At 47.7% G+C, this 46,085-nt stretch carries 45 protein-coding genes and 1 pseudogene; 33 read left to right on the top strand and 13 right to left on the bottom strand.

The window, feature by feature from the left end; translation table 11 throughout:
• Window positions 1-239 precede the first annotated feature (239 nt).
• The 5 genes from ACKTR5_RS08595 (at window position 240) to ACKTR5_RS08575 (ending at window position 7,235) form a co-directional block, all read left to right on the top strand.
• A complete protein-coding gene (locus ACKTR5_RS08595) occupies window positions 240-929 on the top strand; it encodes a WxL domain-containing protein (protein WP_407880807.1) in 690 nt (229 codons plus the stop codon).
• Window positions 930-1,077: 148 nt separating this feature from the next.
• On the top strand, window positions 1,078-2,121 hold the full coding sequence (locus ACKTR5_RS08590) for a DUF916 and DUF3324 domain-containing protein (protein WP_407880805.1): 1,044 nt from the start codon (window positions 1,078-1,080) through the stop codon (window positions 2,119-2,121).
• Between the two features lie 37 nt (window positions 2,122-2,158).
• Entirely contained in the window at window positions 2,159-4,351 is a 2,193-nt protein-coding gene (locus ACKTR5_RS08585; protein WP_407880803.1) for an Ig-like domain-containing protein, read from the top strand.
• 64 nt (window positions 4,352-4,415) lie between these two features.
• The gene (locus ACKTR5_RS08580; RefSeq protein ID WP_407880802.1) at window positions 4,416-5,615 is read left to right on the top strand and encodes an MFS transporter; all 1,200 of its coding nucleotides are present in this window, start codon (window positions 4,416-4,418) and stop codon (window positions 5,613-5,615) included.
• Between the two features lie 330 nt (window positions 5,616-5,945).
• Window positions 5,946-7,235 carry an ammonium transporter gene (locus ACKTR5_RS08575; RefSeq protein ID WP_407880800.1) on the top strand — a complete coding sequence of 430 codons (1,290 nt, stop codon included), beginning with the start codon at window positions 5,946-5,948 and terminating at the stop codon, window positions 7,233-7,235.
• Between the two features lie 82 nt (window positions 7,236-7,317).
• Here the strand turns inward: ACKTR5_RS08575 and ACKTR5_RS08570 are convergent, their stop codons facing one another.
• Window positions 7,318-7,680: a RepB family plasmid replication initiator protein gene (locus ACKTR5_RS08570; RefSeq protein WP_407880798.1), complete on the bottom strand. Its 363-nt coding sequence runs from the start codon at window positions 7,678-7,680 to the stop codon at window positions 7,318-7,320.
• Window positions 7,681-7,914: 234 nt separating this feature from the next.
• Between ACKTR5_RS08570 and ACKTR5_RS08565 the strand changes: the two genes are divergently transcribed.
• Both ACKTR5_RS08565 and ACKTR5_RS08560 read left to right on the top strand, forming a co-directional pair.
• Window positions 7,915-8,046 (top strand): hypothetical protein, encoded by a 132-nt coding sequence (locus ACKTR5_RS08565; protein WP_407880796.1) that lies wholly within the window; start codon window positions 7,915-7,917, stop codon window positions 8,044-8,046.
• Between the two features lie 253 nt (window positions 8,047-8,299).
• Window positions 8,300-8,617, top strand: coding sequence for a DMT family transporter (locus ACKTR5_RS08560; RefSeq protein ID WP_407880794.1), 318 nt, complete (start codon window positions 8,300-8,302; stop codon window positions 8,615-8,617).
• A gap of 65 nt (window positions 8,618-8,682) precedes the next feature.
• Here the strand turns inward: ACKTR5_RS08560 and ACKTR5_RS08555 are convergent, their stop codons facing one another.
• The 4 genes from ACKTR5_RS08555 to map form a co-directional block, all read right to left on the bottom strand.
• A complete protein-coding gene (locus ACKTR5_RS08555) occupies window positions 8,683-8,922 on the bottom strand; it encodes a hypothetical protein (RefSeq protein ID WP_407880793.1) in 240 nt (79 codons plus the stop codon).
• Window positions 8,923-9,219: 297 nt separating this feature from the next.
• Window positions 9,220-9,975, bottom strand: coding sequence for a hypothetical protein (locus ACKTR5_RS08550; RefSeq protein ID WP_407880791.1), 756 nt, complete (start codon window positions 9,973-9,975; stop codon window positions 9,220-9,222).
• Between the two features lie 273 nt (window positions 9,976-10,248).
• Window positions 10,249-11,628: a DUF2252 domain-containing protein gene (locus ACKTR5_RS08545; RefSeq protein WP_407880789.1), complete on the bottom strand. Its 1,380-nt coding sequence runs from the start codon at window positions 11,626-11,628 to the stop codon at window positions 10,249-10,251.
• 123 nt (window positions 11,629-11,751) lie between these two features.
• Complete coding sequence (gene map / locus ACKTR5_RS08540) at window positions 11,752-12,534, bottom strand: type I methionyl aminopeptidase (RefSeq protein ID WP_407880787.1); 783 nt, start codon at window positions 12,532-12,534, stop codon at window positions 11,752-11,754.
• A gap of 365 nt (window positions 12,535-12,899) precedes the next feature.
• Here map and ACKTR5_RS08535 point away from each other — a divergent pair, with 365 nt between their 5' ends.
• From ACKTR5_RS08535 to ACKTR5_RS08515, 5 genes are all read left to right on the top strand, one after another.
• Complete coding sequence (locus tag ACKTR5_RS08535; protein WP_407880786.1) at window positions 12,900-13,850, top strand: L-lactate dehydrogenase; 951 nt, start codon at window positions 12,900-12,902, stop codon at window positions 13,848-13,850.
• Window positions 13,851-14,213: 363 nt separating this feature from the next.
• Window positions 14,214-15,596, top strand: a complete 1,383-nt coding sequence (locus ACKTR5_RS08530; RefSeq protein ID WP_407880784.1) for a class II fumarate hydratase — start codon at window positions 14,214-14,216, stop codon at window positions 15,594-15,596.
• Window positions 15,597-15,805: 209 nt separating this feature from the next.
• The gene (locus ACKTR5_RS08525) at window positions 15,806-17,224 is read left to right on the top strand and encodes an anion permease (protein ID WP_407880782.1); all 1,419 of its coding nucleotides are present in this window, start codon (window positions 15,806-15,808) and stop codon (window positions 17,222-17,224) included.
• Between the two features lie 193 nt (window positions 17,225-17,417).
• Window positions 17,418-17,531 (top strand): putative holin-like toxin, encoded by a 114-nt coding sequence (locus ACKTR5_RS08520; RefSeq protein WP_407880780.1) that lies wholly within the window; start codon window positions 17,418-17,420, stop codon window positions 17,529-17,531.
• Window positions 17,532-17,830: 299 nt separating this feature from the next.
• Window positions 17,831-18,751: an aldo/keto reductase gene (locus tag ACKTR5_RS08515; RefSeq protein ID WP_407880778.1), complete on the top strand. Its 921-nt coding sequence runs from the start codon at window positions 17,831-17,833 to the stop codon at window positions 18,749-18,751.
• Window positions 18,752-18,844: 93 nt separating this feature from the next.
• Here the strand turns inward: ACKTR5_RS08515 and ACKTR5_RS08510 are convergent, their stop codons facing one another.
• Together ACKTR5_RS08510 and ACKTR5_RS08505 are read right to left on the bottom strand one after the other, a co-directional pair.
• On the bottom strand, window positions 18,845-19,699 hold the full coding sequence (locus ACKTR5_RS08510; protein ID WP_407880776.1) for a class A sortase: 855 nt from the start codon (window positions 19,697-19,699) through the stop codon (window positions 18,845-18,847).
• A 103-nt stretch (window positions 19,700-19,802) separates the two neighbouring features.
• Window positions 19,803-20,747 (bottom strand): sugar-binding transcriptional regulator, encoded by a 945-nt coding sequence (locus ACKTR5_RS08505; protein ID WP_407880774.1) that lies wholly within the window; start codon window positions 20,745-20,747, stop codon window positions 19,803-19,805.
• A 241-nt stretch (window positions 20,748-20,988) separates the two neighbouring features.
• On the opposite strand from ACKTR5_RS08505, the gene citC reads away from it, so the two are divergent.
• From citC to citF, 4 genes are read left to right on the top strand one after another with little or no spacing between them, the layout of a single operon-like run.
• Window positions 20,989-22,047 carry a [citrate (pro-3S)-lyase] ligase gene (gene citC, locus ACKTR5_RS08500; RefSeq protein ID WP_407880772.1) on the top strand — a complete coding sequence of 353 codons (1,059 nt, stop codon included), beginning with the start codon at window positions 20,989-20,991 and terminating at the stop codon, window positions 22,045-22,047.
• Window positions 22,037-22,330, top strand: coding sequence for a citrate lyase acyl carrier protein (gene citD / locus ACKTR5_RS08495; protein ID WP_407880770.1), 294 nt, complete (start codon window positions 22,037-22,039; stop codon window positions 22,328-22,330). The genes citC and citD overlap by 11 nt, the downstream gene beginning before the upstream one ends.
• Before the next feature lie 2 nt (window positions 22,331-22,332).
• Entirely contained in the window at window positions 22,333-23,247 is a 915-nt protein-coding gene (gene citE, locus ACKTR5_RS08490) for a citrate (pro-3S)-lyase subunit beta (RefSeq protein ID WP_407880768.1), read from the top strand.
• Window positions 23,237-24,775, top strand: coding sequence for a citrate lyase subunit alpha (gene citF / locus ACKTR5_RS08485; RefSeq protein ID WP_407880767.1), 1,539 nt, complete (start codon window positions 23,237-23,239; stop codon window positions 24,773-24,775). Before citE ends, citF begins: the two co-directional genes overlap by 11 nt.
• 359 nt (window positions 24,776-25,134) lie before the next feature.
• Here the strand turns inward: citF and ACKTR5_RS08480 are convergent, their stop codons facing one another.
• Window positions 25,135-25,530, bottom strand: coding sequence for a hypothetical protein (locus tag ACKTR5_RS08480; RefSeq protein ID WP_407880765.1), 396 nt, complete (start codon window positions 25,528-25,530; stop codon window positions 25,135-25,137).
• Between the two features lie 276 nt (window positions 25,531-25,806).
• Here ACKTR5_RS08480 and ACKTR5_RS08475 point away from each other — a divergent pair, with 276 nt between their 5' ends.
• Entirely contained in the window at window positions 25,807-26,706 is a 900-nt protein-coding gene (locus tag ACKTR5_RS08475) for a LysR family transcriptional regulator (RefSeq protein WP_407880763.1), read from the top strand.
• A 38-nt stretch (window positions 26,707-26,744) separates the two neighbouring features.
• Entirely contained in the window at window positions 26,745-26,996 is a 252-nt protein-coding gene (locus ACKTR5_RS08470) for a kinase to dihydroxyacetone kinase (protein WP_407880762.1), read from the top strand.
• Window positions 26,997-27,054: 58 nt separating this feature from the next.
• Here ACKTR5_RS08470 and ACKTR5_RS08465 read toward each other — a convergent pair whose 3' ends face one another.
• Entirely contained in the window at window positions 27,055-27,432 is a 378-nt protein-coding gene (locus ACKTR5_RS08465; RefSeq protein WP_407880760.1) for a carboxymuconolactone decarboxylase family protein, read from the bottom strand.
• 130 nt (window positions 27,433-27,562) lie between these two features.
• On the opposite strand from ACKTR5_RS08465, the gene ACKTR5_RS08460 reads away from it, so the two are divergent.
• The 3 genes from ACKTR5_RS08460 (at window position 27,563) to ACKTR5_RS08450 (ending at window position 29,178) form a co-directional block, all read left to right on the top strand.
• Window positions 27,563-27,943, top strand: coding sequence for a MerR family transcriptional regulator (locus tag ACKTR5_RS08460; RefSeq protein WP_407880809.1), 381 nt, complete (start codon window positions 27,563-27,565; stop codon window positions 27,941-27,943).
• Between the two features lie 138 nt (window positions 27,944-28,081).
• Entirely contained in the window at window positions 28,082-28,465 is a 384-nt protein-coding gene (locus ACKTR5_RS08455; protein WP_407880758.1) for a MerR family transcriptional regulator, read from the top strand.
• Complete coding sequence (locus tag ACKTR5_RS08450) at window positions 28,462-29,178, top strand: SDR family NAD(P)-dependent oxidoreductase (RefSeq protein ID WP_407880756.1); 717 nt, start codon at window positions 28,462-28,464, stop codon at window positions 29,176-29,178. Before ACKTR5_RS08455 ends, ACKTR5_RS08450 begins: the two co-directional genes overlap by 4 nt.
• A gap of 72 nt (window positions 29,179-29,250) precedes the next feature.
• On the opposite strand, the gene ACKTR5_RS08445 is transcribed toward ACKTR5_RS08450, so the two are convergent.
• The gene (locus ACKTR5_RS08445) at window positions 29,251-30,141 is read right to left on the bottom strand and encodes a LysR family transcriptional regulator (protein WP_407880754.1); all 891 of its coding nucleotides are present in this window, start codon (window positions 30,139-30,141) and stop codon (window positions 29,251-29,253) included.
• A gap of 122 nt (window positions 30,142-30,263) precedes the next feature.
• Here ACKTR5_RS08445 and ACKTR5_RS08440 point away from each other — a divergent pair, with 122 nt between their 5' ends.
• From ACKTR5_RS08440 to ACKTR5_RS08420, 5 genes and pseudogenes are all read left to right on the top strand, one after another.
• Window positions 30,264-31,745: a UbiD family decarboxylase gene (locus ACKTR5_RS08440; protein WP_407880753.1), complete on the top strand. Its 1,482-nt coding sequence runs from the start codon at window positions 30,264-30,266 to the stop codon at window positions 31,743-31,745.
• 19 nt (window positions 31,746-31,764) lie between these two features.
• Window positions 31,765-32,337 carry a UbiX family flavin prenyltransferase gene (locus ACKTR5_RS08435; protein ID WP_407880751.1) on the top strand — a complete coding sequence of 191 codons (573 nt, stop codon included), beginning with the start codon at window positions 31,765-31,767 and terminating at the stop codon, window positions 32,335-32,337.
• A complete protein-coding gene (gene lpdD, locus ACKTR5_RS08430) occupies window positions 32,334-32,747 on the top strand; it encodes a prenylated flavin chaperone LpdD (RefSeq protein WP_407880749.1) in 414 nt (137 codons plus the stop codon). Before ACKTR5_RS08435 ends, lpdD begins: the two co-directional genes overlap by 4 nt.
• A gap of 136 nt (window positions 32,748-32,883) precedes the next feature.
• A pseudogene (locus tag ACKTR5_RS08425) lies at window positions 32,884-34,314 on the top strand (MFS transporter).
• Between the two features lie 84 nt (window positions 34,315-34,398).
• A complete protein-coding gene (locus ACKTR5_RS08420) occupies window positions 34,399-35,247 on the top strand; it encodes an aldo/keto reductase (RefSeq protein WP_407880747.1) in 849 nt (282 codons plus the stop codon).
• A 119-nt stretch (window positions 35,248-35,366) separates the two neighbouring features.
• On the opposite strand, the gene ACKTR5_RS08415 is transcribed toward ACKTR5_RS08420, so the two are convergent.
• A complete protein-coding gene (locus tag ACKTR5_RS08415) occupies window positions 35,367-36,053 on the bottom strand; it encodes a YoaK family protein (RefSeq protein WP_407880745.1) in 687 nt (228 codons plus the stop codon).
• A gap of 321 nt (window positions 36,054-36,374) precedes the next feature.
• Here ACKTR5_RS08415 and ACKTR5_RS08410 point away from each other — a divergent pair, with 321 nt between their 5' ends.
• Entirely contained in the window at window positions 36,375-39,011 is a 2,637-nt protein-coding gene (locus tag ACKTR5_RS08410) for a cation-translocating P-type ATPase (protein WP_407880743.1), read from the top strand.
• A 64-nt stretch (window positions 39,012-39,075) separates the two neighbouring features.
• Here ACKTR5_RS08410 and ACKTR5_RS08405 read toward each other — a convergent pair whose 3' ends face one another.
• Window positions 39,076-39,690, bottom strand: coding sequence for a cation transporter (locus tag ACKTR5_RS08405; protein WP_407880741.1), 615 nt, complete (start codon window positions 39,688-39,690; stop codon window positions 39,076-39,078).
• Window positions 39,680-40,009, bottom strand: a complete 330-nt coding sequence (locus ACKTR5_RS08400) for an ArsR/SmtB family transcription factor (RefSeq protein ID WP_407880739.1) — start codon at window positions 40,007-40,009, stop codon at window positions 39,680-39,682. The genes ACKTR5_RS08405 and ACKTR5_RS08400 overlap by 11 nt, the downstream gene beginning before the upstream one ends.
• A gap of 177 nt (window positions 40,010-40,186) precedes the next feature.
• Between ACKTR5_RS08400 and ACKTR5_RS08395 the strand changes: the two genes are divergently transcribed.
• From ACKTR5_RS08395 to rihA, 6 genes are all read left to right on the top strand, one after another.
• Window positions 40,187-41,275: a PfkB family carbohydrate kinase gene (locus tag ACKTR5_RS08395; protein WP_407880738.1), complete on the top strand. Its 1,089-nt coding sequence runs from the start codon at window positions 40,187-40,189 to the stop codon at window positions 41,273-41,275.
• Between the two features lie 260 nt (window positions 41,276-41,535).
• Window positions 41,536-42,492 carry a PfkB family carbohydrate kinase gene (locus ACKTR5_RS08390; protein ID WP_407880736.1) on the top strand — a complete coding sequence of 319 codons (957 nt, stop codon included), beginning with the start codon at window positions 41,536-41,538 and terminating at the stop codon, window positions 42,490-42,492.
• A gap of 12 nt (window positions 42,493-42,504) precedes the next feature.
• The gene (locus ACKTR5_RS08385; protein ID WP_407880735.1) at window positions 42,505-43,197 is read left to right on the top strand and encodes a phosphoribosylanthranilate isomerase; all 693 of its coding nucleotides are present in this window, start codon (window positions 42,505-42,507) and stop codon (window positions 43,195-43,197) included.
• A 9-nt stretch (window positions 43,198-43,206) separates the two neighbouring features.
• Window positions 43,207-43,851 carry a YczE/YyaS/YitT family protein gene (locus tag ACKTR5_RS08380; RefSeq protein WP_407880734.1) on the top strand — a complete coding sequence of 215 codons (645 nt, stop codon included), beginning with the start codon at window positions 43,207-43,209 and terminating at the stop codon, window positions 43,849-43,851.
• Window positions 43,841-44,998: an iron-containing alcohol dehydrogenase gene (locus tag ACKTR5_RS08375; RefSeq protein WP_407880733.1), complete on the top strand. Its 1,158-nt coding sequence runs from the start codon at window positions 43,841-43,843 to the stop codon at window positions 44,996-44,998. Before ACKTR5_RS08380 ends, ACKTR5_RS08375 begins: the two co-directional genes overlap by 11 nt.
• 56 nt (window positions 44,999-45,054) lie before the next feature.
• A complete protein-coding gene (gene rihA, locus ACKTR5_RS08370) occupies window positions 45,055-45,987 on the top strand; it encodes a pyrimidine-specific ribonucleoside hydrolase RihA (RefSeq protein ID WP_407880732.1) in 933 nt (310 codons plus the stop codon).
• Window positions 45,988-46,085: the final 98 nt, after the last annotated feature.

The raw sequence follows: 46,085 nt of genomic DNA, 5'->3' as shown, positions 1-46,085 counted from the left end.
CTAAAGGCAAGACACCGGTTCAATACCGGCAGCTTGCCCTTCAATCAGTCGCTTAATATACATGTCCAACTTAATGGGTTCACTTCAGTTTCCCGAATCAAGGGGTGATTAGTCGTTTTTTATAATAATCATAAGATTTGAAAAAGAATAGATATCATTGTTATGCTAACATTATCAATTATGTAAGTCATGACCACTTTCGGTTAAGCATGTGAACGATAAGATAAGGAGGCGAGGATATGTTAAAAAGAGCGACGATCATTGGTGCAATGGCAACGGCAGTTTTACTGTTAGGCCCAGCAATAGGTGTCCATGCAGCCGGAGACGTTGGTACTGCACATACAGAGGTAACTGCTAGTTTCCTTCCGGGGAGTGGTCCGAGTGGTCCTGTTGATCCAACTAATCCAGGTGGTGGACCGGTTATTAATCCAGGGAACCCGGGGACAGGAGCGACAGGACCATTACGGCTGAACTATGTTTCTAACTTAATTGATTTTGGGGCAAACCCTATCAGTAGTTCAAACCAGACATATACGGCTAAAGCAACGTCAGACATGATCAATGGTTATCAGTCCGCGCAAGTGTCAGATGAACGTGGGACCACGGCTGGTTGGGCATTGAAGGTGAGTGGTTCACCAATGAAGGCACCAGTAACCAGTGATACCTTGACGGGTGCAACGTTGACACTGCCAGCCGGGACGGTTGCGACAGCCTCAGGAACGAGTAATGGTGCAGTCGCCACAGCCGTTTCAAACGCATTAGATTCTTCAGGTGGGGTTCTATTAGGAGCCGCCGCAGGAAATGGTGCTGGATTAACGGTGGACCGTTGGCAACCAAGTGCTGTGCAACTGCAAGTTATGGGTGGAACTGCGAAAGCAGAAGCCTATTCAACAAACTTGACGTGGACGTTACAAGACGCGCCAGCTTAATACTGGCTCATTGATGGTTCATGATTGAAGACGGTGAAGTGACCGAGAATGATGATCATAATTGGCAACGCCGGCAACCGCTCAATGGCGCGCCGGCGTTTTACTTAGAAAATATTTGGTAGTGGCTCAGACAAAAAGGAGGAAGCAAATGAAACAACGAGGACAGTGGCGGTTAGTATTGATTTTGATGATGAGCTTTTTTATGGGAAGCGCATTGACGCATACCGCTTTCGCTGCGGATGACGCTTCCGAAGTTGGCTTTAGTGTGAAGGCTGAGCTACCGAAAAACCAGATTGATCAAAAGCAAAGCTATTTTGATTTAAAGGTTCAACCAGGTGATGAACAAACAGTTAAAATGGCGGTCTACAACAGTAGCAATAAGGCGATGAAAATCAAGAATGAGATTCATGCAGCCCATACTAATGCGAACGGCCAGATTGAATACGTAACACCAGCGAAGAAACAAGATAAAACGTTAAAGCAGCCGTTAACGAAGTGGGTAACGTTGCACGAGGATAAAGTGATTACGGTGCCGGAAAATAGTGAAAAAACACTTACGGCAACCATTAAAGTTCCGAAAGATGCGACGAAGGGAGTTGCCCTTGGCGCATGGTACTTTGAACGGGTGGTTAAAGATCAACAAACAAAGGAAGCAAAAGGGATGACCATTAACAACCGTTATGGGTACGCAGTTGGAATGAAGTTAACGGTCGATCACACGGTATCACCAAAGCTGGCGTTGAACGACGTTAAGCCAGGACTTCGAAACTACCGAAAGGGAATCTTTGCCAACCTTCAAAATTCACAGCCAGCAATTATTAGTGGGTTAACGGTGACGGGGAAAGTTTATCGTGAAGGATCAAATAAGGTTGTGAAGGAAGCTAAACTCGAACATGTCGGAATGGCGCCAAATTCAAACTTTGATTTCCCGATTCTCTACGGGAAGGATGAATTATTGCCCGGGAAATATGTTGTCAAAATGACGGCCAAAAATAGTGATCATCAGTGGTCGTTTACGAAAAAAATGACCATTACTTCGGAAGACGCCAGTAAGGTGAACAAAAAGGCGTTAGATAAGGCGCCTGAACGAAATGTTCTATGGTACGTCGCTGGCGGTGTGTTACTGGCAATCGTTGTCGGTGGACTAATTTGGATTATCGTTCGCTTTGCTTGGCGGCGTCAGGAGAAGTAGTCGGTTGTAACCAGTACGTAAGGTAGGAGGTGACAAAATGAGACGATGGCGGCGGTTCGGCCGAATTGCGATGACTCTGTTGCTTGTAACCGGAATGACCGGAATTACGAGCATAACGAGTTTTGCGAATGACCAGGCACAAAATGAATCACAACAACCGGTGAAGGCAAATGACCAGTCGAAACCGGAAGAAGAAGATGAGCAGGTAAAACCAGCAAATGAAGCAACGCCTGAAACGACAAATGACAAAGATGAGAACGCTGATGCAAAGATACCGGATTTAATTACCCGGTTAGATGCAACAACGTTAATCCAAAACGGCCAAACGGTTCGCGGAGCTAACGATTTGTTAGGGACCTTAGGAAGTTTGATCATTAGCCTGAATGGGACACAAAAATTAACCTTAAATAACCAGGTCACCAACTGGTCTGGCGATATTGGGACCCCGATGAAGGTTGGCGATACGGTCAATGTTGTTAATAGAACGCTGGGCTTACTGGAGCTGTACAACGTTTCCTTACCCGTAACGGACCCAAATATGAGTGTGACTCAGGTTAACGGTGGGGCGGTGCCATCGGCCATCACTTATGATCAAAAGACAGGAACCATGCCGGCCTTCTTTGGTCAATCTTTACAGCTGTCAGCGGGGACCGCGTTTAACTACACAACTTCAGACCAAATCAACAGTGTTTCGTTTATGATTGACGGTCAACAAATTGCGGGTGACGCGTTCAATACAAGTGATACGAGCACAACCGGGTCCACTCTGACCGTCAATGCTGGAAAAATTGCGGCGCGAAACTGGTCAGCGATTAAGACCGCCCTTGATAGTTTATCACCATCAACCGGACACACGTTAAAAGTTGTGGCTTATCATAATGGGCGTCCAACAAATCCGTGGACAAGTACAACCAGCATCCCGTTATATGTTAACCCGGCCCAGCCAACTGTCAATTCGGTCTGGTCTGGACAAAAGCAGGTGAGTGGAACTTCAAGTGCAATTGGTGCCAGTGTTTCAGTGACCGATGGTAGTAATAATGTCTTGGGGACGGGGACCGTTGCGTCCGATGGCAGTTATACGGTCACACTGAATCGTGCGGCGGTTGCCAATGAAACACTGACGGTAACGGTGACCAACCAGGGATTATCGGCAAGTACCACCACTACGGTTCAACAAAATCAAAGCATTCAGGTCAACTCACCAAGCCAAATTGCCTGGAATCAGCAAACATCATTACCTGATAGTAATGCCGGTTGGCAGTTAACCGCCTCTGGTAGCGGATTTCCAGCGACGAGCAATCCCGCTGACCTCGTTATCGACGGCAATGATGTTGGGGCAGATAATCCGATCACTCGTGGCACCCCAGTAACTGCCGGGACCACCACCGGAATTAAATATAGCGATAAGACTGCTATTTTAAACGGGTTAGATCCGCAAAAACAACATACTGCGGCGCTAACGGTTCCGGGTATGCATAACGCAACAACGGGGACCGTTCCATTGATTATTTCTGTCCCGACGACCCACTCAGTGGTGAGCGGAAGTGGCGCAACGGCCGTGACCGGGACGTTAGCACAAGTTGGGAGCACAGTGACGGTGACTGATAGCACAAACCATCAATTAGGAACCGGAACGGTTGCTAGCGACGGGACGTATAATGTGACGCTAAACCGAGCAGCGATTGGTGGTGAAACGTTGAGTGTTAAAGCAACGAACGGATCTGGTGGGACGAGTACGACGGAAACGGTGGTGGTTCCGCTGGTTGAACAACTGTATGTTCAGGCTGTGTCACCATTGACGTTTTCACCGGCGACCATAACGGCTGGGCAAACGTTAACACCAAACCGGGCTCAAAATTTCACCATGACGGCAGTTAATTCACTGAATGCGGGGGCCGGCGCGAAGTGGACCATGACAGCCTCGTTAGAAAATAACGTGTTGACGAACACCCTGAATCCTGTGGACAAATTGTATCAGCCCCTCGTTTTCACAGATGCAAATGGGGTTAGCACACGACTGTCGACCAGTGCCTTACCAATTTTCACGAATGATATGACAAACACAGCCGTGTATCCAACCAGTCAGTTTCAACGGGTTGGCTTTAATGACATCCTGAGCCAACAAAATAATGCACAGGGTGTTCGCTTGGTGGTCCCAAGTGATTCGGTTCGTTCACAAAGCTACCAAGGCATTTTGGACCTTAATTTTGCAACGACACCAACAAATTAGACACTTAATGCGTTTCGTTGAAGTGGTATAGTAATCCTATTAGAGTCAATTGAGGAGTGGAGCTATGTCACGTCAACCGCGCGCACAATGGCAGAAAGACATGTCAGCATTATGGGTCGGTAATTTTGTTACCGGTGCAGGTGCCAGCATGAGTCTGCCATTTTTACCGCTATTTATTAGTCAAATGGGTCATTTTCCGAAATGGGAGCTGACGCTGTATGCCGGTTTGGCCTTTTCGGTCACGTTTCTAAGTCAGGCGATCGTGTCTCCACTTTGGGGCCGGTTGGCAGACCGGACGGGGCGCAAACCAATGTTGATGCGGGCCGCCATTGGGATGATGATCACGGCCACGTTAACTGGATTTTCGCCCAATGTGTGGGTGCTGATTGGGTTACGGCTCATTCAGGGTGCCTTTTCCGGATACATTAATAACGCGTACGCGTTGATTGCCAGTGAAGTACCCATGGAACAAAGCGGCAAGACAATGGGAACACTCACGACGGGCGCCGTTGGTGGTCAGTTGATTGGACCGATCATTGGTGGACTGATTGCCGAGGTCGCCGGCTACCGTATACCGTTCTTTATCTTTGGGTTCTTAATGTTTATTGCGTCTCTGGTCACGTACTTCTATGTTAAGGAAGATTTCACACCTGTTGCGAAAACGGATAAGGCGGGGCAGGAAAGTGCGTTTGCTCACATCGCTCATCCCCGAATCGTGTGGGCGATGATTGGGTCATCAATGCTGATTCAAGCAGCGACAACTTCGATCAACCCGATTATCAGTTTGTTCGTAAAAGAACTGATGGGTGGGCGCGGAAACATTGCGTTTGCTAGTGGGATCATCGCCGCCTTGCCAGGGATTGCGACGTTAATTGCCGCACCACGGCTTGGCTCACTGGGGGATCACATTGGGCCCCAGCACGTACTGATTGCCGGATTGATCTTTTGTGGATTGATGTTTGTTCCGATGTTTTTCGTGACGTCGGTCGTTATGTTAGGGGTGTGGCGCTTTTTGGTCGGTATTTCCGACGCGGCGTTACTGCCCGTGACCCAAACGGTGATGACGCTAAATACGCCGGATGAAGCAGTTAGCCGAATTTTCAGTTACAATCAATCGTCGCAGGCCATCGGCTCCGTGGTGGGCCCAATGCTGGCTTCGGCGGTATCAGGCATTCTGGATTATCGGTACGTGTTCTTGATGACAACATTGCTGGTGGTCCTTAACTTAGCAATGGTGGTGTGGGCCTACCGCACCGATAAATAAAAAAAGAGAGAGCGAAACGACATGCGTTTAGGCTCCCTCGTCTAACAAGAATCCCCCCACTTATGGACGCCCTTGGTCCATGAGTGGGGGATTCTTGTTAGATGAGTCGAAGTCTGCAAGTCGTTTCGCGTTTTCGGGAGTCAAAACAAGAAAAAGTTGCGAGTGTGTACTTGGTCCATGAGTGGGGATTCTTGTTAGACGAGTCGAAGTCTGCAAGTCGTTTCGCGTTTTCGGGCGACAATTAAATTAGTTAAATATTTACCGGTGGTTGAAAGAACCTTGACATTGATCTGATATATTTGTATCGTACGATCAAAATGGGGTGGCGTAATGAATCCAGCAGACACGGTATTTATGATTTTATCGACGATTTTAGTCTTGTTCATGACGCCTGGCTTGGCGTTTTTCTATGGTGGCTTGGTCTCAAAACGAAACGTCGTTAGCACGATGCTATCGGTCTTTGTCATCTGTGGGTTAGCCATTTTACTATTCGTGATGGTGGGATCGCAGTTAGCGTTCAACGGGGATATTGGTGGCGTCGTGGGCCACGTTCAGCACTGGTGGTTAACGGATGCAAACCTCATGCGCACGACGGCGACTGGAATTCCTGAAGCGGTTTATTTACTGTTTGAGATGATGTTTGCGGTGATCACACCAGCACTGTTTGTCGGTGCGGTGGTGGGCCGAATTCGGTTTAATTTCTTATTGGCTTTCATCGTGCTGTGGAGCCTCGTGGTTTACTATCCGATGGTGCACATGGTGTGGAGTCCAAACGGGTTACTGGCGAAGCTTGGCGTTCTAGATTTCGCTGGTGGAACGGTGGTTCATATTAATGCTGGTGTTACCGCGTACGTCTTGTCAGCGTTCTTAGGGCGACGGTTACGGCCAGCGACCAACCATCCGTATAACCTTCCGTGGGTTCTTTGTGGAACAACAATTCTGTGGGTTGGTTGGTATGGCTTTAATGCGGGGAGTGCGCTGGCAATCAATGGTGTGGCCGTTACCGCAATGTTAACCACGACGGTCGCCACCGCCACGTCGATGATGACGTGGATGGGGCTAGAGGCGCTGCCTCACCGGCGGGTCACGTTGACTGGAATCTGTACCGGAACCTTGTGTGGCCTGGTCGGCATTACACCAGCTGCTGGGTACGTTACCGTAAATGGGGCGCTATGGATCGGCGTGTTAGCAACGTTAGCTAGTTATGGGTTTGTTCATGTATTGAAGCCGTTGATTGGGATCGATGATGCGTTGGATGCGTTTGGCTGTCACGGGGTTGCCGGAATCACCGGATCAATCCTGACGGGCCTCTTCGCCACACACCAAGTGAATCGAGCGGTGATCCATGATGGCCTCTTTTATGGCGGTGGCTGGCACTTGCTTGGGATTCAAACGGTGGCAACCGTTGTGACGATGTTGATGGTCGCCGTTACCAGTGGGTTACTGATTTGGGGTTTACGCCGGTTTATTCCAATGCGTGTTTCAGCACAGGATGAAAGAATTGGCCTGGACGAAAGTGAGCACGGCGAGCGGGTGGAAACAAAGGACCCTTACGCGAGTCATTTGTTGCAACACCAGGAAGATTTTGCTGGGCAGTTAGCCCGGCTTCGGCATCATTAATGGGTAAAATTAAAAAGCTGATTGTTAACACACCAGCCCAAACGGGTGGGGTGCTAACAATCAGCTTTTCTTGTGAATAAAATTAGTTAGCGTCTTTGACCTCAACCTTGACTAAGAACTCGAAGTCAGGATTCAGTGAAATTGAAACAATGTGTTGATCGTCGTCAATCTCAAGTTTGGTGAAGAAATCGTGTTTGGCGCCACCTTGGCCGTCCTCGTACGTTGAGTTCGTCTGACGCACGTGATCGACGACATCCCGTAAAACGGTGTCAAATGGGGTGTCATCACCGTCATCGGCAAGCCAGGTGAGTTCATCAAAGTTGAACACAACGTTTGTCATCCGTAGATGGTGCATTCGCGTCATTACAGCGAAAAAGAAGTTGAGTTCTGATTTTGATAAGTCTGCAAAGTGAACGTCACTAATTTTAAATGAGTCATTTGTCATCTTCGAAGACCTCCTTCATTGGGTAAACAAATCCACTAAATATAATTATTAGCATACAATCATTAAGTGGGTAACGCAATTAATGTGCTCTCACGGGATGGTGATAAAAACGATAAAGTAAAGATTTGAGTAATGGGGGGCTTAGATTAGTCAGATGGTTGGTTTATCCGTTATAATAAAAATGTTGCTAACACCTTGGACAAATGAAAGATGGTGGCTATGTGAGTAAACCCTGTGAAGGACATCAACACATTGATCTCGACGGACCAAAAATGGATTGGGTTGTGGATCAATTATTTGCGGACCCTGCGGAAACAGATGGACGACAGACGTTTGATGTCTGGGTTGGACCGGTTGAATGAATAACTTATTAGACGCGGATGATTTTTCTTGCAATAAATCATAATTCACCGTGCAAAACGGCTTAATGTTACTGACAAATCAGTGACGTTAAGCCGTTTTTTCAGATGGTCAACTGGGAAACTTGCCTCCAAATCAACAATTTGATATGCTTTTTATAAGGTAAATACGAATCTGCCGCCGGGCAGGCACCGCACTTATATCCGTTAGGCTTAATCGGATATGGGCGCGGTGTATTTTTTTAAGGAGATGGAATGTTATGGCATGGCTTTATTTAACAATCGCGGGACTTTTTGAGGTTGTTTGGGCAACGTTTATGAAGATGAGTGATGGGTTTCATAAACTGGGATTCACTGCGCTCACCATTATTGGAATGTTGGTGAGTTTCGTCTGTTTAGCGGAGGCAACACGACGACTTCCAATGAGCATTGCCTATCCCGTTTGGACCGGAATTGGTGCGGTCGGTTCTGTAATCGTTGGGGTGGTCTTCTTTGGCGATCGAATCAGCCCGTTAACGTGGGTTTTCGTTGGTTTCTTGTTCATTGGAATTATTGGAATCAAGATGACGAGCAAGTAGTCATGAAACGTTCTTCTTACGGATTGATTGTACATGTTTATTCAGTGAAGCACTCTCCGAAAGCTTTAAATCCAGGTTCCGATGCCGAGTCCGACATCATGGCCAATGTTTGGCTTTAGTAATGCAGTATAAAACGCAAGCGCTTCTGCTGAGATGTTCTTGGATAAGGCCAATTTTCCAAAGGCTTGTTGTAAGTTTTTAATAACCCGGCCTTCATAGACGCCCGTGTTCAGTTCATTAATGCCTGCGTCGATGATTTTTTGCTCATTTTGTTTTTCAAAATGTAGTTGCTTTAATTGACTCAACAAATCTTTTTTGATGTTAACTCACTCCTTTGATGAGGTTCCAATAGCCCTGTTATTAGGCCAAAATCTGTGCGTTATAAAATGCAGATGGGACAAGTGCAATCATTTATTCAGCTGTGGTTGCTTTCTCAAGTTTGTCATACAATGTAAATTGCTTCAATCAAATTTTGATAACGACAAATGACGATTTTACGTTTTTGTCTGCCCAAGGCTTTAGTTGTTTCACGTGAAACCACAAAACCCCCACAGAATTTTCCGTGGGGGTTTTAAGTATAGAGGGGAAAGTCATCATCGAAATTAAACCGCGACTAAGTCATGTTGTTGAACCGTGCCACGGTCGAGGGATTGACCAGCGGTTGGTGAGCTAATGAGGAAGCCGGAGAGACGATGGGTAACGGCAATTCGAAGAAAGCTGGGGATGGCTGTTCCGACTGCGATGGTTGCCCAGGTGCTAGCTTCGGCAAGGTCACTTGCAACAATCGTGGCTTGAAGAAGGTTACTGATGTTGTCATCAGTGGCAAGGTTGGCGGACTGGGTGACAACCGCACCGTTCTGGAGCTGGTAAGCAGTATTGGCGCGATGGGGAGTTTCAACGCCGATGGTCCAGGTAAAGGTGGTGTCAGCCGCAGTGCCGACCTGAATTGTACCGGGGCATTCCAGTGCAACCGCGAAAACACTGGGGAGTTGTAAAAGCGGTTGGAGATACTTGATGAATGCCTGGCGAATCGCCCACTGACGGGTAAGGATTGTCATCAGAGTTGATTGGTCGAGTGAAGATTGGGCAACGTGATTGATAAAGTCAAACTGATGCAAAAGGGGAGTAAGCTCAGTTTTGGCTAGTCCACGTTGACGTTCAAGGGGCGTCGCGTCTTGGGGTATGGTCGTTATTTTTTCAATGTGGTGGAGATAGTGAGCAACGTTTTTAACGGTTTGATCAAACGTTAGGTGGGCATCTGTCTCGATCGTTAAGGTTCCCATTTTGAGTGTGAATGGGACGCCCATCACGTTGATGATCCGTGTCATGAACTTTGCTTCTGTTGTTGTTTTCATCATGAGTTCCTCCTTAGTTAGCCTTAGCGAAAGACTGGGTCGTTGGGTTGTCATCATCACGGTGATGATCAAGAGTAGGTGACCCGGTAGTAATTTGAGATTGTGATTAGTCTATGGCCGCCAGCATAAAGTGGACTTAAAAGAAGACTAAGGAACTGCTAAAGAGGTAACGATTTTATTGAGACGCGAGTGTTCTGACCATTCGGTTAAACCATAAAACGGCAGCGCCCAGGGGATTGCGGGTGCTGCCGTTACTTGAATTTATGAATGCTGGTGCTAAATGGTTGTATCGGTAACTTCTTTAGGATGTTCCTTCAAAAACAGAGCGTAATCTGTTTCAACCTGGTCAATGTAGGCTTCAGCCCAGTTGCTCATGGCGTGGTCAAATTCCTTATCATCGTTAATGTACCCGGCAATCATTGCGGCTATTGGCGTTTGGCAATGGTCAATGGCAAGTAACCGGCCACAAGCTTCGGCGTAAACGTGGAATTGATCCCAATCAAGGGTCGAAAGGTCAACCGATGTTTTCATGTCCCGAAATTGGCGGACGTAGAAACTATGCTTTTTGCTCTGAAAGTAGCCAAGGAAGGGATCGGACGCAGATTGAAGGATCTTTTGTGAATCGATGATCCGCTGGCCCTCACTGTCTTCAGCAAAAGATGATAGGTTCAACTGGCGTTCAGTTCCGGATTTCCGGGTTGGGAGGGCTTCTTTAATTTGGAGAACGAGGTGACTACCATCGTTACTCGTTAATAACACAAGGTAACAGCGCGAGCCAAAGCTCCCAACACCGACACAGTGACGGGCAACATCTGTAATGTTGTATTGCGAAAGTAACAGGGCAATGTCCGTCCGAACGGTCGCCCGATACGCCGCTAAGTAGTCGCTGATGTTTTTAGTCACGTCATCATTTGTGTGGCGAGTGATGGTGGAAACATCAACAAAGCGAAGACCGTCATCTGTCATGTGGGTAAACTTTTTAACGACCTGTTCAGAGTTACGTTTGCCTGCTTTACTGAGGAAATATTGAAGCATCGTGGCTGTTGGTGTGTCTTCAGGAACAGCCTTCAGAATGCTGGCAACATCGTTTGCTGGGTAAAACCGGTCCAACGTGGTGCGGGCCATACTGGCGTTGATGCCAAGGCGATAACTCTTAGCCGTGTCATGAACCACTTTGTGAATCTTCTTTTCCTTAAAGCCATTTTCACGGCCGGCAAGGATGACGCTCACAAGGAGCCGTTTAACGTCACGTTCCCAGGAGTTTACCCCAGCTTCATCGAAGTCGTTGAGATCGAAAATGAGTTGCCGTTCCGGTGAGGCAAAGAACCCGAAGTTACCAAGGTGGGCGTCACCAGAAATGATGATCGGAATGTGCGTGCTAGCCTGGTGATTTAAGTCATGGGCCATGAGTTCGGCGGTTCCCCGGAAGAAGGTAAACGACGAGACACCCATCCGCCGGTAACGTTCTGGCAGAAGTTCAGGAACCAACATGTCAGCAATTCGACCCATTAATAAGTTTGCATCCCGTTTTGTCGGGACAAACGTGCCAAGGTCAGTCAGTGGTACTTTGGTGCGTAATGCTGCCCCGGCGGCGATCAGGTCCGTTTGTGACTGAGCGACCGTGATGTTATTAATGTTGAGTCCACGTGCTGCCATAGAGTTGACCAACCTTTCTATTTTTAAAAATAATTAAGTTGATTATACAACGGGAATGAAAATGAAAAAAGGTACCCCCACGGACGACGTTGTTCGTGGGGGTACCTTTGGTAAATGTTGTGATTAAAGGTACTTTGCGTCAAACTCTGGATCTTGGCTGGTCAAAATCTTTGGACCATCCTTCGTAATGGCTAAGGTGTGTTCGTACTGACAACTAAGACTGCCGTCAGCGGTGCGAACAGTCCAGCCATCATCAGCAACAGGCGCACAACGCCAGTCGCCAATGTTGACCATGGGTTCGATGGTGATGGTCATCCCTTCACGCAACCGAACGCCCTTGCCGGCTTCACCATAGGCAGGAACCATTGGGTCTTCGTGCATGGTGGGCTGGATTCCGTGACCAACGTATTCACGAACGTCGCCGTAACCCATTTCGTCTTCAACATAATGTTGAATGGCGTAACCAATGTCACCGATCCGGTTTCCAACCACGGCCTGATCGATTCCGAGGTAAAGGGCCTTCTTGGTGACATCCATCAGTTTCTTCACGTCGTCGCTAACTTCGCCGACAGCAAAGGCCCAGCAAGAATCGGACATGTAACCGTCGACACTGATAACCGTGTCAACCTTTACGAGGTCACCGTTCTTCAGTAAAAGGTCTTTGCGAGGGAAAGCGTGACAAACTTCGTCATTAACGCTGACACAAGTTGCAAAGTCGTAGCCTTCAAACCCTTTTTCTTCAGGCTTGGCATTGTGTTCGTCAAAGTATTTAATGGCAAACCGTTCAATTTCCCAGCTTGAGATTCCAGGTTTAATGATGTCGCGCAAGCCAATGTGCATCCCAGCTAAAATGGCGCCGGCTTTGCGCATCCCTTCAATTTCACGTGGTGATTGTAATGAAATCATTGAATTATCTTCTCTTTCCTATCATGTTGTGACACTACTTAGTCTAGTATACCCATTTATGCAAATAATGGGTCATCAAATGAACCGATTGCAAGAAAACGTGATGATCACGCCGATCAATTAGCTGGTTAACTTATTGAACTCATTCACATGTTTCTAGTGATTGTGCTTGACGAGTGAGGGGTGAACGGGTTACGCTACTTCCATCAATTACGCGGTTAAAGACCGTAAGCCAGATGATTGATGGGCCGACGCATTCACATCACTGCCATGAAGTGGAATGTGTTCGGCCAGCCTGCTACGTGTTGCACTACACAAATTCAATGTTATTCATGACGGGCTTTTTACAGAAAGGAAGCACACTTTTGACTAATCAAGTAAAACATCAAAAAGTTGTCCTGGTTGGGGACGGAGCAGTTGGCTCTTCATACGCATTTGCAATGTTACAACAACAAATCGCGGATGAATTAGTCATTGTTGATATTCAAGAGGACCACATCAAGGGCGACGCGCTGGACTTAGAAGACGTTCAACCCATGACAGCACCAATGGATGTTCATGCGGGGACGTACGCAGACGCTGCGGATGCAGACCTCGTGATTATCACTGCCGGCGTTCCTCGGAAGCCGGGTGAATCACGGTTAGACTTAGTCAACAAGAACCTGAAGATCTTACGGTCCATTGTGACACCAGTTGTTGATAGTGGCTTTGACGGGATTTTCATTGTGGCCGCTAACCCAGTTGATGTGTTGACGACGATGACGCAACGGCTTTCTGGTTTTCCAGAGGAACGCGTTATTGGTTCAGGCACGTCATTAGATACTAGTCGGTGGCAAGTTGCGTTGGCAAAGAAGTTCAACGCGGATCTGCGGACGGTTGACGCCTACATTTTGGGCGAACACGGGGACAGTGAATTCGCTGCGTACAGTGCTTCAACGATTGGTGGTCGCCCATTACTGGACGTTGCCAAGGAAGCTGGCGTTAGCCAAGAAGAATTGGATCAATTAGAACAGGAAACCCGCGTTAAGGGTGGCAGCATCATCAAACTGAAGGGGGCAACCTTCTACGGTGTTGCCACGAGTTTGATGCGGTTGAGCCGGGCCGTTTTACGGAACGAAAACGTGGTGTTACCAATTGGGGCACCAATGAACGGTCAGTATGGGTTAACGGATATGTACATTGGAACCCCCGCATTGATTAATGCGACCGGTGTTGCAGGTGTTATGGAAGTCCCATTGACGGATGAAGAACAAGCCAAGATGACTGCTTCGGCAGCGGCATTGAAACAGGTTTTGGATGACGCAACGGCAGAATAAACGTGTTTTCACGTTTAGCAGGCCGCTAACATTAAAATGAATGTTATTGGAAGTGTGCAGAATAAGTCTGCACACTTTTTTTGATAATTATGAGAAAAAGTGTTTCGTTGGTAGATTCACAAGCAAAGATGAAATTAAGTGGATTTAAGAAGTGGATAATACCGGGCGTTTACACGTTCTGTTGACGGTACTATTAATCTTTTTAATGACACCTATTCAGTTTGACTATAAACTTTGTGAGATTGTAGACTAAGTGAGGTTAATAACGACGCGTGCGAAATTACTGTTGGTAATTCGGACGTGCGTTGCTTTTATTTCATTTTGTTTGTTACTAAAAACACAAGGAAACGGAGGACCATGATAATGTCAGATTATCGTGTCGAAGAAGATACCATTGGGCCAGTTAACATCCCTAGTGAAGCACTATGGGGGCCACAAACTGAACGGAGCCGGAACAATTTTCCAACGGGGCAATTCATGCCAATTGCTATTATTCGTGCCCTGTTACAAATTAAGCGTGCCGCTGCCGAAGCTAATCAGGAACTTGGTCAAGTTAGTGCTGAAAAGGGTCAACTGATCGTTCGTGCCATTGACGAACTGTTGAAGTTGAGTGATGAAGACCTGCGGAAGGACTTCCCATTGCGTGTCTACCAGACGGGTTCTGGAACACAAACGAACATGAACACAAACGAAGTTGTCGCTCACGAAGCCGCAAAGTTGGATTCATCCATTGAAATCCTACCAAACGATGACGTGAACCACGGTCAAAGTTCAAACGACATCTTCCCAACGGCCATGAACATCACGGCCAGCGTTGCGGTTGCTGAATTAGAAGAAGCTGCCCAACACTTGATCGATGAATTAAAGGTTAAGCAAGAAGAATACTGGCGGACAGTTAAAATCGGCCGGACCCACTTGCAAGACGCAACCCCATTGACGTTTGGTCAAGAAATCAGTGGTTGGGTCAGCATGATCGAACACGACCTCGGTTACCTGAAGAGTTTGGATGGCACCTTGCTTGAATTAGCAATGGGTGGAACGGCCGTTGGGACTGGGTTGAACGCCGCTCCTGGGTTTGCTGATGACATTGCCGACCGGATGAGTAAGACCTATGGGCCAGCATTCACAGCCAAGACCAACAAGTTCTACGGTTTAGCTGCGCATTCAAACTTAGACGTTGTCCACGGTGCCATGAAGACGTTAGCTGCCGACCTGATGAAGATCGCTAATGACGTTCGGTTCTTAGCAAGTGGCCCCCGTGCCGCTTATGCGGAATTAAACATTCCTGCTAACGAACCTGGTTCTTCAATCATGCCGGGGAAGGTTAACCCAACACAGGCTGAAGCCATCACCATGGCTGCGGTTCGTGTAATGGGGAATGACGTGGTGGTTACCATGGCTTCTTCACAAGGGAACTTCGAAATGAACGTTTACAAACCAGTTCTGATCGACGCCTTCCTTGAATCAGCAGAATTGTTACGTGGAACCATGATGGGCTTTGCCGACAAGATGATCCACGGCTTGACGGTTAACAAGGAACGGATGCAAGAATTAGTGGACAACTCACTGATGACGGTGACCGCCTTATCACCACACATCGGTTACCATGACAGTGCCAAAATTGCCCAACAGGCTGATGAAGAAGGGACAACGTTACGTGTTGCTGCTCTGAAGTCTGGCAAGGTTACTGAAGAACAATTTGACGAATGGGTTGACCCATTAAAGATGACAAACATCGATCGTTAATCACGCACATTGAAAAAATAAAAGTTCAGCATCATCACTAAGGCAGTCCTTGATTAAGGAGGAGTGGCACATGGCATTCGCACTATTAGGTTTGTTAGTTTTGTCGTCCTTGTTGGTTGGGTTAGCGCTCACATCGCTTGATGCGCACACCTTAAAATGTACTGATTCCACCGACTAGTTCGGTGGGTAATATTGAGAGGAAATAAATCATGGGTTTAGAGAAAGTTAATTATAAAAAGTTTCTTTGGCCAGTAGTGATTGGGTTAATTCTCTGGTTCGTCGCACCAGTTCGACCAGATGGCATTAGCCTCGCTGCTTGGCACATCTTAGCAATTTTCGTTGCAACAATTATTGGTTGTATCACCCAGCCGCTACCAATTGCAGGGGTTGCGTTGATCGGGATGACCATCACCGTTTTACTTGGCATTGTGCCCATGGAAGAAGCCGTTACGGCCTTTGGGACCAACGTTGTTTGGTTGATCGCCATGGCTTACTTCCTGTCACGTGGGTTCATCAAGACTGGGTTTGGTCGGCGGGTCGCGCTGATTTTCGTCCGCTTGTTTGGTAAACGGACACTTGGTTTGGCCTACTCGCTGATCGGGGTTGACTTGGTCACTGCACCCGCAACGCCAAGTAACACGGCGCGTGCCGGTGGGATCATCTACCCAATCATCGAATCACTGGCAACAACCTTTGGGTCACACCCAAAGGATGGCACGGAACGGAAGATGGGTTCATTCTTAGTCTTCGCTGAATTCCACGGTGACATCATTACGTCAGCAATGTTCATCACAGCCATGGCACCAAACTTGGTTGCCGTTCAAATGGCTGCTAAAGCCGGCATTCACATTACGTGGGTGGGTTGGTTCTTAGCTGCTCTGGTTCCTGGGATCATCAGTTTGATCTGTGTCCCATACATCATTTACAAGTTGTATCCACCAGAGGTTAAGGAAACACCAAACGCCAAGGAATGGGCCGACAAAGAATTGGCTGACATGGGACCAATGAGCACTGCTGAAAAAATCATGTGTGGTGTGTTCCTTTTGGCACTGTTACTGTGGGTCCTATCAAGCTTCATCGGTTTGGACTCAACGTTGGTTGCCTTCATCGCCGTTTCATTACTGTTACTGACGGGTGTCTTATCAACAAAGGACATCTTGAATGAAACGGGTGCCTGGAACACAGTGATCTGGTTCTCAATTCTGATCTTCTTGGCAAACCAATTAACGAAGTTTGGTTTGATCAAGTGGTTATCAACGACAATCGGTGGTGCAATGCACGGAATGAGCTGGTTGTTAGTCTTGGTTATTCTGTTTGTCTTCTACTTCTACACTCACTACCTGTTCGCTTCTGGAACAGCCCACGTAACGGCAATGTACGCCGCATTACTGGGGGTTGCGTTAGCCGCCCACGTGCCAGCAATGTTAGCAGCCATCATGCTTGGTGTCTGTGGTCCGTTGTTCAGTTCAACGACGCATTACGCTAGTGGTCCTGCAACCGTTCTGTTCGGTTCAGGTTACGTGAAGCAAAACGACTGGTGGCGGATGAATGCCATTCTTGGTGTTTTCTACATCGTCGTTTGGCTCGGTGGTGGCTTACTATGGACCAAAGTTTTGGGTATGTGGTAAGAAACGACTTTATGTAAACGCAATTTTAAAGGGTTCGTTCACCGGAAGGGTGAGCGAACCTTTTTTTGCGGCTTGAAGTAGCGCAGGAATTGCATTTGAACGGATAGAAACTGATAAATGCACCGGATTAAAGTTGCAGAGTGGTGACTTGTTTTCAGTTTAGAGGTGATGCTTATGGACTTGCCTAAGAAAGGTGAACAAGTTGAGTGCCCTGGACGTCCTTACGTTGATGTTAGGAATGGCGATGTTTGTCGTTGCTTTAATCAACGTGATCGTTCAAATTATTTCGTTGGTCAATCGGAAATAATGGTACAAAAAAAGCCCCTCGAAAGACTTTGACAGGTTAGAGTGGGCTTAATTTGTATCTTTTAGATTAAAATCATGAAAACAAGTCACCGCTTTGAAAACGGTGATTCGTAGCGCCCCATACCAGTAGGGCGTTTTTATGTGCCATTAGCACAAAATTAGTATAGTGACTCCGTTGGAGAGCGTCAACATAAATCACTTTTTGGGAAGACTTTTTGCGGAGAAATCGAAATCGTTTCTTTTTGGGCCAAAATTTTCTATGATAGCGGTGTAGTTAATCTAGCAAGGGGGTCATGTAAAATGGCAGAAATCGTCACGATTGGTAAAAGTAATGTTCAAACGGGAAAACTTGGGCTAGGAACCAATAAAGTTGGTGGCCATAATTTATTCCCCAACTTAAAGGATGAAGATGGTGCCGCCGTTGTTCGGGCAGCGCTCGATCAGGGCATCACATTATTAGACACGGCGTTTATGTACGGCTTAGGTCAATCGGAAACAATCATTGGCGACGTTCTTCAGGATTACGATCGGAGTAAGGTTATTTTGGCCACAAAGGCCGCACAGGATCAATCACGTGATCTCGCCCCTAACAATGAACCGGCGTTCTTAAAGCAGGCCGTTGAGGACGCCTTAACCCGGTTAAAGACGGATTATATCGACATCTTTTACATTCATTTTCCAGACGAGACGACCCCAAAGAATGAAGCGGTCGCTGCGTTACAAGAACTAAAGGAAGCTGGTAAGATCAAGGCCATTGGGGTATCGAACTTCACATTGGCTCAGATAAAGGAAGCTAACCTTGATGGTTACGTCGATATTGTCGAGGATAATTACAGTTTGGTTCATCGGGAGGCAGAAACAGACTTGTTGCCATACCTGAAGGAAAACAACATTTCGTTTGTGCCGTACTTCCCATTAGCTTCCGGGTTATTGACCGGAAAGTATACGGCTGACGACGCAGCTAAATTTGATCAATTTTCTGCGGACCAGTTTTCGGCAATTATGGCTGGCCTGGACGGTGTTCGGGCAATTGCAGCGGATCATGACGCAACCGTTGCTCAAACGATTCTTGCATGGTACATTGCCGATCCAGATGTTAGTGTCGTTATTCCAGGCGCACGCGTTGCCGATCAGGTGAAGAGTAACGTTCAGGCGCTTAGCGTGAACTTGAGCGCAGACGAAGTAGCTAAGATCGACGCACTGTTCAGTTCATTTAAATAAGCTCGTCGTTAAGTGAGGCTAAATCACAACAAAGTTAACTAAAAAACCCGCCATGGTCAACGAAACATTGTTGACCATGGCGGGTTTTTTTAATTATTTACTGACGGTTTTCGTGCCACCTGCGTCACCGTTACTACCTTCCTCGGTTCCGGGGTTAAACCAACTGGCGTGCACGTTAGTTGGTTGTTTCTCCAGGTTGAAGAGGGTCACGACGTCTGCGGGTGCTTTGTTCCACGTGTAACTTTTGACCAATTTACCAGAAGTAATGATCCGGTACTGAATGCTAGGGAATAAACAGCTGATAATGGTCACCTTGGCCGTTTTGGAATGATTGAGGACGGAGACATCATCCTTGTCAACCAATTTTTGACCAGTGATTTTATACTTGTAAATGTTTGTCCCATTGGCTAAATAAATGAACTTACCATTGAGCCAGTCACTACCCTTGAGTTGGCCGTTGACCAGGTAAGGTTCATCGGCGTTCGTCTTCTTTTGAAGGGCACTGAAGCCGGTTTTGCCGTCGTTAAAGTTGTGACTGGCTAAACCGTAGTTATCTTGCCCCATCGCAGGAACGTCTTTACCTTCGGGATCCTGTTCACTGCGGTTTGCGTAGTTGGCACCGGCGCTTAACCCCTTATCAGAATAAGCGTCGTTAAAGATCGGTTGCAAGATGCCAACGTCGGGAATTGAAACAAACCCCTGTTTCGTTAGCCCTTGTTTTGTTTGTGTTTGCCGCATGAGCTGTTTACTGATGCGGGTTCGTTCACTGGATGAGATAGATTTGTGGCGCTTTGGAATTACCTTGCTGACAAGTTCCTGCTTGGTGGCTGACATGTTTGTTGGCAAAAACTTATCGGCCAGCATGTAGCCGCCGATCCCAACCATGGCAAGGATGAGCAGGACGATGATCAGATTCGACCAGCGGAATTTTCGTTTGTTCTTTTTCATGAGTCCGGGAGAAACCTCCATGGGATATTAATTAAACGTTATCTACGAACCATTATACGACTTTACGGTTCAATTTTTGAAATAGTTGCATCGCAGACAGGAGTTAGTTTTCCATTTCCAGCAGAATTCGGTTGGCAACAGCCTCATTCGTGATGACATCCGTTAAGAAATCGCCCCGCAGTGCACCCAAAAGGGCCCGACTCTTAAACTTACTCTTCACGATGCCAACACGTCGGGGGACGGTGAGCAAGGCGTCCATGCTGGCCCCCAATGTTTTATCGTCATTGACGAGTAAGTGACCATTGATGTCGTAGGGGCGACCATAGAGAACCCCGACGATTTCTTGAGCGCTCACGTCAGGGAAAAAGTCGGCGAAGTGTTGCTTCCACACGGGAATTGTTTCGATGGAGGCGGCTGTGCCAATCCCAGCAAATAAAAGGTCCATCCGCCCGGCAGCGGATAGCGCAGGCAGTAAGGCTGGTTCAGTTAGTAATTGCGCACGGAGCTCATCGCTATTGACGTACAGCGGTGCAGGCAGCGTGACGTACTGGGCGTCGAACTTTGCGGCCGCTTTTTGAACGATGGGAACGGTGCTGGCGGCGGTATTGAGCTTCAAATTTTCACCGATAAACTGAGTGAAAATAAGGTTTTCACGGACTTCCGCATCGAAGTGGTCAATGATGTTCCAGACGGTCCCACCCCAGGTGGTCCCAACCACGTGACTGTTGTGGATGAGATCTTGGAGTTCATTGGCTGCAAATTCAATGACGTTTTCAGAGTCCTTATCAGGGGATTCTGTGTCCCGAAGAATAAAGATGTTGCGAATGTTAAACCGTTGTTTAAACAGTAATTCAAGTTCTAAATTACGTGAAACGGGTGTGTCGATGCTGATTTTAACGAGCCCAGAGGCCAGCGCCTCATCAAGGGCCTTTGTGATCAGGTAACGGCTCAGGTGGTATTTTTTTGAAATGTCGGTAATGGGTAACTTTGAAAGGTAGTAATCTTGGGCGATGCTGGCGAGCTGTTCACGGTGTTTAACGTCTTCCATAATAAAATCTCCATTCGAACTTAAGCTTAATGTCTATCTCATCACATTGTTTTAAAAAATGCAAGTCTAGTTAACAAATTATAAATGACGAAAATGACCGTTTTAAAAATGTGAAAAATGCTTTCCACATTTGCGATTTGATGACGAACCGAGTAAAATGGTCTTCGTAGAACACGTAGTAAAACTCATCATTTTTCATGGCATGTGATGGGATGCACTTTGCAGGGGGTGTTAATGGTAAATGGAAAATGAAGTTGTTGATTTACACTTGCAGGATCCGCACGTCCGCCAGACATGGGAGACGTTTTTAACCTCATTGGGAATCACTGATTTTGCCGCAACTGAGACAAAAGCAATTGACTTCACCGTCGGCATTTACGATGGTGATCGGTTAGTTGCAACCGGGTCAGCGGCAGGCAATGTCTTGAAGTACATCGGTGTGTGCAACAAGGAGACAACGCAGGGAACACGGTTTAACACGATCGTTTCTGCATTGATCAACCGACTGTTTCAACAACAGGTGTTCCACCTGTTTGTCTTTACGAAACTCATGTATTCCGATAGCTTTCAGCACGTTGGTTTTCACGAGCTAGCGCGTTCTGATGTCGCGGCCCTCTTGGAAACGGGGGACCGGAGCGTTGAGGATTACCTTAACGAAATTCCGCGGGTGGCTGACCAAGCGACTAAGCAAGTTGCCGGAATCGTGATGAACGCCAATCCGTTTACCAACGGGCACCGTTATTTGGTGGAAACGGCGGCACAAGAAAACGACCTTGTGTATGTGTTTATGGTGAACACGGATGCATCGTTGTTTAGTACGGCGGAACGGTTTGAACTGGTCAAAGCCGGGACGGCCGACCTTGATAACGTGATCGTGGTCAACGGCGGCGATTACATGGTCAGTTTTGCCACGTTCCCAGCATACTTTTTACCAACCCCCGATCAGCAAATTGATTATCAAACGACACTGGATGCACGGATCTTTCGGGATCGCATTGCCCCAGCGTTAAACATCACAACGCGCTACCTTGGCACCGAACCGTTGTCACACACGACGGGCTTGTATAACCGGGTGTTACAGCGTGAGTTACCACCAAAGGTTGCCGTCCACATTGTGGATCGAAAGCAAACGGGCACGGGAACCGTGATTACCGCAACAGCAGTTCGGCAGGCGATTGCAACGAATGAATTGGCGCCGCTAGCTGATTTGCTCCCAGCAACCACACTGACGTTTATCAATGAACATTTACCGATGTTGCAAGCACGCATTCAGAAAGGAATGAAGATTAATGGAAATTAAGCAGACCGCATTAGCCGGCACGCTGGAATCCTCTGACATCCAATTGATGTTGTCAAAGGGCACAGACGGCATTCAAATTGATTTGGAGTCAGACGTTGAAAAACAGTTTGGTGACCAGATCCGTAAAGTGATCACTGAAACCCTGGAACAGTTTGACCTCGATAACGTAAAGGTTAAAGCCGTTGATAAAGGGGCGTTGGACTGTGTGATTAAGGCACGGACGATTGCCGTTGCACAACGCGCATTACAAACGCAGGACCAACCTGCATGGGAGGTTTTCTAAGCATGGCTGAAATGAAAGAACGTTTACGCCGAACAATGATGTTTGTGCCAGGGAACAACCCTGCCATGGTGAAGGACGCCGGGATTTTCGGTGCTGATTCCATCATGTTCGATTTGGAAGACGCCGTTTCAATGGCAGAAAAAGATGCTGCCCGGGCATTGGTTTACGAAGCACTTCAAACGCAAGATTACGGTGATTCTGAACTGGTTGTTCGGATCAACGGTGATGACACGCCTTACTATCACAATGACATTAAGGCCATGGTCAAGGCCGGTATCGACGTGATTCGGTTGCCAAAAACGGAAACGGCTGACATGATCACAACGTTGGTGGCGGATGTTGCCGCTGCTGAAAAGGAATTTGGTCGTGAAGAAGGTTCCACACACGTGATGGCCGCCATCGAAAGTGCGAAGGGTGTTTTAAACGCCCCAGCAATTGCGGCTGCTTCAGACCGAATGATTGGGATTGCGTTGTCTGCTGAAGATTACACAACAGATATGAAAACGCACCGTTACCCAGATGGGGCCGAACTAGAATTTGCCCGGAACATGGTTTTACACGCTGCCCGCGCTGCTGGCATCGCTGCGTTTGACACGGTGTTCACCAACATGGACGACACGGAAGGCTTCTACCGTGAAACACGGTACATCCACCAGCTTGGGTTTGATGGGAAGTCACTGGTTAACCCTCGGCAAATCGCCATGGTTAACGATGTTTACCAACCAACTGAAAAAGAAATTCTTAACGCCAAGAACGTGATCAATGCGATTGAAGAAGCACGAATCAAGGGTTCTGGGGTTATTTCAATGAATGGGCAAATGGTCGACCGGCCGGTTGTTCTCCGGGCAGAACGGGTTATGCGCCTTGCCAAAGCATCAAACTTAGTGGATGAGGAGGGAAACTACCTTGAAAAATAATGTTGATCGCGAACTGCCAGAACAGATGATGGCAGATTTAAACTACCAGCCTTACGAAACGACAAACATTGGTCACCCGGATATTCAACGGGTTGCACCAACTGTGCACGTTCAAACAGGTGATGATAAGCTGGTTGATTCCATTGAAGACGTTGTGAAGGCAACGGTTAAAGATGGTATGACCATTTCGTTCCATCACCACTTCCGTGACGGTGACTTTGTGTTTAACAAGGTCATGCGGGTCATCATTGACGCCGGCATCAAGAACCTGACGTTAGCGCCATCTTCATTGACTGGTGTGATGAATGACATGGTGATCGAAGCCATCAAGGCTGGGACCGTCACAAACATCACGAGTTCAGGGATGCGTGGTTCATTGGGTGATTTCGTATCACACGGTAACTTGAAGAACCCCGTTATCTTCCGTTCTCATGGTGACCGTGCGCGGGCCATTGAACACGGTGACATCAAGATCGACGTTGCCTTCTTGGGTGTGCCAAACGCCGACAAGTTGGGGAACGCTAACGGGATGGAAGGAAAGGCTGTCTTTGGTTCATTAGGGTATGCCCTGATGGACGCACAGTACGCCAACAAGGTCGTCCTGTTAACAGATAACCTGATGCCATATCCAAACACGCCAGCGTCCATTAAGCAAACGCAGGTGGACTACGTGGTTGAAGTGGACCAAGTCGGTGACCCTGATAAAATCGGTTCCGGGGCAACCCGGTTCACGAAGGACCCGAAGGAACTGAAGATTGCTTCAACGGTTAATGATGTGATCGTTAACTCACCATACTTCAAGGATGGTTTCTCGTTCCAAACGGGTTCAGGTGGTGCTGCTCTGGCCGTAACGCGTTACTTGCGTCAGGCCATGATCGATAACCAAATCAAGGCATCGTTTGCGCTTGGTGGAATCACAAAGCCAACGACTGACCTGTTAAACGAAGGCTTGATCGACCGTGTGATGGACGTGCAGGACTTTGATAAGGGTGCTGCGGATTCGATGCACACGAATCCACACCAGCAGGAAATCGACGCGTCATGGTACGCTGACCCAGATAACAAGGGTGCCATGGTTGATCAACTGGACGTTGTGATTTTGAGCGCCCTGGAAATCGACACGAAGTTTAATGTCAACGTTATGACGGGGTCTGATGGGGTCATTCGTGGCGCCGTTGGTGGTCACCAAGACGCTGCCACTGCAAAGCTGACGATCATTTCTGCACCGTTGGTTCGTGGCCGGATCGCAACGATCGTGCCAGATGTAACGACGGTAGTTACACCAGGGGATTCCATTGACGTTGTGGTTACGGAATACGGGATTGCCATTAATCCGAAGCGGACTGATTTGCTGGCTGCGTTGAGTAACATTGCTGGAGTACCAGTGTTCACGATCGATGAATTGCAAAAGATGGCCGCTGCCAAGGTTGGTAACGCAAAACCATTGGAATTCACGGACCGGACGGTGGCCTTGGTGGAATACCGCGACGGAACGATTATTGATGCGATTAAGGAAGTAAAAGATTAAGAGCGAGCCAAAGCACGGTTAGACCCGCTCAGGTAACGCAAAAACGGCGCTTATGGGTGATTTTCCCATGAGCGCCGTTTTTGTGTTAGATGAGGAAGGGTCTGTGCTTTGGCTCGCGTTTGTGGCCCCTTAGTTCTACAGAACATAAAAGTTGTTATCCGTGTCTAAATGAGAATGAGAGTAATGATGGGTGATTTTCCCATGGGTCCCCTGTTTGTGTTACCTGAGGAAGGGTCTGCAGTTTTTTTCGCGTTTGCATCCCCTTAGCAAATAAATCAGACAAGTCGTTATCCCTGTTTAAGCAAGAATGAAAGTAACGCCGGGTTAGAGGGTAACGGTTCCGTTATGGTTATGAGAGTTTACTTGTTTCGCTTTATGGATTTAATTAGAAAGTCAATGCTAGAAAAGATGGTTGCCATCATTTGATGCAACGGGGTTATTCCAGTGTTTGGCAAATGATCGTTATGAATTTTAGTAGCCGTTTCATTAGGATTCATGGCTTGAATGCCGTTTAGCCAGTTGTTAACGCCGGCTGAACGATTTCGCCCAATTTGGGTGCTTGTTTTGATTAACCCAGATAAGGCACTTGCGTGGGTGGACACAATGCCCTCAGTATCGTTAGTAATTGCGTGTCTCTTCCGTAGTAAAGTGCCGTCATCTGTGACACCCTGGGCCGCCTTTAAACGAATATTTGCATAGTTGCGGGACCCGGAAAGGTTAGTTAACCGTGACTTTAAATTAGTTTGCTCACTCATGTCTTTTCACTCACCATCATCATTTTATTTTTATCGCTAGATATCCGCGCCGCCAGTTGTTCATTTTTGACTCACGTGGTTAGCTTACGGAAGTTAAATTATGTGGTGATTTTATCAAGGAAAGGGCCAACGTCTAAATAATATGCTTATGATTATCATAAAAATTATTCGATTTAATGGGTACTTGTTGGTAGTTATGATATGTGACAGCCCGTTAACCGTAAACTATGGTACTCTTAAGCATAAGAGATCGAGGAACGAAAGGAGTCACAGCTGGTGAATACACGTGACTTAGCGTATTTTTCTGCGCTGGTAGAACTTAAAAATTACACGGTGGTGGCGACCCGCTTCAAGGTGAGCCAGCCGACAATTACGGTGGCGGTTCAACGGTTAGAAACGGAATTTGGGGCACCACTAGTTGAGCGTGATCGCGCTCATAACAAGCTTTCAATTACCCGCGCGGGTATATTGTTGTACCAACGTGCGCAACAGATTTTGAAGGATTTAGATCTTGCTCATAGTGAAGTCGCTCAGGCAAACCAGTCCAAGATTCGGTTTGGCATTCCGCCGATTATTGGCACAATGTGGTTTCCACTGGTCGTTGGCGAGCTGTTTTCTCGGGGGTTGCTGAAATACACAGAAACACTTGAAATGGGGTCCTATCAATTATTGAAGGAACTTGAAGCGGGGCACATTGATATGGCCTTGCTGGGCTCTGTGCGTCCGCTACAAGAGGAGAACCTTAACATCACCCCCTTAGCAGCGCACCCGTTCCGTGCTGTGGTGAGTCAAAACCATCCGTTAGCAGGCGCGGGGCACATTTCGTTTGAACAGTTAGCGCGCGATAATTTTGTGACGATGACGGGGAAATTTGTGCACCCGCAGGCGCTGAAAGCCTACAGCGAGTACGCCGGTTTTACGCCAAACGTTGTGTATAGTACGCCAACGTTATCTCTGATCAAAGGGCTGGTTCGTGCGAATCTCGGTGTTAGTTTGCTCGTGGATGACGCGGTCCAACGGGATGACGGGTTGGTGCAGCTCACGTTAGATGATCCCGTTCAGGAACGGTTTAACATGTCGTTAGTTGTTCGGAAGGCGTTTTTACCAAACCAGGTCCAACAGGAATTTATCAGCACGTTATTTACGTTGAAAGAACTGGTCGGAACGGGCGAATAATTGACTCGTTAACCAACAAAAAAGAGGATGGACTTAAAATGATTGAATTTCGGTATGATACACAATGCTTGATCGATGGGCATGATCTGGATGAAGGCGCCATTGATCGCTACATTAAGGCAAATTTTAAGGGCGACAGTCTGATTGCCGTTGGCGACGCTGAGTTAATTAAAATTCACTTTCACACGAATGAACCATGGGACATTTTGAAATACTGTGCCTCACTTGGTGAAATTTTCGACATCGTTGTGGAAGATATGGATCGGCAGTCACGGGGACTACAAGGATAATCAAAAATGCACCGCTGAGTGATGATTTTGTCATCATTTAGCGGTGCATTTTTTGTTGTTAATCACGTTCGTTAAAGACTTGTTTCGTTACGGTGAGTGCGTTTAACACCTTTGGAAAACCGACGTACGGCAGACACTGAATGATTGCCTCAACCACCTCCTGGCGAGATAGCCCAACGTTAAGGCACCCATTAATGTGGACCCGTAATTGTGCGGCTGTATCACCTTGTGTTAAGAGGCTGGTGATGGTAATGAGTTCCCGTTGCTTTAAACTAAGGCCTGGGCGTGAGTAAATGTCACCAAACGCAAATTCTTCGATATACGTGGCAACGTCAGGGGCAATGTCTGCCAGTGCGGTCATGACACTGGTTGCTGCGTTTGCGTCAACTTCTTGCAGCCGTTTTTGGCCGCGTTCTAACCGTGTTTGTTCAGTCATGTTAAGACTTCCTTTCATATGAATTGCTGTAAGTCTACAAGCTGGAGTGAACTCCATGTCAATGATGAAAATTGACTTCTAACATTTTTGATGGCAAAGTTCAGTTAATTAGCAGGTGAGGGGGCAAATGATGGAGCGAATTGGTGCATTTTCAAAGCGGGTGCATGTTTCCATTGATACGTTACGGTATTACGAGAAGTTGGGATTGATAACGCCACATCGGTCACGGATAAATCAACGTGAGTACGATGACGCTGACACAACGTGGATGGCCTTTATTAACCGGTTAAAACAGACCGGGATGCCCATGAAACAGATTCAAACGTATGCAGTCTTACGGGATCAAGGGGACGAGACGATTGACCAACGGCTTGATTTGTTGGCGGCGCAACAAAGACGATTGGAACGTGAACAACAACAGATTCAAGCACACCTGGATTTCATTGATCAAAAAATTGAAACCTATCATCAACGGCAGCGAGAACGTGGTCAAAGTGTGCCGAAGGATTAAGTGGTGGTCGCCAGTATCAGCGTGCTCACGGTAATTAATGCGCGTGCTGCGATAAATCCTTTATTTTTGTGAATTATCCGCTTGCCTTAAACCATGGTTTAAGGGCTATACTCTGCTTATCAACCAAAGGAGGACGTCATGGCAACCTATTCAATCAGTGAGGCAGCAGCATTCTTTGACTTACCGGAGTCAACGTTACGCTATTACGACAAGCGTGGGTTATTAACGTTTTTAGAGCGTGATGACTTTGGCAACCGGGTGTTTACAGAAACCCAAATGGCGCTGTTAGCAACAATCACACACTTGAAAAATAGTGACATGTCGATTCAACAAATCAAGCAGTACGTTGATTGGATCATGGAAGGTGATGTGACCATTCCTAAACGACTGGAAATGATGAAGGCGCACCGAAAAGCGATTGAACAGCAGATTGCGGCGCGTGAAGCCAGTCTTGATCAAGTTGATTATAAAATTGCAAGATACCAAAAATATGTGGATGAACAGGAGCAAGTAAAATCATGAAAACAGCATTAGTAACGGGCGCCAACAAGGGCATCGGGTTTGAATTAGCAACAGCCTTATTGAAGGATGGCTACCACGTTTTGGTCGGTGCACGGTCTGTTGAACGCGGTCAAGAAGCGGTGAAACAGTTAGCACCACTGGGGCCGGTCGATTTTGTTCAAGTCGATCTATCAGACTTGACGGTCGTGGACCAAGCGGCGGCCACGATCAATGCTCAGTTTGGTGAGCTGAACTTACTGGTCAACAACGCGGGAATTTCAGGTGACATGCGGAAAGCGGCCTGGGAATACACGCCAGAAGAACTGATGGAAACCAACCACACAGACTTTATTGGCCCATACGAACTGACCCGGCAGTTGTTGCCAACGTTAGAAAAGAACCACGGGACGATCGTAAACGTAACGATGCCAATTGAACCGCAGTCATACTTCAACCCATTGGCATACTTGACGGCGAAGGCACCATTAAACGTAATGATCAAATCAATGGGCCTTGGGTTCAAGGAAGCCAATAAACCCGTTTCCATTTTTGGGGTGATGCCTGGTGTGATTTCAACAGATCTGAACGGCAACATGCAAGGTGAAGGTGTCATCACGCCTGCCGAAGCAGCGGCGCTGATTCTGAGTTTCACAACGGATGGTCAGGACCATAACGGCCAGGTCATCAACCATGATGGCACGGTGGCTGATTACACGGCTGGCTCAAACTTCTAATTCAAAGTAGATAAATAAAAAACTGTCCGTTTAGGAAACGTCTCCTAACGGACAGTTATTTTTTGGGGAAAGTTAGCCGATTGCTTGCTGGAGCGCAGTTAAGAGTTGCGTAATCGCAGGTGTCTGCGCATTGTTCGCGTAAATAAACTGAAGTCGACTGAAGAACGGGGTCGTAAGTGGGCGAGCAACGAGTTGATCGGTCATGAGTGGCGCTAACGACTGGCGAAACAATAACGACACCTGGTTGGCTGATGTGACCATCGCCAAAATGGTTTCAATGTGGGTGCTTTCAAAACGGATGTGGGGGTCAAAACCTGCTTCATGGCAGAGCTCAAACAACGTTTCATACACCCCAGAGCCAAGTGGAAGGGTGGTAAACGCTTCGTTTTGAAGGTCAGAAAGAGCAATTGTGGAGCGCTGAGCCAGCGGATGAGTGGCGGGCAAGACAACCATTAATTCATCTGTTAATAATGTGGTCTTGGTGAGCCCCTCGGTTCTGAGGTAGCGGGTATTCAAGTCACGGACAATGATGGCGTCTAACTGCTGTGCCTGTAGCTTTGAAACGATCCGCTGGCCCTCCGTTTCCTCTAAGTGAACATTGACATTTGGATGTGCCATCATGAACGTGCTGATGGCCGAAATAAGCCCAAATTGGGCAACGACTGGAACACTCCCTAACCGCAAACTACCGTGGGCAAGCGCCTCGACGGTCGCAATTTCGGCGGCCATGTGATCGTATTGATCGATGAGGCGTTGAGCGGACCGGTAAAAAGCTTCGCCACTCTCCGTGATCTGAAGTTGCCGACGGTTCGTGGTGCTGATGAGCGTCGCATGAACCTCGACTTGGATATTTTTGAGGCGCTTGGACAGCGCAGACTGGGTCATTTGAAGCGATACCGCGGCGTTTGACACGTTCTTGGTGTTATAAACGGCGATGAATGCGCGCAGGTCATCAATGGTCATGAAGGTCTCCTTTTATTATTCCTTATGAGAATAACGTTACGACAAACGCGATTTGTTTACAAGATGCACTGCCGGTTATGATTGATTTCATAAAGAAACGACACGAAGGGAGCACGCTTAAAATGACAGATAAACAACCACCGTATGATCTCCGGCGGGTTTTAACCGAACTAGCCGCAATTGAAGGCCAGTACCACGAAACAAATGAACTGGTCGATCCAAACGCAGAGTTAGCTGGTGTTTACCGCTATATCGGGGCTGGTGGTACCGTAAAACGGCCAACCCAAGAGGGGCCAGCGATGATGTTTAACAACGTCAAGGGCTTCACCGGGACGCGGGTTTTGATTGGACTACTTGCTAGCCGTAAGCGCACCGGATTGATGTTTCATCATGATGAGAAAACGCTCGGTCAGTTTTTGAATGAGTCAGTTGAACACCCCGTTGATCCAGTGATGGTGACAGAAGCGAATGCCCCCGCGCATGAGGTGGTTCACCGGGCGGAAGACGCAGACTTTGACATTCGAAAGCTAATCGCTGCGCCAACCAACACGGCGTATGATGCGGGCCCTTACATCACAATGGGGCTTGTGTACGGTTCAAACATGGCAAAAACCATGAGTGACGTAACCATTCACCGGATGGTGTTGGAGGATAAAGACACCATCGGAATCTACATCATGCCTGGTGGGCGCCACATCGGGGCGTTCGCGGATGAATACGAACGGGCCAACCAACCCATGCCTGTAACCATTAACATTGGGCTGGATCCAGCCATCACAGTGGGCGCAACCTTTGAGCCACCGACTACCCCCCTAGGGTATAACGAATTAGGTGTCGCCGGGGCGATTCGGCAAGAACCGGTCCAATTAGTGGATGGCATTACGGTTGATGAAAAGGCCCTAGCACGGTCTGAATTTACCATTGAAGGATTCATCATGCCAAACGAACGGATCCAAGAAGACATCAACACACAGACTGGAAAAGCGATGCCCGAATTCCCCGGTTACGATGGGGATGCGAATCCGGCCGTGCAGGTGATCAAGGTAACCGCCGTAACACACCGGAAGGATCAGCCGATTATGCAAACGGTCATTGGCCCCAGCGAAGAACACGTAAACTTGGCCGGAATTCCAACGGAAGCAAGCATTCTATCGTTAACGAGTCGGGCCATTCCTGGCAAGGTGCTCAACGTGTTTAACCCGCCAGCAGGTGGCGGAAAGCTCATGACGATCATGCAGATCCACAAAGAAAGCCTGGCAGATGAGGGGATTCAACGGCAGGCAGCGCTCCTTGCCTTCTCTGCTTTCAAAGAATTGAAGTCCGTGATCCTGGTGGATGACGATGTGGATATTTTTGATATGAATGATGTGATGTGGACGGTAAATACACGGTTTCAAGCGGATCAAGACATCGTGGTGTTACCGGGCATGCGCAATCACCCGTTGGATCCATCGGAACGACCTGAATATGATCCTAAGTCAATTAGAACAGCCGGAATGTCATCTAAGTTGATTCTTGATGGAACCGTTCCGTTTGATATGAAGGAACACTTTATTCGGGCCCAGTTTAAAGAGGTCGCCGACTGGCAAAAATATTTGAAGTAAGCAAACTGGAGGGTGTGCGATGAAACGAATTGTTGTGGGTGTGACCGGTGCGTCTGGCACGGTGTATGCAGTAGCGCTACTAAAGGCGTTACATGAAGTTTCGAATGTTGAAACACACTTAGTGATGAGCACGTGGGCGAAGAAAAATTTAGCGCTAGAGACGTCGTTATCATTGGCAGAGATGGAGGCACTGGCTGACTTCAATTACCATCCAAACGATCAGGGAGCAGCGATTGCCAGTGGGTCGTTTCTCCATGACGGGATGGTTATTGTACCGGCGAGCATGAAGACCATTGCTGGTATTGCCAGCGGGTACGGTGAAAACCTGATTGCCCGTGCAGCGGATGTCACGATGAAGGAGCAACGACGGTTAATTATTGTTCCACGTGAAACACCACTGAGTGTGATTCACTTAGAAAACATGACACGGCTTGCTCGGCTAGGGGTTCAGATGATTCCACCAATTCCGGCGTTTTACAATCACCCGCACACCATTCAGGATCTTATCAATCATCAGACCATGAAGACCCTTGATGCATTGGGAATTGAAAATGACTTAGACAATCGGTGGAAGGGGCTTAGTGAAGGATGAACGAAACGTTTAGTGTGACAGCAGAAGACTACACGATCAGTGCCACCATCACCCAAATTGGCCCGGACGTTCTGATTGTAGTTACTGGTGGTGATCATCCCCACATTGGGGACGTCACAACGCTCACGGCAACGACGCCGGTTCAAACCGTTCGTTATCCGAGCCATGATGGTCGGTTTCACAAGGATGACTACGTGAGCGACCGAATCGTTAACCATGTCCAGCCAGTGCTGACCGGTAGTTGCACGGTTACCGCGGGCATTCACGTGGACCAAATCACCCAGGCGCAGATTAACGCCGCTGGACCAATGGGTGACCAGCTGGGCGCACAAATTGCCACATGGCTACGTGAACATCCAGTTGAAACGACGGCGCCAGCGTACTACCGTGATGATGAACAACCGAAATAAAGCACCAAGAACGACATAACAACTTTAATTAAGATGACAAGCAAACTCGCTTCTGAGGCACACTGGTGCTTTGGAGCGAGTTTGGCGTTGTTTGATAACAAACGTTTTGAATTAACAGAAAAGAGGATAAAGACTGATGGAAACGACAACACATTCACCACACCGGTGGCTAATTTTAGCCGCCGTATCATTTTTCGCATTTATGGACACACTGGATGGTAGCATTGTTAACGTGGCTCTCCCGGTTATTAGCAAGGGGTTAAACATCCCCATGAACCAAGCCGAATGGATCGCATCAATTTATTTGGTCACCATCTGTTCACTATTACTCATCTTTGGAAAACTTGGGGATGCATTGGGAAAGAATCGCATTTTTAAAATTTGAATGATCTTGTTTACCATCGGGTCACTCTTAGCAGGGTTTAGAAGTAACCTCCAGTTATTATTGTTTGCCCGTGTGATTCAGGGGATCGGCGCTGCAATGACGATGGCCACTAACCTTGGCATCATCACAGAAGCCTTTCCGATGGCAGAACGTGGTCGTGCCCTGGGAATTACCGGGTTCATTGCCGCACTAGGCGCGATTATGGGGCCCGGAATTGGGGGACTATTACTGGGCTTTTTGCCGTGGGGCTACATCTTTTGGATCAACGTTCTGGTTGGGATCGCGTTGATGATTTTGGGGGCTGTTGTGTTAAACAAAGATAAAACAACGGCTTTATCAGCGTTTGATCGACTGGGCGCGACGCTACTTGTTCCTGGATTGATCTTACTGTTTGGGGCGTTCTTTATTGGGCAACAGGTTGGGTTTTCAAACGGACTGATCGTCGGTGCGTTTGTTTTGGCAATTGTATTATTAGGAAGTTTCATTTGGCATGAGCTTCATAGTGACGACCCAATTCTTGACTTTGGCCTGTTTAAAAACCGGCAATTTTCCGTGAGCTTAACCAGTGCCCTGTTTATTTTTATGACAAACTTTTTCTTCAATGTGATTACGCCATTTTATTTAGAAAATGCGCGCCAAATCAAACCGCAAACAGCGGGGCTATTACTGATGATCTTTCCGGTGGCGCAGCTCATTGCCTCGCCAATTTCCGGGGCCATTGCCGATAAACTCGGGGCTAATCGATTGTCCCTTGTCGGTCTTTTGTTATTAACGATTGGCCAGTTGAGCCTGATTCTTGTCGGTCAATCGACATCAATGGCGGTTTTTGGCGTCGGGATTGCGATTCTTGGGTTTGGTAACGGAACGTTCCAAGCGCCCAATAATGCCCTATCAATGGGCTCTGTCCCAAGTCAACAATTGGGCGCCGCTGGTGGGATCAACGCGTTTGCCCGTGAATTAGGCATGGTGACGGGAATTGCGGCCTCAACAACGATTCTATTTTCAGCGATGGGGCACAAGGTTGGCCACCATGTGAGTGGGTACCTTGCCGGTCAACCAGCTGTGTTCATTTATGGGATGCACGTGGCCTTTGCGGTTGCTTTGACGGTCTGTGTCATCTTACTGATCGTTAATTTTTATGATGCTGAAAAAGACCCGCACGGCCGCGTAACGATTGGTTAGGCAACCGAGGGGTTACTCAGCGTCTTTTGGCGTCAAAAGCGTTATGATACACGTGTTCAAAGTTTGAAAGTGGAGGATGATTCAATGACTGTTGTAACAGAGACTTATTCGTTAAGTAACGGGGTTCAAATTCCGAAAGTTGGCTTTGGGACGTGGCAGATTCCCGCGGGCGAGGTGGCCTATAACGCCGTTGCTAACGCGTTGAAACTGGGCTATCGGCACATTGATACGGCGAAAGCTTATCAAAATGAAGCAAGTGTTGGTCAGGCGATCCGCGATTCGGGGATTCCTCGATCAGACATCTTTTTGACGTCAAAGCTACCCGCAGAAACGAAAACGTATGAGGGTGCGTTGGCAGATTTTGAAGTAACGTTTGCTGCACTGGACGTTGATTACCTTGATTTATATTTGATTCATGCGCCGTGGCCATGGGGCAACATTGGCACGAACCATGACGCTGATAACGTCGCTGTGTGGCGCGCAATGGAAGAAATTTATAAGAGTGGTCGTGTAAAGGCCATCGGAGTTTCAAACTTTAATGTGCATGATTTGCAAAACGTGATGGCAACGGCTGAAATAATGCCACAGGTTGACCAAATTCAGTACTACATTGGGTTTACAGAACCAAAGATCACGACGTTTGCTAAACAAAACGACATCTTGATTGAAGCCTACTCACCATTAGCAACCGGGGACCTCCTGGATAACGCCGTGGTGACGACAATGGCAGATAAATACGGGGTGAGCGTGGCGCAATTAGCACTTCGTTTCTGCCTGCAAAACGAGGTGTTGCCACTACCAAAGGCGACCAGTGAGGCACACATTGCGGCCAATAAGGAGCTGGACTTTGAAATTACGGCAGCCGACATGGCAACGTTGAATGACATGGCCGATCCAGCACCAAGTCACTTCCACAACGAGACGCAAGGCTAACGTTGTACTATAAGTGCGAAATAAAACGACTGACTTTCCAATGAGATTTTGGAAGGTCAGTCGTTTTTAGTTAAACAGACTAACTGAAGCTAAATTTTGGGTGATGCGCACGGTGCCCATCATGAACGAATCACCTTTCGGTGGACTGCACGGGCGTAATAACCGGCGATAACGATAAGTGCAATGCAAGCGCCCCAAATGGTGTGTGGGCCCCAGAAGCGTTGCAAAAGTGCGGAAATAACGGCCCCACCGGCAAATCCGCCGACAAGTTCAAAGAAGATGAGTGCGGTTGTGAGTTGTTGCTGGTCATGGTGGTAATGATATTCACCAATGGCGATCATGGCCTTTTTTAGGTTTCCGGTTGAGAACACGTTGTTATACGCGCGGCCCTCAATCTTACTAAACGCAGTTGTTTGCATGGCCATGGCTAATGCTAACGGTGGAACGATGAAAAAATTAGCAACACTGGTTGGAAGAAAGCCAACGATGAGGCAGACCAGAAATTCAATGGCCAGACTGGGAATCCGCCAGTAATGCGTTTTATGACGGTGTTTAAAAATGGTCACCGTGAGGACGCCGATCGAAAAGAAAATCACGGTAATAAACTTCGTGAAGACCCCTGGCAAGTTATGTTTCGCAACGTCCACGCTTAAGAAAATGAGGTTCCCGGTTTGACCTGCTGCAAGGGCGCCCCCACGTTGGACGAATGTGTATGCATCAATAAACCCGCCAATCATGGTGAGGGTAACGGCGATCAACCGCAGTTGGTGAATTTGTGGTCCGTCAGTGTTATCGTGATTTGGCATTCTTAACTCCTTTAGATAAAGCAATGTTTCCAGTGTAGCATAGTCTTGAACTAAGGCGACGCTGGGTCAATCATTAGTCGCACCGTGGAATATGGCTTAGGGCAAGGATTTCGGTATTTTGGATTATGGTAATAATTGGCGTATGCTTAATAGTGTTTAAGCGGAACCGAAACGACATTTGAAATGAATATAAGCATAAACTTTGCGCGATGATTAGTTTAACTGTTAAAATGGAGACTAACGAGTCGTACATCTGCGCAACTGAGCGTTGTTATGTCGCGATCGATTCCACCGAAGCCAGCTACAGAAAGGACTGAGGCGATGAACCAGATTGCACAGGAAAAAACAAACCACCACTTCATCCGTCAAGGATTAAGTGAGCAGGCCGTGAGCGAGCGGCAGGCAGCCTATGGAAAGAATGAATTGCAAGAACCCAAAGCGCCAAGCATTTGGAAGAAGATTGCCGAACAATTAACAGAAGTGACGGCCATTATCTTACTGATTGCGGTTGCGCTGTCGACGTACATGGCCATTGCCTTAAACGGTGGGTGGACGAAACCGATTGTGATTGGTGCAATCGTTGTTTTGAACGTCGCAATTGGGCTGTATCAAGAACAGAGTGCGGAGCGTGCACTAGCAGCACTTAAAGAAATGAGTGTCCCAACGGCGCGTGTTCGGCGGAATGGAAAAGAATTAGAAGTTCCCGCCGCAGACATCGTGGTTGGTGACGTGGTGCTTTTAAGTGCAGGAGATCGCGTACCTGCGGATGGAATTTTAGAAACTGTAACCTCATTGGCAGTGGATGAAGCCATCTTAACGGGTGAAAGTGAAGCGGCCGAAAAATCACTGACTGGCAACGGTGACGATGTGACCTCCATTGGTGATCAGGTAAACCGGGTGTTTGCCGGAACTGCCGTAACCCGTGGGTCAGGAACAATGATTGTTTCTGCCATTGGGATGAAAACAGAACTAGGTCAAATTGCGGACTTACTAAACGCCACAAAACCGAAAAAGACTTTGCTCCAGAAACGCTTGTCTCGACTCACGTTAACGTTGACGGGCGTAGCCGTGATCGGCGGAATTATCATCTTCTTATTGAGCATGCTGCAATCATTAGGCAGCACTGCTGATAACCTGATGATGGGAATTTCCTTAGCGGTTGCCGCGGTGCCGGAAACATTGCCGGTCATTGTGACGATTAGTTTAGCCGTTGGGGTTCAAAAGATGGCCAAGAAGAATGCAATCATTCGTCAAATTGGTGCCGTTGAAACCATTGGGAGTGTTGATGTCATTGCGTCTGATAAGACAGGAACGTTGACGCAAAACAAGATGACGATTACCCGGTTATGGGCGCCTGGCGAAGCGGTTACCACAGTTAGTCAGGAACAGCCGTTATCACCAGCGGCCGAAACGCTGATGCGCTACTTTGGCTTGGCGACAAACGCGACCATTGTTGAAACGCCAGATGGCGAACAAACGGCTGGTGACGCCACGGAGTTAGCCATCGTGCGGATGCTTCAACAGCATAATATGTCCCGGGAAATATTTGAACAATCAGCACCCCGAATTGCTGAACGACCATTTTCATCAGCCGTTAAAACCATGTCAACGTTGCATGAGCTTTCTGATGGACGGTTCATGCTGATCGTCAAAGGGGCTGTTGACCGGTTGCCGGTTACTTTAGGAGCCCCAGAAGAACGTGAGCTAACACGGGTCCATGATGCGTTTGCGCATGACGCACTGCGGGTGCTTTCAGTAGGTTACCGGGTCTTTGATGAAGATCCAGGCCGCGACCTTGAGGCCCTTGAGCATGACCTGACGTTTGCCGGTATCATTGGGTTGATCGATCCGCCACGACCAGAAGCAGCGCCAGCCGTTGCAAAGGCACGTGCTGCGGGGATCAAGCCAGTCATGATTACCGGTGATCACAAGGAAACAGCGCGGGCCATTGCGGAAGCAATTGGGATCTATGAGCAGGGCGACCTGGCTGTGACTGGTGCCGAGTTAAACAAGTGGGATGATGAAACGTTGGCAAAGAACGTTGAGCATGTGAGCGTTTTTGCCCGGGTGTCGCCAGAAGATAAGATCCGGATCGTTAACGCATGGCAGAGTCATGGCAAGATCGTTGCCATGACGGGTGATGGAGTGAATGACGCACCAGCACTGAAGGCTGCTAACGTTGGGATCGCCATGGGAATTACCGGGACGGAGGTGGCAAAGGGTGCCGCTGACATGATCCTGACGGACGATAACTTTGCGACAATCATTGACGCGGTTTCAACTGGCCGGACGATTTACCAAAACATCTTAAAGGCCGTTGAGTTCCTGGTTGGGGTTAACTTTGCCCAGATCTTCCTAATGTTAGGGAGTGTTCTGATGGGGTGGGGTGCACCACTGATTGCGGAACAGCTGCTACTGATCAATGTGTTGGCGGATGGAATTCCAGGCTTTTACATTGCTCGGGAACCAGGTGAAGCAAACGTGATGAACCAACCACCTGTGCCAAATGATCGAAGTATCTTTGCTGATGGATTAGGTGTGCGGATGGCCTGGCGAGCTGGAATTTACACGGTGTTAACGCTCGGAATCTACGCATTGGGTCGGTTTGGCCTAACTGCAAATCAGGCGGTCGTCGGGTCCACGATGCTGTTCGTTGTCTTGGCCATTGGGTCAATGATTGACATCTACCCAATCAAACGGCGCGAACCGTTGACGTGGGCGTCAATTAAAGCGAATAAATCATTGAACTGGGCATTGGCCGGTGCGGGGCTTGCCGTTATCGCAATTGCCGCCATCCCTGTTTTACAAACGGCGCTTGGGTTAACCAGTTTAACGCCGGGGCAATGGTTGATTAGTCTTATTGCGATGGTGCTTCCAACATTGATTTTGGAGGGGCTAAAACGCCGATCCTATTCACGTCGGCCATTGATGGCAACACGTGAACTGGACCGTGACTAACATTGCTGAATAAGAGAAAATTAAAAGGCACTCATGGATTTTTCCATGGGTGCCTTTTATGGCGTTAATCTTCGTCCTGGAAGGCTTCCAGTGCTTCACGGGCAATAAAGTACACCAGCACCAATGCAGCAACTGAGTCTGCCCACCACCATCCAAGAAAGGTGGTTGCTAGGGCACCGAGTAAGACCGTGCCGGCCATGTAAGCACAAGTGAAGTTGCACATGCCGTCTTCGATGAGGGCGGCTGAGTGAAGTGATTGGCCAAGGCGTCGTTTTGCGACCGCGAGAATTGGCATAAAGAGTACGGAAACCACGGCGACAATAATTCCTAATAAACTCGTATCGGCGCCCTGATGATTCACGAGGTTAACGATGGAAATGATTGTGACGTAAGCGGCCAGAAGAAAGAGAACGGCACCGACCAACTTGGTTGAGCGAGCTTCTGCCCGGGCGATGGTCGCTTCATCCGCCCCATGACGTTCTTTTTGAAGCCGCCAGATGAGCGCACCTCCGGCAATGATTTCTAAGAGACTATCCAAACCAAAAGCAATAAGCAAGACGGAATGGGCAGCGAGGCCAGCGTAAACGCCGAGTAAAAATTCTCCGGCCATCCAGGCTAGTGAAATGATCTCTGTGGTTAGTGCGAGTCGTAACGTTATTTGGGTGGTGTTATTCACCATGGTGGCGCCTCCTAATGACGTGATCTGCATGGGCAAGGGCTTCGTTTAAGACGTCCATGATGTGTGGATCATCGAGTTGATAAACGTTGGTTTTGCCAACGCGGGTTGCGGTAATGAGCTGGTGCTTTTTGAGTAAGGCAAGCTGGTGTGAAACTGCAGACTGTTCTAGGCCAAGAGCTTCGCTCAACTCAGAAACGTTGGCAGATTGTTGTTCCAAAATGTTCAATAATTGCATGCGTGTGGGGTTACTGAGGAGCATAAAGATGGTGTGCGTTTCGTTAATGAGCTTGGTTGGTAACGGGTTTTGATCAATCAACATAAATGACAATCCTTTCATATGACGAATACATCATATAACGATTTTATCAGATAAACAAGGATTCTTATTTAGGAACTCGCCATAGCGGTCGCGGCAATGCTAAGATGTTAGGGAGACAATCAATTTATGTAAGAATAAACGCTAAAGGAAGCAATCAACAAGAGGTGAAGAACAGTCATGACAGAACGAGAAGCACAGATCCTGGCATGGATTAAACAAAATCCAATGATCAGTCAAAATGAACTGGCCGAACTCGCCGGTATTACGCGTTCTGGTGTCGCCGCTCATATCTCTAATTTAATGAAAAGAGGGTATCTGCGGGGGAAAGGCTACATTGTCACACCGCCAAGTTACGTGACCGTGATCGGTGGTGTCAACATGGATATCTTTGGCGTTGCGGATGCTAATATCGTGGATAAAAGCTCAACGGCTGGGCGTGTTTATTATGCAGTTGGTGGGTTGGGCCGGAACATGGCACTCAATCTACGCAAACTAGGACTTCCAAACTACTTTATTTCAGTTTACGGAGACGATAATAACGGTGAACAATTTAAGGCTGATGCGCTTGCAAATGACATCGATATTACGTATTCAAAGCAATTGGCAAATACCAATTCATCGACGTACCTGTTTGTTAATCAACCCAGTGGTGACCGGGTGGTTGGATTAGATGATATGACAATTAATGACCGGTTGACGCCTGACTTTTTGGCAGAACGATTAGATGTGATCAATAACTCAACGGTGGTGGTCATTGATTCAAATCTCCCACAAGAAACCGTTGCTTGGTTATATGAGCATTGTACCCGACCACTTTTTGCGAAAGCAGTGTCGGCCACAAAGGCGCCCCGGTTACGGCCACAGTTAGGCGCGTTAGATACACTTGTTTTAAACGCCCTTGAGGCGCCGGTCTTAGCGGATATAAGTGTCACGGATGAAACTTCTGCTCGGCGTTGTGGTGAGATTTTGCATCAACAAGGTGTTGAGAACATTTTTATCTATATTGATGCTCTTGGCATGTTGTATCAAAGCGGTGATCAGCAACGCTTTTACCCTGAGCAGGCCATTCATCAAATGAATACTAATGGTGCAGGCGCTGCGGCAATGGCAGCACTGGTGTGGGCGCGCCAGAATGAGCTCTCATTTGAAGAGACGGCACAAGTTGCGAATGCGGCAGCATATCTGAGCATGGAGAGCATTGACGCGGTTAATGCAGACTTGAATGTTGATCAATTAAGAGACAAACAACACCGACTCTTTGATTAGGTAACGCTAAACGAGACCACTTTCTTAAAACGAAAGTGGTCTTTTTGTCGTGCAGTATTAAAGGCAACGCTTGTGAAATAATCGTTTAGGCTCAATGGGCTAAGCATTAGCGCGTAAGACAACATCAATTAAAAAAATGATAGCGCTAACATTCGCTGTTGACAGGCGCTTTGATTAGATGTTACTTTAAACATGTCAAATGTTTATACGAATAAACAAGTGTCAGTAAAGGCGATTTTAAGTGATGGAGGATAATTCTGATGAATCATTCACAAAGTGAGCCAACTGAAGGCTATGTTGTCGTTATTGGTGGCATGAATATGGATATTTTTGGAATGCCGCGTGAAAAGGTGGTTGAGCGAGATTCCAATCCAGGGGTTGTTGGAATGTCGGTCGGGGGTGTCGGGCAAAATATCGCTCAGAATTTGGCCCACCTAGATGTCCCCACGTATTTAATCACGGTCTACGGCGATGATTACAATGGGCAGTTGTTAGCAGCGTCCTGTGAAAAGCAACAAATTCATTTAGACTACGCGGAACAGGAAAAGGACCGCCATTCATCGACGTATATGTACATTACGGATGAAACGGGTGACATGTTGGTAGGCGTCAATGACATGGATATTTGTCAGCAGATCACACCAGCATTCTTGGAAAAGCGTCTATCATTTATCAACCAAGCAAGCATTTGTTTATTGGACGCAAATTTAAATCCTGAGACGTTGAATTGGATTGGAAACAATGTGACAGCACCGTTATTTGGTGACACGGTCTCAACGATTAAAGCGCACCATTTTGATGGGATTTTGGATAAGCTAATGGTTTTGAAGCCCAATGCACTCGAGGCATCGCTTCTGACAGGGATTGAGATCCATGACACTGCTTCAGCTCATGAAGCAGGACAAGCGCTCTTAGATCGTGGTGTCCAAAACGTCTTTATTTCACTGGGGGCCGCCGGAATTTTATGTGCAAATCATGACGAAACAACGCTTATTCGACCGTTTAATACAACGATTGTTAACGCGAATGGGGCTGGTGATTGTGGAATGGCCGCCATTACATGGAGTTACTTCACCGATCCACAACGGAAGCTTAATGAGGTGGGGCGGATTGCCCAGGCAGCTTCAAGTATCGCCTTAGAAAGTACGAAATCAGTTCCTGACATTACAACAACACAGTTGCAACACAAATTAACCAGCGATGTAGTCGCTAACTAAGGAGAAATAATAATGATCAAACAAATTTACTCACTAATTCAGTACGATGAGAGTGTTGCCACGATGGAAGCCGGCGCAGATAACATTGGGTTAGTCCCCATGCAACATGGTGGTGTGCCCGCACATCGCGTGCCAATTGACCGGGTTCATAAAATTTTTGACGAAGCAAAACGTCGTGGCGTGACGTCGGTTGCCATTATGCTGACAAACGACCCAGAAGAAGTGCTGGACTTAGCTAAAGAAATTCAACCAGACATTCTCCACATTGCCGGCGATGGTTATGCAGCAGATGAAACGTTTGCCAAACGGCTTAAGGAAGTGGCACCGAACACCGAACTGATGCAAGCGGTATTAGTCGATAATGAATCCGCAATTGATCGTGCCAAACACTTTGCACCGTTCGTTGACTACATTTTATTAGACTCAGGTCTCGCTCATGATACGGGAATTGGTGCTAGTGGCGAAACACATAATTGGGACATTGATGCACGAATCGTTCAAGAAGTGGATGTGCCAGTCATTGAAGCTGGAGGAATGGGTCCTGAAAATGTGGGCGATGCCATTCGGAAAATCAAGCCGTATGGGGTGGATTCATTGACCCGGACCAGCATCAAATACGAAGGCGGAAACATGGAAAAGGACATTGATAAAGTTCGGGAGTTTTGCCAAAATGCGGACGCTGCTGCTCGTGAACTTGGTCTGTAGGCGATCGTTGTGAGTAAGCAACAGTTGACGCCAAAACGGATCCTCGTCGCACTAACGGGGATCTTCTTAGTTTGTATTGGCGTGGCATTTAACAACAATACACGCCTGGGTAACGATCCGGTTGGAATCATCTACGATGGATTACGCGCAGCATTTCATATTCCGCGAGTTCAGCTGGGGATGGTCTCCAATGTATTTAACGTGGTGTTAATCGTGCTCTTGTTTTTGATTGGTCGGCGCTACGTTAACATCGGAACGGTAATGTACCTTGTCCCGTATGGACTTTTTATCAGTATTGGGTCGCATTTGTATCCATATTTGTTCACGAACACCGCGCTGTTGACCAGGATTGGTGCCGGTGTCGTGGGGATTAGTTTGTACTATCTAGGCATTAGTCTCTTCGTGGCTGCTGATATTGGTGTTGACCCGTTTAACGGGTTCATGCTAACCATTCGTGATAAAACAGGGTGGAGTTTGCGACGAAGTAAGATGACGTTTGATGGCTGCTTAATGGTGGTCGGCGTCCTGCTTGGTGGTCAATTTGGGGTGATTACAATCGTCGCTGCATTAACGACTGGACCAGCAATTCAAGCTTTGAGTGGGTTGTTTCAACGACAATTATTTATCGAAGGGGCACAAAAAGATGGAATTTAAATTATTACAGCAGGTTAAAGTTGTCACGACAGATCATTTGGATCAGACCTTGTGTGAGATCATGGCGGCAACGGGCTATCAACGGCCGTTGTTTGTTATGGACCATTTTTTAACCCAGGTCGCTCTCGTTAAAGAAGCGGAGGCCGCACTAACAGCGGCTGGCATCGAAATCGCCATCTTTGACCAAGTGGTTTCAGATCCGTCAACGGCGGTTGTTGACGCGGGGGTCGAGGCGTTTGAAGCACACCATGCGGATGCGATTATTGCGATTGGCGGCGGGAGTTCAATCGACGTTGCTCGGGGAATTAATATCGTTCGAACAAATGGTGGTCGGATCAAGGATTATTTGGAACCATCGGCGGTTATAAAACCATGTCACGGCTTGATTGCTGTGCCAACAACTTCTGGAACAGGTAGTGAAATGTCGAACGCCTTGGTTGTGACGGATGAAGAAACACAACAAAAAACGGCAATTCTGGCTGATGGTGCGGTTAGTGAATATGCGGTATTGAATCCAGATCTGCTACTATCATTGCCCAAGAGCATGACAATTGCGACAGGGTTGGACGCCTTTTCTCATGCAGCGGAAGGCTATTTATCAAACTTGGCGTCACCAGTAACGGATGCAATCTGTGAGAAAGTGATGTTTCTTCTGTACAACTACTTGCCACGAGCCGTTAATAACGGACAGGATCGTGAAGCGCGTGAACGTGTGATGGTGGCCGCTACACTGGCAGGGTGGATGTTGAACAACGCAGGGACGAATGTTGGTCATTCAATTGCCCATGTTTTGGGCTCAAAGTACCATATTGTCCACGGTGAGGCTGTGGCCTACGCGTTGCCAGGGGTGATGGCCTATGTCGGCCCAGCAATGCCACACAAAGTTCGTGAAATCGGCCAAATCTTGGGAGCTGTTTATCCTGAAAACGCACCAGAAGCGCAAACGACGCTTATTGCCGTTCGAGCGTACAAAGCGTTTCGTGACCAAATTTTGGGTCTTCATCCGTTTAGTGATTACAAGTTATCGTCTGCTGAGCTTTCCAGTAATGCGGAAGCTGTGGCTCATGAACGGTTTGCGGGGAACACGCCGCGTGAGGTAACGGTGGCAGGTGCGCAGAGTCTTTTAGCCACATTTGGTGAGCAGTGAGCGCAAAAATGGTTTAATAAAGATAACGTTGGGGACACTGAAGGGAGTCAGTTTTAATGACAAAAATTATTTTGGATTGTGATCCGGGGCATGATGACGCACTGGCCATGATGATGGCAATTGCTTCACCTAAAATTGAATTAGCGGCCGTCACCACATCGGCTGGGAATCAAACACCTGCTAAAACGTTGAACAATGCGTTGCGGCTATTGACGCTGATGAAGCGGCAGGACATTCCGGTGGCTGCGGGAAACCAGACCCCGCTGGTTCAACCATTGGCAACAGCTGGTAACGTTCACGGGGAAAGTGGGCTGGATGGGGCAGAACTGCCAGATCCAACGTTTGAACCCCAATCACGCCCAGCCATTGAATTAATGGCTGAAACGGTCCGAAATAGTCAGGAGCCGGTGACACTAGTGGTGACCGGGCCGATGACGAATGCGGCCCTGTTCCTACGGGTTTATCCGGAGCTTGCAAAGCAGTTAAAACAAATCGTTTATATGGGCGGGGCCATGGGGTTAGGTAACTGGACCCCATCCGTTGAGTTCAATATTTACGTGGACCCTGAAGCGGCCAAGATTGTCATGAATTCTGGGATTCCAATGGTGATGGCGCCGTTGAACGTCACACACCAGGCCCAAATTATGAAAGATGAAATTACAGCCATTGGTAAGATCAATAATCCGGTGGCCCATGCCTTTGAAGGACTGTTAAACTTCTTTGAACGCTACCATGAAGCGCCAAAATGGGGCTTCACGGGGGCGCCGTTGCATGATCCTTGTACGATTGCATGGTTGATTGACCCAACCATGTTTGAAGGGGAGCAACTCAACGTGGATGTTGAAACAAAGGGCGAACTGACGAAGGGTGAAACAGTGTGTGATTATTATGATCTGACGGATAAACCGAAGAACACATTGGTCTTGTTAAAGATCGAGCGACAACGGTTTATTGATTTGATCATGGAATCGTTGAAGACGTTTAATTAAAAGAGAGCGCGCTGGCGCGCGATTAGGCTCACTCAGGTAACGTAAAAGGACGCTTATGGACGGGTTTTAGTCCATGAGTGTCCTTTTACGTTACCTGA

It is taken from the genome of Furfurilactobacillus entadae, assembly GCF_045862745.1.
Taxonomy (GTDB): Bacteria; Bacillota; Bacilli; order Lactobacillales; family Lactobacillaceae; genus Furfurilactobacillus; species Furfurilactobacillus entadae.
Note: the sequence above shows the minus strand (reverse complement) of the source record. Positions and strands in the feature narration are given on the sequence as shown.

Coding starts and splice junctions, on each gene's coding strand:
- ACKTR5_RS08465 (WP_407880760.1), bottom strand. CDS start 27,432: ATGACTGAACAAACACGGTTAGAACGCGGCCAAAAACGGCTGCAAGAA.
- ACKTR5_RS08470 (WP_407880762.1), top strand. CDS start 26,745: ATGATTGAATTTCGGTATGATACACAATGCTTGATCGATGGGCATGAT.
- ACKTR5_RS08515 (WP_407880778.1), top strand. CDS start 17,831: ATGGCAGAAATCGTCACGATTGGTAAAAGTAATGTTCAAACGGGAAAA.
- ACKTR5_RS08405 (WP_407880741.1), bottom strand. CDS start 39,690: ATGGTGAATAACACCACCCAAATAACGTTACGACTCGCACTAACCACA.
- ACKTR5_RS08550 (WP_407880791.1), bottom strand. CDS start 9,975: ATGATGAAAACAACAACAGAAGCAAAGTTCATGACACGGATCATCAAC.
- ACKTR5_RS08480 (WP_407880765.1), bottom strand. CDS start 25,530: ATGAGTGAGCAAACTAATTTAAAGTCACGGTTAACTAACCTTTCCGGG.
- ACKTR5_RS08375 (WP_407880733.1), top strand. CDS start 43,841: ATGGAATTTAAATTATTACAGCAGGTTAAAGTTGTCACGACAGATCAT.
- ACKTR5_RS08505 (WP_407880774.1), bottom strand. CDS start 20,747: ATGGAAGACGTTAAACACCGTGAACAGCTCGCCAGCATCGCCCAAGAT.
- ACKTR5_RS08445 (WP_407880754.1), bottom strand. CDS start 30,141: ATGACCATTGATGACCTGCGCGCATTCATCGCCGTTTATAACACCAAG.
- ACKTR5_RS08525 (WP_407880782.1), top strand. CDS start 15,806: ATGGGTTTAGAGAAAGTTAATTATAAAAAGTTTCTTTGGCCAGTAGTG.
- ACKTR5_RS08410 (WP_407880743.1), top strand. CDS start 36,375: ATGAACCAGATTGCACAGGAAAAAACAAACCACCACTTCATCCGTCAA.
- ACKTR5_RS08400 (WP_407880739.1), bottom strand. CDS start 40,009: ATGTTGATTGATCAAAACCCGTTACCAACCAAGCTCATTAACGAAACG.
- ACKTR5_RS08580 (WP_407880802.1), top strand. CDS start 4,416: ATGTCACGTCAACCGCGCGCACAATGGCAGAAAGACATGTCAGCATTA.
- ACKTR5_RS08415 (WP_407880745.1), bottom strand. CDS start 36,053: ATGCCAAATCACGATAACACTGACGGACCACAAATTCACCAACTGCGG.
- ACKTR5_RS08440 (WP_407880753.1), top strand. CDS start 30,264: ATGACAGATAAACAACCACCGTATGATCTCCGGCGGGTTTTAACCGAA.
- ACKTR5_RS08510 (WP_407880776.1), bottom strand. CDS start 19,699: ATGAAAAAGAACAAACGAAAATTCCGCTGGTCGAATCTGATCATCGTC.
- ACKTR5_RS08395 (WP_407880738.1), top strand. CDS start 40,187: ATGACAGAACGAGAAGCACAGATCCTGGCATGGATTAAACAAAATCCA.
- ACKTR5_RS08590 (WP_407880805.1), top strand. CDS start 1,078: ATGAAACAACGAGGACAGTGGCGGTTAGTATTGATTTTGATGATGAGC.
- citC (WP_407880772.1), top strand. CDS start 20,989: ATGGAAAATGAAGTTGTTGATTTACACTTGCAGGATCCGCACGTCCGC.
- ACKTR5_RS08530 (WP_407880784.1), top strand. CDS start 14,214: ATGTCAGATTATCGTGTCGAAGAAGATACCATTGGGCCAGTTAACATC.
- map (WP_407880787.1), bottom strand. CDS start 12,534: ATGATTTCATTACAATCACCACGTGAAATTGAAGGGATGCGCAAAGCC.
- ACKTR5_RS08385 (WP_407880735.1), top strand. CDS start 42,505: ATGATCAAACAAATTTACTCACTAATTCAGTACGATGAGAGTGTTGCC.
- ACKTR5_RS08455 (WP_407880758.1), top strand. CDS start 28,082: ATGGCAACCTATTCAATCAGTGAGGCAGCAGCATTCTTTGACTTACCG.
- ACKTR5_RS08545 (WP_407880789.1), bottom strand. CDS start 11,628: ATGGCAGCACGTGGACTCAACATTAATAACATCACGGTCGCTCAGTCA.
- citE (WP_407880768.1), top strand. CDS start 22,333: ATGGCTGAAATGAAAGAACGTTTACGCCGAACAATGATGTTTGTGCCA.
- ACKTR5_RS08560 (WP_407880794.1), top strand. CDS start 8,300: ATGGCATGGCTTTATTTAACAATCGCGGGACTTTTTGAGGTTGTTTGG.
- ACKTR5_RS08450 (WP_407880756.1), top strand. CDS start 28,462: ATGAAAACAGCATTAGTAACGGGCGCCAACAAGGGCATCGGGTTTGAA.
- ACKTR5_RS08585 (WP_407880803.1), top strand. CDS start 2,159: ATGAGACGATGGCGGCGGTTCGGCCGAATTGCGATGACTCTGTTGCTT.
- rihA (WP_407880732.1), top strand. CDS start 45,055: ATGACAAAAATTATTTTGGATTGTGATCCGGGGCATGATGACGCACTG.
- ACKTR5_RS08390 (WP_407880736.1), top strand. CDS start 41,536: ATGAATCATTCACAAAGTGAGCCAACTGAAGGCTATGTTGTCGTTATT.
- citD (WP_407880770.1), top strand. CDS start 22,037: ATGGAAATTAAGCAGACCGCATTAGCCGGCACGCTGGAATCCTCTGAC.
- ACKTR5_RS08595 (WP_407880807.1), top strand. CDS start 240: ATGTTAAAAAGAGCGACGATCATTGGTGCAATGGCAACGGCAGTTTTA.
- ACKTR5_RS08420 (WP_407880747.1), top strand. CDS start 34,399: ATGACTGTTGTAACAGAGACTTATTCGTTAAGTAACGGGGTTCAAATT.
- ACKTR5_RS08460 (WP_407880809.1), top strand. CDS start 27,563: ATGGAGCGAATTGGTGCATTTTCAAAGCGGGTGCATGTTTCCATTGAT.
- lpdD (WP_407880749.1), top strand. CDS start 32,334: ATGAACGAAACGTTTAGTGTGACAGCAGAAGACTACACGATCAGTGCC.
- ACKTR5_RS08570 (WP_407880798.1), bottom strand. CDS start 7,680: ATGACAAATGACTCATTTAAAATTAGTGACGTTCACTTTGCAGACTTA.
- ACKTR5_RS08435 (WP_407880751.1), top strand. CDS start 31,765: ATGAAACGAATTGTTGTGGGTGTGACCGGTGCGTCTGGCACGGTGTAT.
- ACKTR5_RS08575 (WP_407880800.1), top strand. CDS start 5,946: ATGAATCCAGCAGACACGGTATTTATGATTTTATCGACGATTTTAGTC.